38 protein-coding genes, 1 pseudogene and 2 riboswitches are annotated in these 45,405 nt (G+C 68.7%); of the genes and pseudogenes, 12 read left to right on the plus strand and 27 right to left on the minus strand.

The features are described from left to right. Window positions 1–181 precede the first annotated feature (181 nt). Together AC5Y31_RS21095 and AC5Y31_RS21100 are read left to right on the plus strand one after the other, a co-directional pair. Window positions 182–853, plus strand: coding sequence for an SDR family oxidoreductase (locus tag AC5Y31_RS21095; RefSeq protein ID WP_065025440.1), 672 nt, complete (start codon window positions 182–184; stop codon window positions 851–853). Between the two features lie 108 nt (window positions 854–961). After that, on the plus strand, window positions 962–2,350 hold the full coding sequence (locus AC5Y31_RS21100; protein ID WP_065025439.1) for an NAD(P)/FAD-dependent oxidoreductase: 1,389 nt from the start codon (window positions 962–964) through the stop codon (window positions 2,348–2,350). 5 nt (window positions 2,351–2,355) lie between these two features. Here AC5Y31_RS21100 and AC5Y31_RS21105 read toward each other — a convergent pair whose 3' ends face one another. After that, complete coding sequence (locus AC5Y31_RS21105) at window positions 2,356–2,769, minus strand: PaaI family thioesterase (protein WP_065025438.1); 414 nt, start codon at window positions 2,767–2,769, stop codon at window positions 2,356–2,358. Window positions 2,770–2,890: 121 nt separating this feature from the next. Here AC5Y31_RS21105 and AC5Y31_RS21110 point away from each other — a divergent pair, with 121 nt between their 5' ends. The 3 genes from AC5Y31_RS21110 to gnd are packed head-to-tail and all read left to right on the plus strand — an operon-like array spanning window position 2,891 to window position 5,763. After that, a complete protein-coding gene (locus AC5Y31_RS21110; protein WP_065025437.1) occupies window positions 2,891–3,307 on the plus strand; it encodes a BlaI/MecI/CopY family transcriptional regulator in 417 nt (138 codons plus the stop codon). 14 nt (window positions 3,308–3,321) lie between these two features. Beyond that, window positions 3,322–4,260, plus strand: a complete 939-nt coding sequence (locus AC5Y31_RS21115; RefSeq protein WP_499982771.1) for a M56 family metallopeptidase — start codon at window positions 3,322–3,324, stop codon at window positions 4,258–4,260. A 54-nt stretch (window positions 4,261–4,314) separates the two neighbouring features. Continuing rightward, on the plus strand, window positions 4,315–5,763 hold the full coding sequence (gnd, locus tag AC5Y31_RS21120; protein ID WP_499982772.1) for an NADP-dependent phosphogluconate dehydrogenase: 1,449 nt from the start codon (window positions 4,315–4,317) through the stop codon (window positions 5,761–5,763). Here the strand turns inward: gnd and AC5Y31_RS21125 are convergent. The 3 genes from AC5Y31_RS21125 to AC5Y31_RS21135 are packed head-to-tail and all read right to left on the minus strand — an operon-like array spanning window position 5,760 to window position 8,779. Continuing rightward, complete coding sequence (locus AC5Y31_RS21125) at window positions 5,760–6,632, minus strand: alpha/beta fold hydrolase (protein ID WP_499982773.1); 873 nt, start codon at window positions 6,630–6,632, stop codon at window positions 5,760–5,762. The genes gnd and AC5Y31_RS21125 overlap by 4 nt on opposite strands. After that, window positions 6,629–7,690, minus strand: coding sequence for a histidine phosphatase family protein (locus AC5Y31_RS21130; RefSeq protein ID WP_499982775.1), 1,062 nt, complete (start codon window positions 7,688–7,690; stop codon window positions 6,629–6,631). The genes AC5Y31_RS21125 and AC5Y31_RS21130 overlap by 4 nt, the downstream gene beginning before the upstream one ends. 12 nt (window positions 7,691–7,702) lie before the next feature. Then, the gene (locus AC5Y31_RS21135) at window positions 7,703–8,779 is read right to left on the minus strand and encodes a histidine phosphatase family protein (RefSeq protein ID WP_499982777.1); all 1,077 of its coding nucleotides are present in this window, start codon (window positions 8,777–8,779) and stop codon (window positions 7,703–7,705) included. Between the two features lie 742 nt (window positions 8,780–9,521). On the opposite strand from AC5Y31_RS21135, the gene AC5Y31_RS21140 reads away from it, so the two are divergent. The 6 genes from AC5Y31_RS21140 (at window position 9,522) to AC5Y31_RS21165 (ending at window position 18,732) form a co-directional block, all read left to right on the plus strand. Further along, window positions 9,522–10,958, plus strand: coding sequence for a GuaB1 family IMP dehydrogenase-related protein (locus AC5Y31_RS21140; protein ID WP_065025433.1), 1,437 nt, complete (start codon window positions 9,522–9,524; stop codon window positions 10,956–10,958). Between the two features lie 79 nt (window positions 10,959–11,037). Next, entirely contained in the window at window positions 11,038–12,384 is a 1,347-nt protein-coding gene (locus AC5Y31_RS21145; RefSeq protein ID WP_499982781.1) for a hemolysin family protein, read from the plus strand. After that, entirely contained in the window at window positions 12,377–13,447 is a 1,071-nt protein-coding gene (locus AC5Y31_RS21150) for a hemolysin family protein (RefSeq protein WP_065025432.1), read from the plus strand. The genes AC5Y31_RS21145 and AC5Y31_RS21150 overlap by 8 nt, the downstream gene beginning before the upstream one ends. After that, entirely contained in the window at window positions 13,440–14,333 is an 894-nt protein-coding gene (locus AC5Y31_RS21155) for a 3-methyladenine DNA glycosylase (RefSeq protein WP_499982782.1), read from the plus strand. The genes AC5Y31_RS21150 and AC5Y31_RS21155 overlap by 8 nt, the downstream gene beginning before the upstream one ends. A gap of 49 nt (window positions 14,334–14,382) precedes the next feature. Beyond that, entirely contained in the window at window positions 14,383–16,572 is a 2,190-nt protein-coding gene (locus AC5Y31_RS21160) for a malate synthase G (RefSeq protein WP_499982784.1), read from the plus strand. A gap of 69 nt (window positions 16,573–16,641) precedes the next feature. Further along, on the plus strand, window positions 16,642–18,732 hold the full coding sequence (locus AC5Y31_RS21165) for a hypothetical protein (protein WP_499982785.1): 2,091 nt from the start codon (window positions 16,642–16,644) through the stop codon (window positions 18,730–18,732). A 6-nt stretch (window positions 18,733–18,738) separates the two neighbouring features. Here the strand turns inward: AC5Y31_RS21165 and AC5Y31_RS21170 are convergent, their stop codons facing one another. The 12 genes from AC5Y31_RS21170 to secA2 form a co-directional block, all read right to left on the minus strand. Continuing rightward, the gene (locus tag AC5Y31_RS21170) at window positions 18,739–20,346 is read right to left on the minus strand and encodes a hypothetical protein (protein WP_131810580.1); all 1,608 of its coding nucleotides are present in this window, start codon (window positions 20,344–20,346) and stop codon (window positions 18,739–18,741) included. Between the two features lie 249 nt (window positions 20,347–20,595). After that, entirely contained in the window at window positions 20,596–23,433 is a 2,838-nt protein-coding gene (gene gcvP / locus AC5Y31_RS21175) for an aminomethyl-transferring glycine dehydrogenase (protein WP_499982788.1), read from the minus strand. 151 nt (window positions 23,434–23,584) lie between these two features. Beyond that, window positions 23,585–23,682, minus strand: a riboswitch (glycine riboswitch). A gap of 48 nt (window positions 23,683–23,730) precedes the next feature. Then, a complete protein-coding gene (locus AC5Y31_RS21180) occupies window positions 23,731–24,369 on the minus strand; it encodes a MerR family transcriptional regulator (protein ID WP_301635871.1) in 639 nt (212 codons plus the stop codon). A 233-nt stretch (window positions 24,370–24,602) separates the two neighbouring features. Further along, entirely contained in the window at window positions 24,603–25,097 is a 495-nt protein-coding gene (locus tag AC5Y31_RS21185; RefSeq protein ID WP_065025425.1) for a bifunctional nuclease family protein, read from the minus strand. Between the two features lie 123 nt (window positions 25,098–25,220). Next, complete coding sequence (gene ftsR, locus AC5Y31_RS21190; RefSeq protein WP_082966522.1) at window positions 25,221–25,958, minus strand: transcriptional regulator FtsR; 738 nt, start codon at window positions 25,956–25,958, stop codon at window positions 25,221–25,223. A 1-nt stretch (window position 25,959) separates the two neighbouring features. After that, the gene (gene garA / locus AC5Y31_RS21195) at window positions 25,960–26,445 is read right to left on the minus strand and encodes a glycogen accumulation regulator GarA (protein ID WP_207511731.1); all 486 of its coding nucleotides are present in this window, start codon (window positions 26,443–26,445) and stop codon (window positions 25,960–25,962) included. Between the two features lie 176 nt (window positions 26,446–26,621). Continuing rightward, window positions 26,622–27,035 carry a glycine cleavage system protein GcvH gene (gene gcvH, locus AC5Y31_RS21200; protein WP_065025423.1) on the minus strand — a complete coding sequence of 138 codons (414 nt, stop codon included), beginning with the start codon at window positions 27,033–27,035 and terminating at the stop codon, window positions 26,622–26,624. Window positions 27,036–27,063: 28 nt separating this feature from the next. Beyond that, complete coding sequence (locus AC5Y31_RS21205) at window positions 27,064–27,828, minus strand: DUF881 domain-containing protein (protein ID WP_499982795.1); 765 nt, start codon at window positions 27,826–27,828, stop codon at window positions 27,064–27,066. A gap of 4 nt (window positions 27,829–27,832) precedes the next feature. Continuing rightward, the gene (locus tag AC5Y31_RS21210) at window positions 27,833–28,165 is read right to left on the minus strand and encodes a small basic family protein (protein ID WP_064855409.1); all 333 of its coding nucleotides are present in this window, start codon (window positions 28,163–28,165) and stop codon (window positions 27,833–27,835) included. 46 nt (window positions 28,166–28,211) lie between these two features. Next, complete coding sequence (locus AC5Y31_RS21215) at window positions 28,212–29,141, minus strand: DUF881 domain-containing protein (RefSeq protein WP_065025422.1); 930 nt, start codon at window positions 29,139–29,141, stop codon at window positions 28,212–28,214. Further along, window positions 29,134–29,742, minus strand: a complete 609-nt coding sequence (locus tag AC5Y31_RS21220) for a CDP-alcohol phosphatidyltransferase family protein (RefSeq protein WP_499982803.1) — start codon at window positions 29,740–29,742, stop codon at window positions 29,134–29,136. Before AC5Y31_RS21220 ends, AC5Y31_RS21215 begins: the two co-directional genes overlap by 8 nt. A gap of 9 nt (window positions 29,743–29,751) precedes the next feature. Next, window positions 29,752–32,115, minus strand: coding sequence for an accessory Sec system translocase SecA2 (secA2, locus tag AC5Y31_RS21225; RefSeq protein ID WP_499982805.1), 2,364 nt, complete (start codon window positions 32,113–32,115; stop codon window positions 29,752–29,754). 127 nt (window positions 32,116–32,242) lie between these two features. Between secA2 and AC5Y31_RS21230 the strand changes: the two genes are divergently transcribed. Further along, on the plus strand, window positions 32,243–34,177 hold the full coding sequence (locus tag AC5Y31_RS21230; protein ID WP_499982823.1) for an ABC transporter ATP-binding protein/permease: 1,935 nt from the start codon (window positions 32,243–32,245) through the stop codon (window positions 34,175–34,177). On the opposite strand, the gene AC5Y31_RS21235 is transcribed toward AC5Y31_RS21230, so the two are convergent. The 11 genes and pseudogenes from AC5Y31_RS21235 to AC5Y31_RS21285 form a co-directional block, all read right to left on the minus strand. Further along, window positions 34,174–35,682 (minus strand): FAD-binding protein, encoded by a 1,509-nt coding sequence (locus AC5Y31_RS21235; RefSeq protein WP_499982808.1) that lies wholly within the window; start codon window positions 35,680–35,682, stop codon window positions 34,174–34,176. The genes AC5Y31_RS21230 and AC5Y31_RS21235 overlap by 4 nt on opposite strands. 29 nt (window positions 35,683–35,711) lie before the next feature. Beyond that, entirely contained in the window at window positions 35,712–36,212 is a 501-nt protein-coding gene (locus AC5Y31_RS21240; RefSeq protein WP_499982810.1) for a VOC family protein, read from the minus strand. Beyond that, complete coding sequence (locus AC5Y31_RS21245) at window positions 36,209–36,871, minus strand: Rv1815 family serine proteinase (RefSeq protein ID WP_499982825.1); 663 nt, start codon at window positions 36,869–36,871, stop codon at window positions 36,209–36,211. Before AC5Y31_RS21245 ends, AC5Y31_RS21240 begins: the two co-directional genes overlap by 4 nt. A 137-nt stretch (window positions 36,872–37,008) precedes the next feature. After that, window positions 37,009–37,587 (minus strand): LysM peptidoglycan-binding domain-containing protein, encoded by a 579-nt coding sequence (locus AC5Y31_RS21250; RefSeq protein ID WP_109401112.1) that lies wholly within the window; start codon window positions 37,585–37,587, stop codon window positions 37,009–37,011. A gap of 112 nt (window positions 37,588–37,699) precedes the next feature. Further along, window positions 37,700–38,611, minus strand: coding sequence for a sterol desaturase family protein (locus AC5Y31_RS21255; RefSeq protein ID WP_499982812.1), 912 nt, complete (start codon window positions 38,609–38,611; stop codon window positions 37,700–37,702). Between the two features lie 47 nt (window positions 38,612–38,658). Then, complete coding sequence (locus AC5Y31_RS21260; protein ID WP_499982816.1) at window positions 38,659–39,372, minus strand: MgtC/SapB family protein; 714 nt, start codon at window positions 39,370–39,372, stop codon at window positions 38,659–38,661. 22 nt (window positions 39,373–39,394) lie between these two features. Continuing rightward, window positions 39,395–40,600 carry a PPE family protein gene (locus AC5Y31_RS21265; RefSeq protein WP_065025414.1) on the minus strand — a complete coding sequence of 402 codons (1,206 nt, stop codon included), beginning with the start codon at window positions 40,598–40,600 and terminating at the stop codon, window positions 39,395–39,397. 409 nt (window positions 40,601–41,009) lie between these two features. Then, a riboswitch (M-box (ykoK) riboswitch) is annotated at window positions 41,010–41,196 on the minus strand. A gap of 126 nt (window positions 41,197–41,322) precedes the next feature. Continuing rightward, window positions 41,323–42,627: a PPE family protein gene (locus AC5Y31_RS21270; protein ID WP_499982819.1), complete on the minus strand. Its 1,305-nt coding sequence runs from the start codon at window positions 42,625–42,627 to the stop codon at window positions 41,323–41,325. A gap of 5 nt (window positions 42,628–42,632) precedes the next feature. Next, on the minus strand, window positions 42,633–43,928 hold the full coding sequence (locus AC5Y31_RS21275) for a PPE family protein (RefSeq protein ID WP_499982821.1): 1,296 nt from the start codon (window positions 43,926–43,928) through the stop codon (window positions 42,633–42,635). Window positions 43,929–43,940: 12 nt separating this feature from the next. Then, window positions 43,941–45,161, minus strand: coding sequence for a PPE family protein (locus tag AC5Y31_RS21280; protein WP_065025413.1), 1,221 nt, complete (start codon window positions 45,159–45,161; stop codon window positions 43,941–43,943). Between the two features lie 83 nt (window positions 45,162–45,244). Continuing rightward, a pseudogene (locus AC5Y31_RS21285) lies at window positions 45,245–45,405 on the minus strand (type VII secretion protein EsxI); the annotation flags it as partial.

Consider the following 45,405-nt stretch of genomic DNA (forward strand, 5'->3'; position numbering starts at 1 on the left):
CAGCGCGGCGGAGCCGGGCGCGGCGGGTCGCCGCCATCAGCCCAGCGGCGCTCGCAAGCGCGGGTTGAGCGGCGGTTATTCCGGACCGTGGCCGGATCGTGTCTGTGCCGAGTTCCGCCCCTGGCTCGAAAACCGGCTACTGTCCAGTAACATAGCTGCGAACACGAGGGAGGTTCTACCGATGGATGTGCTGGTCACCGGTGGTGACACCGATCTGGGTCGCGCCGTCGCCGAAGGCTTCAGCGAAGCCGGCCACAAGGTGACGCTGGCGGGTATGCGAGGTCCCGAACTCGAGGTTGCCGCCAAGGAGCTCGACGCCAACGCCGTCGTCTGCGACAACACCGACCCGGCAAGCCTGTTGCAGGCCCGTGGGCTGTTCCCCGCTCACCTGGACACCATCGTCAACGTCCCGGCGCCGCGCTGGCAGGGCGGCGACCCGCGCACCTACTCGCTGGCCGACCAGGCCAGCGCCTGGCGCAGTGCCCTGGACGCCACGGTGCTCTCGGCGGTGCTGACGGTCACGACCGTCGGCGATCACCTGCGCTCGGGCGGCTCGATCATTTCGGTGGTGCCGGAGAACCCGCTCGACGGCAGCGCCGACGCGGCGGTCAAGGCCGCTTTGTCGAATTGGACCGCCGGGCAGGCCACCACGTTCGGCACCCGCGGAATCACCGTCAACGTGGTCGCCGCCGGAGCCGGCGCGCGCCCGGGTTACGACGGGCTGACCAGCGCCCCGCTCACCGCGGCCACCGAGATCGCCCGGCTCGCGGTCTTTCTGACCACGCCGGCCGCGCGCCACATCACCGGCCAGACGTTGCACGTCAGCCACGGAGCGCTGGCCAATTTCGGCTGATCAGGCGTCGAGTGGTTAATCCCACAACCAGCGGATGCGGTGAGCGCCAACCGGGTCGACTAGCGTATTTGTGAACGCAGTCGCCGTCGAGGAGCAACCGGATTCCCAATGAGTGCCCAGCCTGAAGTCACTGCGCAGCAGCAGAGCCGACGCCACCAGGTCGTGATCATCGGCTCGGGATTCGGCGGTTTGACTGCGGCCAAGAAACTCAAGCGGGCCGACGTCGACGTCAAGTTGATCGCCCGCACCACCCACCACCTGTTCCAGCCGTTGCTGTACCAGGTGGCGACCGGAATTCTGTCCGAAGGCGAGATCGCGCCGTCGACTCGCGTCGTGCTGCGCAAACAGCGCAACGCCCAGGTCCTGCTCGGCGACGTCACGCACATCGACCTGGACGGCAAGTTCGTCACCTCCGAGGTGCTCGGTCACACCTACGACACCCCGTTCGACAGCCTGATCATCGCGGCCGGCGCCGGGCAGTCCTACTTCGGCAACGACCAGTTCGCCGAGTTCGCTCCCGGGATGAAGACCATCGACGACGCCCTGGAGTTGCGGGGCCGCATCTTGAGCGCGTTCGAGCAGGCCGAGCGCTCCCGAGACGCCGCCCGACGGGAGAAGCTGCTGACCTTCACGGTGGTCGGCGCGGGCCCCACCGGTGTCGAAATGGCCGGGCAGATAGCCGAATTGGCCAACTACACCCTCAAGGGCGCGTTCCGCAACATCGACTCGACCAAGGCGCGGGTGATCCTGCTCGATGCCGCCCCGGCCGTGCTGCCGCCGATGGGCGAGAAGCTGGGCACCAAGGCCGCCGAACGACTGCAGAAGATGGGCGTGGAGATCCAGCTCGGCGCGATGGTCACCGACGTCGACCGCAACGGGCTGACCGTCAAGGACTCCGACGGCACCGTGCGCAGGATCGAATCGCAGTGCAAGGTGTGGTCGGCCGGTGTGTCGGCCAGCCCACTCGGCCATGACCTCGCGGAGCAGTCTTCGGTCGAGCTCGACCGCGCCGGGCGGGTCAAGGTGCTGCCCGACCTGTCGGTGCCGGGGCACCCGAACGTCTTCGTCGTCGGCGACATGGCGGCCGTCGACGGTGTCCCCGGTATGGCGCAGGGCGCCATTCAGGGCGCCAAGCATGCCGCCAGCACCATCAAAGCCGAGCTCGGCGGCGCCGACCCGGCCGACCGGGAACCGTTTCAGTACCTGGACAAGGGCTCGATGGCCACGGTGTCGAGGTTCTCGGCGGTCACCAAGATCGGGCCGCTGGAGTTCAGCGGTTTCCTCGCCTGGCTGGCCTGGTTGGGGCTGCACCTGATCTACCTGGTCGGGTTCAAGAACAAGATCAGCACGCTGTTGTCGTGGAACGTGACGTTCTTGAGCACGCGGCGCGGCCAGCTCACCATCACCGAGCAGCAGGCCTTCGCCCGAACCCGACTGGAACAGCTCGAAGTACTGGCAGCAGAGGCGCAGCGCGGCGCCGAACGCGCGGTCAGTTAGCCGGCTCAGGCGGGCAGGTTCTGCAACCGCACCTGGCCACGGGCCACGACCCGCTGATCGGCATCGGTGATGGTCACCAGCCAGAGCTGCTGACGACGCCCGCGGTGGATCGGGGTAGCGGCGGCAGACACCGTCCCCGATGAGACCGCTCGCAGGAAGTCGGTGTTGTTGTTGACCCCGACCACGGTGCCGCCGGCCTGTCCGCCGTCGCGGTTAAGCCAGGCGTGCGCTGAGACGCTTGCCACACTTTCCACGATCGAGCAGTACACCCCGCCGTGCACGATGCCGGCGGGCTGGCACAGCTTGGGCTGCAGCTTCAGCTCGGCGCTGGCGCCCTCGGGGCTGATCTCGGTGAAGACCAAGCCGATTTCGCCGTCGAACGGCGCGAAGTGGGAAGGCGGGGAACCGCTGGCAGCCATGCCATGGTTTTACACGACGGTCTCGGGGTCCACGCACCCCAGCAGACCCACAGCTGCCGATACGACAGCCGGTAGTAATTAAGGGTAGGCTTGCTCCGTTGCCCAGGGAGTTGATTACCAAATGGCGAAGCAAACCCACCTAGGGGATTTGGAACGAGCGGTGATGGACCACCTGTGGTCCGCGCCCGAGGCCCAGACCGTGCGCCAGGTTCACGAAGCGCTGTCCGCGCAGCGAGAGCTGGCCTACACCACGGTGATGACGGTCCTGCAGCGGTTGGCCAAGAAGAACCTGGTGTCGCAGATCCGCGATGACCGCGCGCACCGCTACACCCCGGTCCGGGGGCGCGACGAGCTGGTCGCCGGGCTGATGGTCGAAGCTCTCGATCAAGCCGCCGACTCCGGTGACCGCCGGGCCGCCCTGGTGCACTTCGTCGAACGCGTCGGCGTGGACGAGGCCGCGGCTCTGCGCCGTGCGCTCGATGAGTTGGAAGCCAAACACCACGTCGGTCTGCCCGCTGGCGGCCGACCCACGGCCTGAGGGAGACTGGCAGCGTGTCCGCGCTGGCCTTCACCCTCCTAGCGTTGTTGCTCGTTGGGCCGGTGCCCGCCCTCCTAGCACGTGCCGATTGGCCGTTGCGCGCCCCGCGGGCCGCGGCGGTGCTCTGGCAGGCCATCGCGATCGCCGCGGTGCTGTCGGCCTTCAGCGCCGGTGTCGCCACCGCGAGCCGCCTGCTGATGCCGGGTCCCGACGGCCGACCCACCTCGACGATCCTCGGCTCCCTCGAGCGGCTGGGCTGGCCGCTGTGGATCTTCTACACGGCGGTGTCCGCCTTGACGCTGCTGGTCGGCCTGCGACTGACCCTGACCGTGCTGCGGGTGGCGATCGGCACCCGGCAGCGCCGGGCACGCCACCGCATGCTGGTCGATTTGGTCGGTGTCTCCGATACCGCTCCGGCGGCGCGCACCAGCGGCCTGCGGATTCTGCAGGTGATGCAGCCGCTGGCGTACTGCCTGCCCGGGGTGCGCAGCCGGGTGGTGCTCAGCTCGGGGACGCTGCACGCCCTCACCGACCCCGAACTGGCCGCCCTGCTCTGCCATGAGCGGGCCCATCTGCGCGCCCGCCATGATCTGGTGCTCGAGGCGTTCACCGCGGTGCACACCGCCTTCCCGCGGTTCGTGCGCAGCGCCAGCGCCCTGGATGCGGTGCGGTTGCTGGTGGAACTGCTGGCCGACGACGCCGCCGTTCGGGTGGCCGGCGCTCCTCCCCTGGCCCGCGCCCTGGTGACCTGCGCTTCGTCGGCGACCCCGGCCGGCGCGCTGGCCGCCGGCGGGCCCAACACGGTGCTGCGGGTGCAGCGTCTGTCGGGTCGAGGCAACAGTCGCACGCTGGCTGCCGCCGCTTACTCCGCCGCAGCCGGGGTGCTCACGGTGCCCACGATCGCGCTCGCGGTACCGTGGCTGACCGAACTGCACCGACTGATCGCGGGGTAACCCACGCCGCGGGCGTACCGCGCGCAGATCACCTACCAACCGAAAGGCGAATGTATGAGCGCGTCGGAAACGGCCGGCACCGCCCAGATCGGGGTGACCGGTCTGGCCGTCATGGGATCAAACATCGCGCGCAACTTCGCCCGGCACGGTTACACCGTGGCACTGCACAACCGGTCGGTCGCCAAAACCGATGCCCTGCTGAGCGCATACGGCTCCGAGGGCAACTTCGTGCGCAGCGAGACCATTCCGGAATTCCTTGCCGCTCTTGAGAAGCCGCGCCGGGTGCTGATCATGGTCAAGGCCGGCGATGCCACCGACGCGGTCATCGAGGAACTCGCCGACGCGATGGAGCCCGGCGACATCATCATCGACGGCGGCAACGCACTCTACACCGACACGATTCGCCGCGAGAAGGCGATGGCGGCCCGCGGTCTGCACTTCGTCGGCGCCGGGATCTCCGGCGGCGAGGAGGGTGCGCTCAACGGACCGTCGATCATGCCGGGCGGCCCCAAGAAATCCTACGAGTCGCTGGGCCCGCTGCTGGAGGAGATCTCCGCGCACGTCGACGGGGTGCCGTGCTGCACCCACATCGGGCCGGACGGCGCGGGCCATTTCGTGAAGATGGTGCACAACGGCATCGAGTACTCCGACATGCAGCTGATCGGCGAGGCCTACCAGTTGCTACGCGACGGGCTGGGGCTGGCCGCGCCGCAGATCGCCGAGGTGTTCACCGACTGGAACGCCGGCGACCTGGACAGCTACCTGGTCGAGATCACCGCCGAGGTGCTGCGCCAGGTCGACGCCAAGACCGGCACGCCGCTGGTCGACGTCATCGTCGACGAGGCCGAGCAGAAGGGCACCGGGCGCTGGACCGTGAAATCCGCGCTGGACCTAGGGGTTCCGGTGACCGGCATCGCCGAGGCGGTGTTCGCTCGAGCGCTGTCGGGCTCGGTCCCCCAGCGCCGTGCCGCCGCAGGGCTGGCCTCGGGGTCGTTGGGCGCTCGCCCGAGCGACGCCGCGACGTTCACCGAAGACGTCCGCCAGGCGCTGTACGCCTCGAAGATCGTCGCCTACGCGCAGGGTTTCAACCAGATCCAGGCCGGCAGCGCCGAATACGGCTGGAATGTCACCCCCGGGGATCTTGCCACCATCTGGCGTGGCGGCTGCATCATCCGGGCCAAGTTCCTCAACCGGATCAAAGAGGCGTTCGACACCGACGCCGATCTGGTGAGTCTGCTCGCCGCCCCGTATTTCCGCAGCGCCGTCGAGGCCGCCATCGACAGCTGGCGCCGGGTCGTCAGCACCGCGGTCGGCCTGGCGATCCCGGTACCCGGATTCTCCTCCGCGCTCGCCTATTACGACGGCCTGCGCACCGAGCGGCTGCCGGCTGCTCTGACCCAGGCCCAGCGGGACTACTTCGGCGCCCACAGCTACGGCCGGGTGGACGCCGAAGGCAAGTTCCACACGCTGTGGAGCGGCGACCGCAGCGAAGTCCAGGCCTAAACCAGCAGGCCCAGCACGGCGTCGGTGAAGGCCTGCGGATCCTCGATCTGCGGGTAGTGCCCGATGCCGGGCAGCTCGACGACGTCGGCGGCGGGGCGCAGCTCACGCAGGCCGTCGAGCACATTCGTGGTGGCGACCGGATCACCGAGTCCCCATACGAATCCCAGCGGCTTGGGCCAGTCACGCACCGCGCCGTGCCAGCGCTGCGCGTACCGCACCCGCTCGTCGAGGTAGGCCGAGAGCAGGTGTGCGATCCGGTGGCCGCCGTTGTGGCACAACAACTCCCACTGCGCGGCGGCCTCCTCCGGGGACAGCGGATGCTGCGCGGAGAACAGCCGGCCGAAGCTGCGGATGAAGCTGCGCCGGTTCGTCAGCCGGGCGGCGACGCCGCCGAACGGGCCGCGCAGCACTTTCTGGATGGGACGCAGGCTGGCCCGCTCCAGGATCACACTGCCGTTGGACAGCACCGCGCGGCGCAGATCGAACGCCAAGGTGCCGTCGATGTCGCGGGCCAGCAGTTCGGTGGTCACCGAGGTGCCCATGTCGTGGGCGGCCAGTACCACCGGGCCGGTGGTCACCGAGGACACCACGTGCTGCACCAGATCGGATTGCTCCAACAGGCTGTAGCGGTGTGGGCGCGGCTTGTCCGACAACCCGAACCCGAGGAAGTCCATGGTCAGCCAGGATCTGCCGGCCAGCCGAGCGGCGACCGACCGGAAATCGTAGGAGCAGGACGGAAAGCCGTGCAGCAGTAGCACTGTCGGCCCGTCTCCGGCGCCTGAGCGCACGAACACCCGTCCGGCGCCGGTCGACACCCACCGGCCGCCGTCACACCACTCACGCACGCTGCGCGGCAGCGCCGTCGTCATCCGAGGTTCGACAATTCGTCGACGATGTCGTTGAACACCGTTGCGGGGAACTGCCAGAACACCTCGCCGACATCATGCAGCCCGGTCTGCAGCGCGGCCTCGATCCCGGTCGGATCGCCGTCGAGCAGCGCCTCGTGCAGATTCCACAGCGCCGTCTGCGGTGTGGTGATCAGGTCGCGCACGTCCATGATGAGTTTGGTCAGCAGTCCCGGGTTCTCGGGGACGGCGATCCCGTTCCAGCTGACCAGCGTCCAGCCGTCGGTGGGGTTGCCCTCGATCTGAATGATGCCGGTATTGGGCAACAGCGGTGATCCGTCGTCATTGGCGAACATAGTCTGCAGGGTCAACGGCAGCAGCAGCGAGATGTCGGGGTTCTTGACGTTCATCGCCACCCAAGCCGCGACGTCGGCTTCGTTGTCGAATCCCACCGCGGTGATCGCCCCGTTGTCGCTGATCACCGGGTTGGCCAGGGCGGCGGTGTACATCGTGTTGACGGCGTCGGTGAAGTTCGCGTTGAGCACCACGCCGTTGGGGTCCTCGACCGAGCCCGGGATCGGCACCAGGATCAAGCCGAGCAGCGACCACAGCAGCGGCGTCAACTGGTAGAGGAAGCCGGACAGGCTGGCGATGGGTTGGCCGGCGTAGATCCCGCTGTCGATCTCGTTGAGCCCGGACAGGATCTGCGGCGTCAGGTGCTCGAGCGCGGCGAACGGCGCGGCGGTGTCCATGTCGCGGATGGCCTGCCCGGAGAAGATGCCGGCGACGTGGTCGCCGAGCTCCTTGTGCAGCTGATCGGCCACGTCCTGCGCCTGCTGCACACCGAGAGCACTGAGCGGCGGGCCGGGATGATCCGGCGACGGAGTGATGACGTCGTTGAACGGCGGCATCCGCTGGCCGTGGCGCACGATGTCGATGACGACATCTTGAGCCTCGCCGCTGGTGAGTACGACGGAAGCACCGGCAACCGTTAGCGGACGCGGGGCCGGGACGACGGCGATGGCGCCCGCGCTGATCATGGCGACACCGGCGGCCGCCGGCCAAATCGACCTTGTCGGCATGGCCATCACCTCCTAACCGAGGTTTCCGAAGGCATCGGCGATGTCGTTGAAGACGGCGCCCGGGAACTGGGTGAGCGCGGAACTGATCTGCTCGAAACCGGTCTGAACGGCGTTCATGATCGTCGTCTGGTCGCTGGTGAGGATGGCCTCCCCGATGTTCCACAGCGCGGTCTGCGACGGCAGCACCAGATCGCGCACGTCGACGAACAGGGCGCTCAGCAGGTCCGGATCCTGCGGGATCGCCTGGCCGTCCCAGCTGAGCAGCGTCCAGCCGTCGGTGGGGTTGCCCTCGATCTGGACGATGCCGGTGTTGGGCAGCAGCACGGTGGACAAGCCGTTGGCCACGGTGTGCGACTCCTGGATGAGGTTCAAGAAGAACGGCAGGTCGGGGTTCTTGACGTTCATCAGCACCCAGGCGAAGATCGACGCCTCGCTGTTGAACGCGACATCGGTGATCTGGCCGTTGTCGCTGACGATCGGGTTGGCCACGGCGTGGTCATACATGGTGTTGATGGCGTCGGTGAACCGTGCATTGAACATCAGCCCGTTACCGTCTTCGGAGCCCGGAGCCGGCACCAGCGCCAACCCCAGCGGCGCCCCCAGCGCCCACGCGCCGACGGTCAGAAAGGCCAGCCGGCCCCCCAGGCTTTCGATCGGGTCGAGCGCGTAGATGCCGCTGTCGACTTCGTTGAGGCCCGGCAAGATCTGCACGTTGTCCGACATGTGCTCGAGGGCGGCGAAGGGCGCGGAGGTCTGCATTTCGCGCAGCCCCTGCCCGGCGAAGATCCCGGCGACCGGACCGAGTTCGTTGAACAGCTGCTGTCCGACGTCCTGCGCCTGCTGCAGGCCCAGGTCGCTGAGCGGAGCTCCCGGGAACGCCGGCGACGGGGTGAGCAGATTCTCATACGGCGAGATCATCTGCGCGTGCCGGACGACGTCGATGACGACATCTGAGGCGCCGCCGCTGGTGAGCTGGATATCGCGGAGCGCCGCGGTCGCCGGCGCCGGCAGCGGAGCGACCGGGGCGACGGCGATACCGCCGACCAGGGCGGCACCGGCGGCGAGCGACCCGAGGTGGTTTGCCTGCATGATTCGTACCTCTTTCGGGCGAAAGTGGCGTTCAGTTGGCTGCGAATCGGCGGTCGAATATTCCGCAGTTTGGTCATTTCTAAGGATTGACAGCGCCCTACTGAATTGCTGACAGCTAACCGTATCGAGGGAACGGCCGCTGAATCGTCTGCCATTCTCCGGCCGCCGGCGAAACCCTGGTGCCGGTACGAACCGGCGCGATCGGTGTCGGCGGCCGGTTAGCGGCAGCCCGGGGTTCGCGAGCCCGATCCCGGTCACTCCGCTTATCAGCAGAGCGGCTGATATCGCCGACGCGGCATGCTAACCGGTGCGCAGCGGGCGCCCGCCGCCGTGGCCGGACATCAATTCGGGAGTGGCCTCTTACGACCCGCGGTTGCGCCACTGCCGGTGCAGCTTGCGCTGAAGATAGCTTTCGACGGCGCATTCCCGCTGCGCCACTGGGGCACCGATTCCGCACGGGCGGAACGCAGGACAGCTAACCGTCATATCTGATCCCCTAAACGACGTGATGAGTTTACCCGACCAGGCGACTGTGAGGAAGATCAATTTTTCATCCTATTCGCTGCACCCGAAACCTCAGTGGTGCCCATCGACGCGCTGGCGGTACCGTGGCTGACCGGGCCGAAAAGATTCGTCCGGCAGCGCGTTGGCCGCCGGTGTTTGCCCGAAACCCGGCTCTCAGACCCTGTGGAGGCGAACAGATGGGCTCCTCGGAACCCAACGGCCCGAGAGCGGGCGCCCGATGAGATTCGCACGCGGGTATGACCCCAGCTACGACCTGACCTACGACGACGTGTTCATCGTCCCGAACCGCTCGACCGTCGATTCACGCCTCGACGTCGACCTGTCCACCCGCGACGGCTCGGGCGCCACCATTCCGGTGGTGGTGGCCAACATGACCGCGGTGGCGGGCCGGCGGATGGCCGAGACGGTGGCCCGGCGCGGTGGCATCGTGGTGTTGCCCCAAGACCTGCCGATCGAGGCCGTCAGCCAGACCGTGGCCTTCGTGAAAAGCCGCGACCTGGTCGCCGACACCCCGGTCGTGCTCTCCCCCGACGACTCGGTGTCCGCCGCGATGGCGCTGATCTCCAAGCGCGCACACGGCGCCGCGGTGGTGGCGGTCGACGGCCGTCCCACGGGCCTGGTGACCCGGGCGTGCTGCGAAGGCGTGGACCGCTTCAGCCGGGTTCGCGACGTCGCGATGTCCGACCTGCTCAGCGTCCCGATCGGCACCGAACCGCGCAAGGTCTTCGACCTGCTCGAGCATGCCCCGGTCGACGTCGCGGTGGTGACCAACACCGACGGCACCCTGGCCGGGGTGCTGACCCGCACCGGAGCGATCCGGGCCGGCATCTACACCCCGGCGATCGACGCGGCCGGCCGGTTGCGGATCGCCGCCGCGGTCGGCATCACCGGAGAGGTGACGGCGCGGGCGGCCGCACTGCTGTCGGCCGGCGTGGACGTGCTTGTCATCGACACCGCCCACGGCCATCAGGAGAAGGCGATCCAGGCCATCCGCTCGGTGGCCGCCCTGAAACCGGGCGTCCCCCTGGTGGCCGGAAACGTGGTGTCGGCGGACGGCACCCGGGACCTGATCGCCGCGGGGGCGGACATCGTCAAGGTCGGCGTCGGCCCCGGCGCGATGTGCACCACCCGGATGATGACCGGAGTGGGCCGCCCGCAGTTCTCCGCCGTGCAGGAGTGCGCGGCCACGGCCCACGAACTCGGCGCCCACGTCTGGGCCGACGGCGGGGTGCGCCATCCCCGCGACGTGGCGCTGGCGCTGGCCGCCGGCGCGTCCAACGTAATGATCGGCTCCTGGTTCGCCGGTACCTACGAATCCCCCGGCGACCTGATGTTCGACCACGACGACAAGCCGTTCAAGGAAAGCTACGGAATGGCGTCGAAACGAGCGGTCGCCGCCCGCACCGCCGCCGACAGTGCGTTCGACCGGGCCCGCAAATCCCTGTTCGAGGAGGGCATTTCGACGTCGCGGATGGCGCTGGACCCAGATCGCGGTGGAGTCGAGGACCTGCTGGACCACATCACCTCGGGGCTTCGCAGCACCTGCACCTACGTCGGCGCCGCCGACCTGGCCCAGCTGCATGAGCGGGCGGTGCTCGGGGTGCAGTCGGCCGCCGGTTTCGCCGAAGGCCATCCGCTACCGTTCGGCTGGTGAAACCCAGAGGATCCATAGTGGCGAGTGCTCCCATCGGGGCGACTAGTCCCCCAAAGACCCTCGCGGTCGGTAGGTGGCCATGACTGTCGCCGTCACCGTGGGCAGCCTGCTGGCGTTTCTGATCCTGACCCTGGGCACCGCGGTCTTCGTCGCCGCCGAGTTCTCCCTGACGACGCTGGAACGCAGCGCTGTGGAAGCCAACGCCCGCCGCGGCGGACGTCGCGACAAATACATCCAAGACGCCCACCGCACCCTGTCGTTCCAGCTGTCCGGCGCCCAGTTGGGCATCTCGATCACCACGCTGGCCACCGGTTTCCTGGCCGAGCCGGTGCTGGCGCGGTGGCTGCGTCCCGCGCTTTCCCTACTGGGATTGTCCGAGTCGGCCGCCGCCGCGGTGGCGTTGGTGCTGGCCCTGGTGATCGCCACCTCGCTGTCCATGGTCTTCGGCGAGCTGGTGCCCAAGAACCTGGCCGTGGCACTCCCGCTGCCGACCGCCCGTGCGGTGGCGGGGCCGCAGCTGATGTTCTCCCGGCTATTCACCGTCGCGATCAAGGCGACCAACGGGACGGCAAACCGGATCTTGAAGCGGCTCGGTATCGAGCCCGCCGACCGGCTGGCATCGGCCCGCTCGCCGCGGGAGCTGGCTTCGTTGGTGCGCAATTCGGCGCGTAGCGGCGCACTCGACTCCAGTACCGCAGCCCTGGTGGGCGGCTCGCTGCGATTCGGTGCCCTGACCGCAGCCGAGCTGATGACGCCGCGATCCAAGATCGTGAGTCTGCAGGCCGGCGACACCGTGGCCGACCTGGCCGCGGCCGCAATCGACACCGGCTTCTCCCGTTTCCCGGTGGTGGACGGCGACCTCGACGCCACCGTCGGCATCGTGCACGTCAAACAGGTGTTCACGGTTCCGGCCGCCGATCGGGCGATCACCCCGGTCACCACCGTCGTCCAACCGGTCGCCGTAGTGCCGTCCACCCTCGACGGCGACGCGGTGATGGAACAGATTGGAACCAACGGTCAGCAGGTGGCCCTGGTCGTCGATGAGTACGGCGGAACCGCGGGAATGGTCACGGTCGAGGATCTGATCGAGGAGATCGTCGGCGACGTCCGCGACGAACACGACGACGCCACCCCGGACGTGGTGGTGGCCGGCGGCGGCTGGCAGGTTTCGGGCCTGCTGCGCATCGACGAGGTGGCCGCCGCCACCGGCTACCGGGCCCCGGAAGGCTCCTACGAGACCATCGGCGGGCTGGTGCTGCAAGAGCTCGGGCACATTCCCGCGGCCGGCGAAACCGTCGAACTGGTCGCGTTCGACCCCGACCAGCTGTCCGCGCACCCGCCGCGCTGGCTGGCCCGGGTGGTCCGGATGGACGGCCGGCGCATCGATCTGCTGGCGCTCATCCAACTGGGGACAGGCGATGGCTGACCTGTTCAACGTGGTGTTGACCCTGCTGCTGATCGCGGCCAACGCCTTCTTCGTCGGCGCGGAGTTCTCACTGATCTCGGCGCGGCGCGACCGCCTTGAGGCGCTGGCCGAACAGGGCCGGCGCAGCGCGGTCACCGTGATCCGCGCCGGCGAACAACTGTCACTAATGCTGGCCGGCGCCCAATTGGGGGTCACGGTGTGTTCGATTCTGCTCGGCCGCATCGGTGAGCCCGCCGTCGCCGACCTGCTCGAGGCGCCGTTCCGGCTGGCGGGCATCCCGGACCCGCTGCTGCACACCGTCGCGTTCGTCGTCGCGTTGACGATCGTGGTCACGTTGCACGTGCTGTTCGGCGAGATGGTGCCGAAGAACATCACGCTCGCCGGCCCGGAGAAGGCCGCCATGCTGCTGACCCCGCCGTACCTGATCTACATGGCGGCCGCCCGGCCGTTCATCGCGTTCTACAACTGGTGCGCCAACGTGACCCTGCGCGCCCTGCGGGTCCAGCCCAAGGACGAGTTGGAGATCACGGTGTCCACCGTCGAGCTGAGCGAGATGATCGCCGAATCGGTCTCGGCGGGACTGCTCGACCTCGAGGAGTACACCCGGTTGACCCGCGCCCTGCAGATCCGGACCCGGACCGTCGCCGACGTGGCGCTGCCGGTCGGCGACATCCGCACCGTTCCGGCGGCGGCCACCGGCCGCGGTCCCACCGTGGCAGCTGTCGAAGAAGCCCTCGCCCAGACCGGGTACTCGCGTTTTCCTGTCGTCGACCAGGGCGAATACGTCGGCTACCTGCATATCAAGGACGTCCTGCCGCTGTCCGAGAGCTCGGCGGGGCCCGGGAGTTCCGCCGAAGCGATCGTCGACATCGGCGTGGTGCGGCCGCTGCCCCGGCTTCCCGCCTCGCTGCCGCTGGCCGATGCGTTGACCCGGCTGCGGCGCACCAACAGTCATCTGGCCCTGGCGGTCGGCACCGACGGCGCCGTGGTGGCCATGGTGGCCCTCGAGGATCTGGTCCAAGACGTCGTCGGCACCGTCCGCGACGGAACGCATCATGTTTGACCGGGGCGAACCGGCGCTGGAAACCGAGCAGTGGCAGGGCCGCGCGGCGGCCTACCGGCTGCGCCTGGACCGCTTCCTGGACCCGCTGTCGCGCCGGATCGCCGCCGGCGATCCGGTGCCGAAGTTCCTGTTCAGCTACTACAGCCTGCGTCCTCGGCAGTTGCGCAGCTGGAACCCGGGATTCGGGGTGGCGCTGGCCGGCGCCCCGGCGCGGCGCGACTACCGGGAGCGCCGGGGCTACGCCGTGGCCGCCGACGGGACCGTTCGGGTCGCCGAGGACTACCTGCAGGAGCGGGCCGACACCGTGACGTTCGTCGCACGGCTGTTGCGGGCCACCGCCGCCCGGCCGGCACAGCTGAACTGCTTCGGCCTGCACGAGTGGGCGATGCTGTATCGCAGCCCCCTTGATCAAACCGTCCGGCACAGCCATGTTCCGCTGCGGCTCAGCGCGGCCGAAGCGGACCGGGTGGTCGAGGCGAACCCGTTGCGCTGCACGCACTTCGACGCGTACCGGTTCTTCACCTCGGCTGCGGCCCCGCGCAATGCCGGGACGCCGCGCCGGGCCACCCAAACCGCTTGGGAGCAGCCGGGTTGCCTGCACGTCAATATGGATTTGTACAAGTGGTGTTACAAGCTGGGGCCGCTGATCGATTCCGAATTACTGCTGGATTGCCTGCAACTGGCCGCGGCGGCGCGCGAGATCGACATGCGCGCGAGCCCGTATGACCTGAGTGGCTACGGCTACGAACCGATCCGCATCGAAAACCCGGCCGGCCGTGCCGAATACGTTCGTTGCCAAACCGGGATCGCGCAGCGGGCCGCGCCGCTGCGCGCTGCCCTGCTCAAGCGGTGTGACCTGCTGTTGGCAGTCGCCGGATGCGGATAGCCGTGCCGTCGGCCGGTAAGGTGGTGGATTGGCTATGAGGGAGGAAATCATGACTGACCGGGTGTCGGTGGGCGATTTGCGGGTGGCCCGCGTGCTGTATGACTTCATCACCGACGAGGCGCTGCCGGGCATCGGCATCGACCCGGACAGTTTCTGGGCGGGGGTGGACAAGGTCGTCACCGATCTGACGCCCAAGAACGCCGAACTGCTGGCGCGTCGCGACGACCTGCAGGCGCAGATCGACAAGTGGCACCGGCACCGGGTGATCGAGCCCCTGGACACCGAGGCCTACCGCGCCTTCCTCACCGAGATCGGCTATCTGCTGCCCGAACCGGAGGACTTCACGATCACCACGGCGGGCGTCGACGACGAGATCGCCGTGCAGGCCGGCCCGCAGCTGGTGGTGCCGGTGCTCAACGCCCGATTCGCGCTCAACGCCGCCAACGCCCGGTGGGGGTCGTTGTACGACGCGCTGTACGGGACCGACGTGATCAGCGAGGACGACGGTGCCGAGAAAGGCACCTCGTATAACAAGGTGCGCGGCGACAAGGTCATCGCCTACGCCCGCAAGTTCCTCGACGAGTCGGTGCCGCTGACCAACGGTGCGTGGACCGAGGTCAAGAGCTTCGCGGTCACCGACGGCGCGCTGGTGGTCACCCTCGCGGACGGAACGGAGACCGCGGTCGCCGAGCCGGCGGAATTCGTCGGCTACACCGGTGATGCCGAGTCGCCGTCGGCGGTGCTGCTGGCCCACCACGGACTGCACATCGAGATCCTGATCGACCCGTCGTCGCCGATCGGGGCGACCGACGCCGCCGGCATCAAGGACGTGGTGCTGGAGTCGGCGGTCACCACAATCATGGATTTCGAGGACTCGGTGGCCGCCGTCGACGCCGACGACAAGGTGCTGGGTTACCGCAACTGGCTGGGCCTGAACCGGGGAGATCTGGCCGAGCAGGTCAACAAGGACGGCAAGACGTTCACCCGCACGCTGTCGGCCGACCGTGAGTTCACCGGGCCGGACGGGGCGACGGTGACCCTGCCGGGTCGCAGCCTGATGTTCGTCCGCAACGTCGGCCACCTGATGACCAACGACGCCATCATCTCCGGCGACGAGGGCGCCGAGGTGTTCGAGGGCATCCAGGACGCGCTGTTCACCGGCCTGATCGCCGTGCACGGCCTGTCCGCCTCCGAGGACAACGGGCCGCTTACCAACAGCCGCACCGGGTCGATCTACATCGTCAAACCCAAGATGCACGGGCCCGACGAGGTGGCATTCACCGCCGAGTTGTTCAGCCGGGTCGAAGACGTCCTGGGGCTGCCGCAGGCGACCCTCAAGATCGGCATCATGGACGAGGAGCGGCGCACCACCGTCAACCTGCGGGCCTGCATCAAGGCCGCCGCCGATCGGGTGGTGTTCATCAACACCGGCTTCCTGGACCGCACCGGCGACGAGATCCACACCTCGATGGAGGCCGGGCCGATGGTGCGCAAGGCCACCATGAAGTCTCAGCCGTGGATCCTGGCCTACGAGGACAACAACGTCGACGCGGGCCTGGCGACCGGTTTCACCGGCCACGCCCAGATCGGCAAGGGCATGTGGGCGATGACCGACCTGATGGCCGACATGGTCGAGCAGAAGATCGGACACCCGCGCGCCGGCGCGAGCACCGCGTGGGTGCCCTCGCCGACCGCCGCCACCCTGCACGCGATGCATTACCACCAGGTGGACGTCGCCGAGGTGCAGCAGGAGTTGGCCGGAAAGCGTCGCGCCACAATCGATCAGCTGTTGACGATCCCGCTCTCCGAGGGCCTGGCCTGGGCCCCCGATGAGATCCGCGAGGAGGTCGACAACAACTGTCAGTCGATCCTCGGCTACGTGGTGCGCTGGATCTCTCAGGGTGTGGGCTGCTCGAAGGTTCCCGACATCCACGACGTGGCCCTGATGGAAGACCGTGCCACACTGCGGATCTCGTCCCAGCTGCTGGCGAACTGGCTGCGGCACGGGGTGATCACCGCCGACGACGTGCAGTCCAGCCTGGAACGGATGGCCCCGGCGGTGGACCGGCAGAACGCCGGCGACCCGAGTTATCTGCCGATGGCCCCGGACTTCGACGACAGCATCGCGTTCGCGGCCGCGCGCGAGCTGATCCTGTCGGGAACCAGTCAGCCCAACGGCTACACCGAGCCGATCCTGCACCGGCGTCGCCGAGAGTTCAAAGCCCGAGCCGGCGTCTGACCCTAGGCGGATCTTCAGTGGTATTGAGCGTGACCGGAGAGCTGACCGGGCGGAGAGGACGCATCCACCGTGGGTAGGCACAGTTTCCCCGGTCCGGACGATTTCGACGAGGACCCGCTCGGGCGCGACGAGGCCGACTACAGCGCCGACGACACCTCAGCGCCGGATCCGGTCGGCTTCGGCGACCCGGACGACGACGAGTACGTCGACGACTATCACGACGCGTTCTACGACGAGTCGTTCGGCGGCGAGTCGTTCGGCGGCGGAGCGGCCTATGACGCCGACCCGGCGCAGTACATGCGCCGAGGCGGACACGACGAGGAAGAAACCCGTTATCGCACCGGGCCTTTCGGTGCCATCGATGCCCGTGCGGGCGAAGCGTCGTCGGCCGCGCGGGACGAACCGCGCGGCGGCCGCCGCAACCTCGACCGCTGGCGCCGGCACCGCAACGACACCGCGCGCCGCGGTGTCAGCGTCGGTGTGATCGCCGCGCTGGTGACGGTGATCGTCGTGGTGGGCGCGGTGATCCTGTGGCGCTTCTTCGGCAACTCGCTGTCGCATCGTTCCGCCGTCGCCGCGGGCGCCTGCGCCGAAGGTGACCTGACCGTCGCCGTCGTCGCGGACCCCTCGATCGCCGATCACGTCCAGGGCTTCGCCGATCGGTTCAACAAGACCGCCAAGCCGGTGGGCGATCGCTGCGTCTCGGTACAAGTCAAGCCGGTGGATTCCGACGCCGTCGTCAGTGGTTTCATCGGTGACTGGCCGGCCCAGCTGGGCCAGCGTCCGGCACTATGGATTCCGGGCAGCTCGATTTCCGCGGCCCGCCTGCAGGCCTCCGCGGGTGCGGAAACCGTCAGCGACAGTCGTTCGCTGGTCACCTCGCCGGTGCTGCTGGCGGTCCGCCCCGAACTCAAGCCCGCTCTGCAAAAGCAAAGTTGGGCGAACCTGCCGGAGCTGCAAACCGACCCCGACGGTTTGGGCCGGCTCGGGCTGCCCGGCTGGGGCCAGCTGCGGCTGGCGCTGCCGATCGGTGGCAACGCCGACGCCGCTTTCCTGGCCGGCGAGGCGGTGGCGGCCGGTGCCGCCCCCAAGGACGCCCCCGCCACCGACGGGACCGGGGCGGTGCACCGGCTGGCCGGCGCCCAGCCCCAACTCGCCGACAGCTCGCTGGCCGAGGCGATGAACGTCCTGCTGCGCCAAGGCGTTCCCGCGGCTGCGCCGGTGCACGCGGTGGTGACCACCGAGCAGCAATTGTTCACCCGAGGGCAATCGCTCGCGGACCCGGCGAGCACGCTCGGTTCCTGGCTGCCGCCGGGGCCGGTGCCAGTCGCCGACTACCCGACGGTGTTGCTCGCCGGGTCGTGGCTGTCGCAGGAACAGGTCAGCGCCGCCAGCGAATTCGCCCGGTTCGCCCGCAAACCCGATCAGCTCGCGGAGCTGGCCAAAGCCGGATTCCGGGTGGAAGGCGTCGCGCCGCCCGACAGTGACGTCACCGGGTTCCCGGCGGTGACCGACACCCTGTCGGTGGGCGATGACGCGATGCGGGCCACCCTGGCCAATGCGCTCACCACGCTGCCGGGCAGCTCCGCGGTGACGATCATGCTCGACGAGTCGATGACCACCGACGAGGGCGGCAAGACCCGGCTGGCCCACGTGATCGCCGCCCTGGATCAACGGATCAAGGCGCTGCCGCCGCATTCCGCCGTGGGCCTGTGGGCCTTTGACGGCGTGGAGGGCCGCAACGTGGTCACCGCCGGCCCCCTCGACGAGCCGGCGAACGGCGGTACCCGGGCCGAGACCTTGGTCGCGGCACTCGATGGCCTGAGTTCGACGTCCGGCGGCGCGGTGTCGTTCACCACCCTGCGGCTGGTCTACAACCAGGCGTTGGCCAATTATCGTGGCGGGCAGAGCAATTCCGTGCTGGTCATCACCGCGGGCCCGCACACCGACCGGACGCTGGACGGCCCCGGACTGCAGGAGTTCATCCGGGCCAACACCGATCCCGAGCGCCCGGTCGCCGTCAACGTCATCGACTTCGGCGCTGACGCCGACCGGGCCACGTGGCAGGCGGTGGCTCAGCTGTCCGGCGGCAGCTACCAGAACCTGCGCGGGGCGAACTCCCCCGACCTGGCCGGCGCGCTGAACACGCTGCTGAGCTGAGCCTCGCTAGGCGCCCAGCATATCGAGGATCTGCTGCGGGATGACGTCCACCAGCTGGGTGATCATCCCACCGAACGAGCTGACGGTGATGTTGGCCAGATCCAAGTTGCCCAGACCCAGGTCGTTGAGCAGGTCGTTCAGGTTCAGATCCGACAGGTCGCCGACCAGGTTGCCTAGGTTCAACGGCAGGTCGTCGAGCCCCAGGCCGCTCACCAGGTCGCCCAGGTTCAGGCCGTTGAGCAACCCGGTGATGTCGAGACCGCCGAGCCCCAGCCCGCCGAGCAGGCCGCTGAGCGTCAGGTCGCCGGTCGAGGGGGCGAAGCCGAGGCCCTCCAGGATTCCGCCGATCGTCAGGTCGTCGGGTGACAGCGTGACGCCGAACGCCGCCAGCAGCGAGCTGACGGACTCGGTGATGGTCTGACCGCCCAGCAGGTCCCCGAAAGTGACGGCATTGAGGGCGTCGATGAGGTTCTGCGGAGTCAGGAGGATAGCGTCGAGGAGCTGGTTCAGCACCGGACCAATGAGCGGAAGGCTGCCGACGACGTTCGTCAGCAGGTCGCCGATCACCGAGTTCAGAAAACCGGTGATGCCCTCCAGTACGCCGCCGGGCAGCCCGTCGATGAGGCCACCCAGCGAGGAATCGAGCAGGCCGCCGAAGCCGAGGTTGTCCAACAGCGTGCCCAGACCCAGGCTGATGTCGCCGTTGATCCCGAACACGTTCAGCACGTCATCGAGGCTCAGGTCGTTGAGGCTCACGTTGGTGTCCAAGCCCAGGCCGCTCAAGATGCCGGTCAGGCTGAGGCTGCCCAGCCCGAGGTCACCGAGTCCGAGGAAGCCGAGTAATCCGCTCAGGTTGGTGATGTCGCTGCCGCCCTTGAGCAGGTCACCCAGGCCGTCGTCGCTGATCCCGAGGGCGCCGAGCAGGCTGCCCAGGGTCAGGGTGCCCAGGCCCAGCTGATTCAGCAGGTCGTCCACGTTGAGGTTGCTCAGGTCCAGGTTGCCCAGCCCGAGAGCATCCAGCAGCTTGGTCAGGTTGAGGTCGGCCTCGAAGTTCTGCACCGGCGCCAGAATGCCGTTGAGCACCGGGATGTTGATGATGCCGCCGAGCAGGCTGACGTTCTGCGCGCCGTTGAGGTAGGCGTCGGCGATGGTGGCCGGCGCGGTGAACAAGGTGGAGAAGTTACCGCCTGCCATGTCGGTCGCGGCGTTGCTGATCGCCTGCGAGGCCAGCGCTTGTGCACCCATGCTGGCGATCGCCAGTTCCAGCCCGGGCGGCAGCTGTACCGAGACCGACGCCGGCAGCTCGGAGATGTCGGTGGTGACGGTCGGCGTGATGCTGGTGAACGCGGAGATCACCCCGAACGGGTCGGTGAACAGCTTGCCGAAGACAGCGGTGATCGCCGACCAGTCGGCGTTGTCGTTGATGTTGTTCAGGTTCGCCGTGGTGTGAGTGAACAGGTCCGACCAGGCATCGGTCAGCTGCACCGCGTGGTACTGCGCGCCGGCTGCCGGCACGGCCGGCGCAATGGGCGCGACCGGTGCGATCGCGATGATGCCGGCACCGGCCACGGCAACGCCGGCGGTGAAGTAAGGGCGAAGCGCAAGCTGTTGCATGGTCCCTCTCCTAGTGTGATCCCCATCACCGTTAAGGTTAGACCAGCATAAACTATTTTTTGGTTGTACATGAGATTTTGCTGATTTTCACCAGCGTCACTTTTATGGCGGGCACAGGCGTCGCTACACTGCCGCGTCCGCGGCGGACGAACGTCTGGAACCAGGCGCGCCGCGCGGCTAAGCCGTTCGGAGGATATTACCTACCGCTCACAGACGGCAGGCATGCGAAACACCACAAGTGAGACAAACTCAGGCGAAGGCTTCCACCGGCGGGCAGGAGCAGACCAGATTGCGATCGCCGAAGGCTCCGTCGATCCGGCGCACCGGGGGCCACACCTTCGGGCGGAAGTCGCGACCCAGCGGATAGGCGGCGTGCTCGCGGGTATACGGGTGCTCCCACTTGTCGACCATCAGGCACTCGGCGGTATGCGGAGCCCCCCGCAACGGGTTGTCCTCGACCGTCCACTCGCCCGCGCCGACCCGGTCGATTTCGCCGCGGATGGCGATCATCGCCTCACAGAACGCGTCCACCTCGGCCAGGCTCTCGCTCTCGGTCGGCTCCACCATCAGCGTCCCGGCCACCGGGAAGCTCATGGTCGGGGCATGGAACCCGTAGTCCGCCAACCGTTTTGCCACATCATCCACCGTCACGCCGGTGGCCTTGGTGATCCCGCGCAGATCCAGGATGCACTCGTGGGCGACCATGCCGTTCTCGCCGGTGTAGAGCACCGGGAAGTACTCGTCGAGGCGGCGGGCGATGTAGTTCGCCGAGGCGATCGCGGTCAGCGACGCCGCCCGCAGACCGTGCGCCCCCATCATCCGGATATAGGCCCAGGTGATCGGCAGAATCGACGCCGACCCGTAGGGGGCCGCCGACACCGGCGAACCGCCGGACAACTCCGCGGCCAGCGGATGCCCGGGCAGGAACTGGGCCAGGTGCGAACGCACCGCCACCGGCCCGACGCCGGGGCCGCCGCCACCGTGCGGGATGCAGAACGTCTTGTGCAGGTTCAGGTGGCTGACGTCGCCGCCGAAGCGGCCCGGCCGGGCCAGCCCGACCAGTGCGTTGAGGTTGGCGCCGTCGACGTAGACCTGACCGCCTGCGTCGTGCACGGCGGCGCAGATCTCGGCGATGTCGTGCTCGTACACCCCGTGCGTGGACGGGTAGGTGATCATCAGCGTCGACAGGTTCTCGGCGTGCTCGGCGACTTTGGCCCGCAGATCGTCGAGGTCGACGTCGCCGTTCTCGCGGCAGGCCACCACGACCACCCGCATCCCGGCCAGCGCCGCCGAAGCGGCGTTGGTGCCGTGCGCGCTGGACGGGATCAGGCAGATGTCACGGTGGGCCTCGCCGCGGCTGGCGTGAAAGGCGTGGATCGCCAGCAGGCCCGCATACTCGCCCTGGGAGCCGGCGTTGGGCTGCAGCGACACCGCGTCATACCCGGTGATCCCGGCCAGCCAGCTCTCCAACTGGGCGATGAGCCGGCGCAGCCCGGCGGCGTCGTCGGCCGGGGCGAACGGGTGCTGGCGCGCGAATTCGGGCCAGGTGATCGATTCCATCTCCGCGGCGGCGTTGAGCTTCATCGTGCAGGAGCCGAGCGGAATCATGCTGCGGTCCAGCGCGATGTCCTTGTCCGACAGCGCGCGCAGGTAGCGCATCATCGCCGTTTCGGTCCGGTACCGCGAAAAAGCCGGGTGGGTAAGGAATTCCGAGGTACGGGTGATGACGTCGGCACCGGCACCGGCCTGTTCCGAGGGGGCGATCCCGAAAGCCTCCAGCACCGTGGCCACATGGGCGTCGGTGGTGGCCTCGTCGCAGGACACCGAGACGTGGTCGGCGTCGACGCGCCACAGGTTGATTCCGGCGGCCTTAGCCGCCGCGACGACCTCGTCGGCGCGGCCCGGGACCCGGGCCAACACGGTGTCGAAGTAGCGGTCGTGCACCAGCGCGTCACCGAGGGCGGCGCCGATCTTCTGCGCTTGGCCGTGCACCCGCCGCGCGATCGCGGTCAGCCCCTCGGCGCCGTGGTAGGCGGCGTACATCGCGGCCATCACCGCCAACAGCACCTGCGCGGTGCAGATGTTCGACGTCGCCTTGTCGCGGCGGATGTGCTGCTCGCGAGTCTGCAACGCCAATCTGAACGCCGGCGACCCGTCCTCATCTCGGGACACCCCGACCAGCCGTCCGGGCAGCTGACGGGCGTGCTTGCTGTGCACCGCCAGATAGCCGGCGTGCGGCCCGCCGAAGCCCATCGGCACCCCGAAGCGCTGCGCGCTGCCGAACGCCACGTCGGCGCCGAGTTCGCCGGGCGGGGTGATCAGCGTGCACGCCAGCAGGTCGGCGCCGACCGCCACCATCGCGCCGCGCTCGTGGGCGGCTTCGATCACCTGCGACCAATCGGTGACGCGGCCGGACGCGCCCGGCAACTGAGTGATCACCCCGAAGAAGTCGCCCTCGGGCAGCCCGTCTCGCAGGTCGGCGGTGACGATCTCGATGCCCAGCGGCTCGGCCCGGGTGGCCAGCACCGCCGCGGTCTGGGTGAACAGGTCGGCGTCGACCACCAGCCGGTTGGTCTTCGCGCGCACCGTGCGGTGCATCAGGGTCATCGCCTCGGCGGCGGCGGTCCCCTCGTCGAGCATCGACGCGTTGGCGATCTCGCACCCGGTCAGATCGGCCACCATGGTCTGGAAGTTCAGCAGAGCCTCCAACCGGCCCTGGCTGATCTCGGGCTGATACGGCGTGTAGGCGGTGTACCAGGCCGGGTTCTGCATGATGTTGCGCAGCAGCACCGGCGGGGTGAGCGTGTCGTAGTAACCCTGGCCGATCATCGACACCGCAACCGTGCTGGCGTCGGCCAGCTCCCGCAGTTCGGCCAGCGCCTGGGTCTCGCTGGCGGCCGCCGGCAGCGCCTCCAGCCCCGGCGCGACGCCGTCGGGCCGCAGCGCATCGAGGATGCCGCTCGGCAGCGCCTTGGCGGCCAGGTCGTCCAGCGAGTTCACCCCGATGGTGGTGAGCATGGTGGCGATCGCGGCACTGTCGGGGCCGAGGTGCCGGTCGACGAAACGGAATTCGGTGTGTTCGGGCACGTTGGCTCCTCGGCGATAGACGACTTGTGTCCTCCCCCTCTGTCGTCTGCCCGTCCCGGGCGCCTGAGAGATTCGGCGCCGGGATATCCGGGGCGCCTTTCCCCATGGGCGGGTGAACCCGAAACGGGCAGCACCGCTTTCCAGAGGCATCAATGCCCGCGCGGTCCGGGTGCCTGAGAGGTTGACGGAGAGGTATTGCTCCTTCGGCGCCCGGGACTGGCTGTCCCGGGACTCTCCCGCGCGAGGCTGATGCGCCGACCAGTCTAGCGCCGGCAGGGTCCGCGCAGCGAGTTCGCCCTAGCCGGTTTTGCGGTCACGGAACTTGCGGCGGCTGGCCAGCTCGTCTTCCGGCGCGGCGATCGCCTCGCCACCGTCGGCGCGCTCACCGGGGAAGTCGGCGATGGCGCCGGTCAGCTCGCGCATCGCGCCCGACACCGCGATGCCGAATACGCCCTGCCCACCCTGCAGCAGGTCGACGACCTCCTCGGCCGAGGTGCACTCGTAGACGGTGGTGCCGTCGGAGAACAGGGTGATGTTGGCCAGGTCGCGGACCCCGCGCTCCCGCAGGTGGTCGACGGCGACCCGGATGTTCTGCAGCGAGATGCCGGTGTCGAGCAGTCGCTTGACGATCTTGAGCACCAGGATGTCTTTGAATGAGTACAGCCGCTGGCTGCCGGAGCCGGCCGCGCCCCGGATCGAGGGCACCACCAGTGAGGTGCGGGCCCAGTAGTCCAGCTGGCGGTAGGTGATGCCGGCGATCTGGCAGGCGCTGGGGCCGCGGTAGCCGACCAGCTCGTCGGGAACGGAGTCATCGGGGAACAGCCCGGCCTGCACCGGTTCACCGACGCCGGAAGCGCCCGCTGCAACCTCGACATCGGAGCCCGATTCGGACTGACCCGCGAAGTCCAGCTGGTCCTGCCCCGGTTGCTCTCCCACGATGCTTCCTCTCGCCGATCGCGCTCGTTGCCACTGGCTGGCCGGTGACCGCGTTTGCTCTTGCCCGAGTTGGTGGTGAGCATACGCTGTCGAGCGAGCCGCCGCGCCGTTGTTCCCGCCGTGGATTCAGTATGGGGGCCGCGATTTGCGGGCCGTGCTTTGCCGTGGGCGTGTCGGCGTCACCGCCTGCAGATGAGACGGTTCTGTGACGGGGCTGAGGCCGCCGCGCCGGGTCAGGTTGCTTTGAAATCGTCGGGCGACACGCTATCGAGGAACTCCTTGAACTTCTCCACCTCGTCTTCACGTACCGCGCCGGAGGACTCGTCGTCGTTCTCGTCGGGGATCAGCAGGCCCGCCTCGGCCAGCACCGCCTCCTCGACGTAGATCGGCACCCCCACCCGCAGCGCGATCGCCACCGAATCCGACGGGCGCGCCGAGACCGTGATGTCGCGGTCGAAGATCAGGTCGGCGTAGAACGTGCCTTCCTGCAAATCGACGATCCGGACCTCTTTGAGCGAATGTCCGAGCGCGGCGATCAGGTCGCGGATCAGGTCGTGGGTCAGCGGCCGGGCCGGCTCCACGCCCTGCTGTTCCAGGGCGATGGCGGCGGCTTCGGCCTGCCCGATCCAGATCGGGAGGTAGCGGTCGCCGTCGGCTTCGCGCAGCAACAGCACGGGCTGGTTCTGTGGCTGCTCGACGCGAATGCCGACCACGCGTACTTCACCCATCTCCAGTCAGCCCTCCGCATTTGCTTGTCTTCCAAGTGGCTGTGCCCCAGCACGACTCACTGCGAAACCCCCGGTCGGACAACCGCATGTCGCACAACAAGCCGCCGACGCGAAGTCTAGTCCTCAGCCGTGCAGAACGTCGTGTACCGCCGACTTGAGCAGCGCGGTATGCAGCGCGATCGCCAGCGCCGCGACCTCGCGCGCCAAGTCGTCGGCGCGGTCGCGTGCGCCGGCTTTGCCGCCCTTGACCAGCGGTCCGGCGATCTGGGCGATCAGATCCGACTGCCGATCGGCGGCTGAGCGGAACGCCCGCAGGTGGCGTGGCTCGACGCCGTAGTCGGCCAGCGCCCGGGCGCACTGCACGATGACGACCGCGTGCTCGTCGAACCATCCCCCCGGCCCGGCGGTGATCACCCCGGATCGCACCAGCGCCGTCAGCAGCACATCATCGGCGCCCGAGCGTTCCAGCAGGTCCTCCCGGCTCAGCCTGACCCGCCGGGGCGGCGTGGGCGACACCGTGGCGTGGTGAGTGGCCTCGTCGACGGCCGGCACCAACCGCGGGACCGGATAGGCCGACTCGGTCAGCGGCAACGCCCCGTCCGGCTCGGCGTCCAGCCGCGCCTTGATCACCTTCAGCGGCAGGTAGTGGTCGCGCTGGGCGGTCAGGACGTAACGCAGCCGGGCGCAGTCATACGCACTGAACCGGCGATAGCCCGACGCCGCCCGCTGCGGCGTGACCAGCCCCTCGGTCTCCAGGAAACGAATCTTGGAGATCGTGACATCCGGAAATTCGGGCCGAAGCAGATCCAGTACCGCTCCGATCGACATCCCGGCCAGTTCAGGGCTGTCAGGCGCGCTCAACTCAGCTCCCCGGCCCGGCCTCGGTCTCACCCGTCTTGGGGCCGGTCAGGAACACCAGCCGGAACTTGCCGACCTGGACCTCGTCGCCGTTGACCAGGACCGCCGAATCGACCGGCTCCCGGTTGACGTAGGTGCCGTTGAGGCTGCCGACGTCGACAACCTGAAACTCGTTGCCCTCGAGCCGGAACTCGGCGTGGCGACGGCTGACCGTGACGTCGTCGAGGAAGATGTCGCTGTCGGGATGGCGTCCGGCTGCGGTGACCGGTTGGTCGAGCAGGAAACGCGACCCGGCGTTGGGGCCCCGCTTGACCACCAGCAGCGCCGATCCCGCGGGCAACCCCTCGACACCCGAGGTCAGGCTCTCACCGCCCGCCTGCGCGGGCGCGTCGAGTTCGCTCAGAAAGTCCGCGCGGAAGACCGATGTGGTTTCCACGGTGACCTCGTCGCCTGCCTGGTCCTGCCCGTTTCCCGAGTCCTTCTCCGTCACCCGCTGCTCCTCACTGGCCACTGTCGTCCTACCTGGTCGCACCCGCCGGACATCCATGGCACCGGACCCATGATTGTTGAGTCGACCGTACCGCGCAGCGGTCGATAATGTGCCCCGCACCGCGGGATCGTGTCCGTCGAATACCCGGCGCGTCCCGGCAGGCAGGCTAGCAATATTCATTCGGCCAGCGTCGCGCGGTACGCGTCGGCGCTCAGCAGTCCCGACAGGGTCTGATCCAGGGCATCGGCGGCGGCACTGTCGACCTGAAGATCCAGCAACCAGCCGGCGTCGTACGGGTCGGAGTTCACCAGCTGCGGGTTGGCGTCCAGATCGGCGTTGACGGCAACCACTTTGGCCGAGATCGGCGCATAGAGATCCGAAACGGATTTGGTCGACTCCACCTCGCCGAAGCTCTCCCCCGCGATCACCTCGGTGCCCTCGCCGGGCAGTTGCACGAAGACCACGTCACCCAGCGCCGCCTGCGCGAAGTCGGTGATGCCCACCCGGACGGTGTCCTGCCCGGTGCGCCGAATCCACTCGTGCTCAGCGGTGTAATACAGATCGGAGGGAACTAAACTTTCCGAACTCACGGTGATCGTGCTCCTTGCGCTGTCGGGTTCACTTGACTGGCTGAGCGTATTGGCGCGGTTTCGGTTGCCGCAACACGGTCACCTCCACGCGATCGGCCTGCTGCACGCCCATGGTGCCGCCGAGCCGCTTGACGCTGTCGACCGCCCCGCCGGGAATGTTCATCGCGGCCGCCAGCGTGGGCGGATCGCCTATCGCCAGAACGGAATACGGTGGGGCCAAGGCTATTCCGTCGAATTCCAGCGCCCCCGGGGGACCGGCGACCCAGGAATCCACTCCGATCCGCACCGCCTTGGCGCCATCGCGGACCTCCATCGCCTCGGCGCCTGCGGCCCGCAGCTCGTTGATCACATCGAGCATCGTCTCCGGCGCGACGCCGCGCGCCGGATCCTCGACGGTGATGACCACCCCGGGCCCGAGAGCGCCGACGGTGCCGATCATGATCGCCAGCGCGGAGAGCCGGGCCTGGGCGTTCTCGATAGCGGTCTGGTCACTGCTGCCGGACTCCTGCAGCGCCTCGAGCGTCTGCTGCAACTCGGCGATCTCGGTGCCCAGCGCGGCTTCGCGCTGACGTAGCGACTCCAGCAGTACCAACAGATCGGCCGGCCGGGCCGTTTCCAGGGCGTCGGCGGAGTCGTTCTGGCGGACCTGGGTGACTATCGCGACGCCCAGCAGCAGGCACAGCAGCATCGCCAGCACACCGAACAACGGGCCGGAGCGGCCCGGCCGCGACCGCGCGCGATCGTCCGTCTCGGGCAACTCGTGCCGCCCGTGCGGCACCGGCTCGGTACCCACCGCGTCAGGCTCCGAACAGCCGTCGTCGCAGCGCCGCGGCGTTACCGAAGATACGAATGCCCAGCACCACGATGATCGCGGTGGACAACTGGGTGCCGACCCCCAACTGGTCACCGAGGTAGACGATCAGCGCGGCGACCAGGACGTTGAACACGAACGACACGACGAACACCTTCGCGTCGAAGATCCGCTCCAGATAGGCCCGCAGACCGCCGAACACGGCATCCAGCGCCGCCACCACCGCGATCGGCAGGTAGGGCTGAACCACCTCCGGAACGCTGGGATGAAAAACCAGTCCCAGCACGATGCCGGCGACCAGCGCGGCGATACCGATCATTGAGAAATCACTCCAGCCTCCCGAACCGGACCCCTGCAAGCTTGCGTCACGACTCCCCTATCTGTTTGGCGAACCGGACATCTCGTACCGAACCCGCCGGCAAGGTCAGGTCGGCACCGGTCCGGCCGTCGACGCGCACCACCACGCCGTAGGACACTTCCAGCAGTCGCAGCCGGTACAGGCCTGGGGTGCGGTCGAAGGCATCGCGCAGCTCGCGCGGCGGCCCGATGGCCCGCACCGAGTAGGGACTGCTGATCGGCTTGTTGTCGACCAGGATCGCACCGCCGGCCTGCCGGATCGTCACGTTGGGGCCGATCCGGACATCGCCGATCGCGATCGCCTCGGCGCCGCTGGCCCACAACGAGTTGACGACGAGCTGAAGGTCGCGGTCCAGGATGATCTGCTGGCTGCCCGACACCCGCTGTTTGGAGGCGTCGGAGAGGTTTCGCCCGACGCCGGGGTCGGTCACCGTGACGATCAGGCCGGGGCCGGTCACCCGGCTGCTGGCGGCGGCCAGGCTGAGCGCGTCGAGGCCGGCCAAAACCCGCTGGCCCTCGGCGTCATCGGCCAGCCGGTGCCGGCGCAACTCGTCGACCCGGTTGGTCAGTGTCTCGCGTTTGTCGGCGAGCCTGCCGGTCACGTCTTCGGCCGACCGCACGTTCGTGGCCAGCACCTGTTGGGCGTCGCGCACCCCGGGCGCCAACGAGCGGGCCTGGGCGAACGCGACGGCGAACACGGTCGCGACCAGCAGCGCCGCCAGCGCCTCCCACCCCCACCCCGCGAGCCGGGCCCGTCCCGTGGTGACGCGCCCGGAGTCGCGTTCGGCCGCCGCCGCGGCATAGCCGGGGTCGAGGTGCTCCGACAGCAGCGAGCGCAGCAGTGAAGGCACCGCGAATCGCTGCGGCCGGCCGGCCTCGTGGGCGCCCCGGTCGCCGCCGCTGTCGTAACCGCTGAGGGCGAAAAACGGCTCAGACATCTGCTACTCGAGAGGCGACCTTCGGCATCGTGCGCGCTACCAGCCCCACCTGGATCAGGTACAGCACGAACGCCCACAGGTACATGCCCAGGCCCCAGATCAAAAAGGCCCAACCGATTGATGCCACCACCCGGCCGGCCAGCGCGTCCCACTGCCCCAACAGGATCAGCGGAAACGCCGACATCAGCGCGAAGGTGCCGGCCTTGCCGACGTAGGTCACCGGCAGCGCCGTCAGTCCCCGGCTGCGCAACACCGGCAGCACTGCGGCCAGCAGCAGGTCGCGGGCCAGTAGGGTGCCGATGATCCACCACGGCACCAGGCCGCGCAGTCCGAAGGCGACCGGGACCGCCACCATGTAGAGCCGGTCGATCGCCGGGTCGAGCAGTGCGCCCAGCGCCGACGACTGATCCAGCAGCCGGGCCAACTTGCCGTCGGCCCAGTCCGAGGCGCCGCTGAGCATGAGGATCGCCACCGCCAGCCCGTCGGCCCGCGCCACCAGCAGCAGATACAGAAAGACGCCAATCAAACCGAGACGGGCCAGGCTGATGACGTTGGGCACCGTCAGCACCCGGTCGTGGACTGGATCGGAGCCGGAGGCCATATCGACCCCCTAGCGGAAGATCCCGGGCAAACTCAGGGCGTCCATCGTGTCGTCGCTCAGCGGGTTATCCCGGACCATGTAGGTCCATGTCGAGGTGGGCCGTGCCAGCTTGGACAGGTCGATGCCCGGCTCGGACTCGATCCGTTCGGAGGTTTCGAAGGTCTGCTGGGCCGCCTCGATGGCGTCGGCGGCCAGCGAGGCGAACGCATCCAGGGCCATCCGGTGGAATTCGTCGAGCGGATTCTGCCGGCCCAGGGCGCGCAGGTGGATGCTCTCCCGGATGTCGGCCAGGAACGCCAGGTGATCGGCCCAACCGCGGTCCAGGTGGTAGAGCATGATCAGCCGGCAGATCTTCTCCAGCTTCGCATCGGCGTCGTCGCCGTCCTGGTCGAATTTCTCGCGCAGCTCGGCGAAGCGCTGCGGGGCCAGCTCGGCGAGCTCCTCGCGCGCCGCCGGGGTGGACAGCAACGTATTGCGCCGCTCCACGATGATGGCGCGCTGCTGGGCGGTCAACTGGTTGTAGCGCCAGGTGTTGGCGTGGATGTCGAGCAGCTTGCCTTCGGCGATGCGCTGGGCGTGGTCGAGCATCCCGGAGGCTTTGGGGCTCAGGATCCGCCCGTCCTCATCGGTCTCGGTCGGCAGCTTGTTGGCTTCCAGGTTGGTCGCGGCGACCTCGTCCTCCCAGCTGGAGAAGAACACCGACGAGCCGGGGTCGCCTTGGCGGCCGGCCCGGCCGCGCAGCTGGTTGTCCAGGCGCTGGGTGTGTTGCCGGCCGGTGCCAATCACGTGCAGACCGCCCAGTTCGACGATCGCGTCGTGATCCGCCTCTTCGGACCCGCCGAGCCGGATGTCGGTGCCGCGCCCGGCCATCTGGGTGGAGACCGTGACCACGCCGAGCTTGCCGGCCTCGGCGATCACGGTCGCCTCCTCGGCGTCGTTCTTGGCGTTGAGCACAACCGCCGGGACCCTGCGCTTGCGCAACCGCTCGTAGAGTTCCTCGGACTCGGCGACGTCGTGGGTGCCCACCAGCACCGGTTGACCGGTGGCGTGCACCTCGACGATGTGGGAGACGATGGCGTCGTTCTTGGCCGCCGCGGTGATGTAGACCCGGTCGGCCTCGTCCTCCCGGATGTTGGGCATGTTCGGCGGGATCGGCGAGACGCCCAGCTGGTAGAACTGGCGCAGCTGTTCGCCGGCCGCCAGCGCCGTTCCGGTCATGCCGCACACCGTGGGATAGCGGTTGACCAGTGCCTGGACCGTGATGGTGTCGAGCACCTCGCCGGTCTCGGTGGTCTCGATGCCCTCCTTGGCCTCCACGGCGGCCTGCAGGCCGTCGGGCCAGCGCTGCAGGGCGGCGATCCGGCCCCGGGAGGCGTTGATCAACTGCACCTTGCCGTCGCGGACGATGTAGTGCACGTCGCGCTGCAGCAGCACGTGGGCGTGCAGGGCGACGTTGATCTCGGTCAACGTCGAGACCACGTGTTCCTCGGAGTACAGGTCGATGCCGCCGAGCGCGGCTTCCACGCGCCGTGCCCCCTTCTCGGTGAGGTGGATGTTGCGCCGGTCCTCGTCGGAGTCGTAGTCCACCCCCGGTGTCAGCCGGCCGACCAACTCCACGATCTCCAGTCGCGGGGTTTCGCGGTGCGTGGTGCCGGCCAGCACCAGCGGCACCAGCGCCTCATCGACCAGTACCGAGTCCGCCTCGTCGATCAGCGCCACGTCCGGATTCGGTGAGACCAGATCGTCGACGTCGGTGACCAGCTGGTCGCGCAGCACGTCGAAGCCGATCTCGTTGACCGATGCGTAGGTGACCTCGCACCGGTAGGCCGCGCGTCGGTCGGCGGCGCTGGACTCGGCGGTGATCCAGCCGACGCTGACCCCCATCGCGTCCAGCAGCGGCCCCATCCATTCGGCGTCGCGGCGGGCCAGGTAGTCGTTGATCGTGACGACGTGCACATGGCGCCCGCCGATGGCGTAGCCGGCGGCGGCGATAGCGCCCGAGAGCGTCTTGCCCTCACCAGTGGCCATCTCGACCACGTCGCCGGCCAGCATCCGCAACGCGCCCTGCAGCTGAACATCGAAGGGGCGGAGCCCGATGCTGCGCTCGGCGGCTTCGCGGGCGATCGCCAGGAACTGCGGGATGTCCGAGGCGTCGGCCAGATCCTTGAGCTTGAGAAGCTGGGCGGCCTTGCGCAGCTGGTCGTCATCGAGCCCGGCGGCCTTCTTGGCGTAGTCGGCGGCCGCGGTCACCTCGGCCATCGAGCGGCTCTGGTTCTTCTCGGTGCTGGCGCCCAGCAGTTTCCAGAATTTTCCGCTCAACCGGCCCGACTTGGGACGCGAGGTTCCGGAGACCGTTTTCGACGTGTTAGCCACAGCACAACGGTACCGGGCTGCTTCGGCGGTGCTCATCCGACGCCGCGCCGCGCTACGCGGTAGGTTTCGCACGAGATTTTTGGTCTACCGGCCGGCGCCTGGCTCCGGCGGCGAAGGAGACGTGGCAGTGGACTCGAAGCCGTTCAACCCGTCCATCGACTGGTCGCAGGCACTGCCCGATTCGCTGCTCTGGATCGCGATGGCCTGGACCATCAGCGCCGTCTGCGTGGTGGCGGTGGCGGCGCTGCTGCGGGTGAGCACCCGCTGGGGACGACAATTCTGGCAGATCACCGGCGCCTACTTCACCGGACGCGACAGCGTCCGGGTCTGGCTGATGCTGGGCGTGCTGCTGCTGTCGGTGATCACCGCGGTGCGGCTCAACGTGCTGTTCAGCTTCCAGGGCAACGACATGTACTCCTCGCTGCAGACCGCGTTCCAGGGCGCCGCCGGCGGCGAGGACGCGATCCGAGATTCCGGCGTGCACGGGTTCTGGATGTCGATCGGCATCTTCAGCCTGATGGCGGTGCTGCACGTGGCGCGGGTGATGCTCGACATCTATTTGACCCAGCACTTCATGGTGAACTGGCGGATCTGGCTCACCGAGCGGCTCACCGGCGACTGGCTCGACGGGCGGGCTTACTACCGCGCCCACTTCATCAAGATGCCGCAGGACCCCATCATCGGCGACGCCGTCGAAGGTGCGATCGACAACCCGGATCAGCGCATCCAGCAGGACATCGACATCTTCACCGCGGGCAACGGCGCCAATCCCAATGCGCCGGCCAACAGCTCCGCCAGCACCCTGCTGTTCGGCGCCGTCCAGTCGATGGTGACGGTGGTCTCGTTCACCGCGATCCTGTGGAACCTGTCCGGGACGCTGACGGTGCTGGGAGTCGACATCCCCCGGGCGATGTTCCTGATCGTCCTGGTCTACGTCACGATCGCCACCGTCGTCGCCTTCTGGATCGGCCGACCGCTGATCCGGCTGAGCTTCCGCAACGAGCTGACCAACGCGGCGTTCCGGTATGCGCTGGTGCGGGTGCGCGATGCCGCCGAATCCGTCGCGTTCTACCGGGGCGAGCTCGCCGAGCGGATCCAGCTGCGCAAGCGGTTCGGTGCGATCATCGACAACTACCTGAAGTTCGTGAACCGGACCATCGGCTTCGCCGGCTGGAACCTGTCGGTGAGCCAGGCGATCGTGCCGTTGCCCTGGGTGATCCAGGCGCCGCGGCTGTTCTCCGGGCAGATCATGTTCGGCGGGGTGGCGCAGACCGCGACGGCCTTCGGCAACATCTCCGACTCACTGTCGTTCTTCCGCAACGCCTACGACAACTTCGCCGGCTACCGTGCCTCGATCATCCGTCTGCACGGGCTGGTCGAGGTCGACCGGGAGGCTCGCGAGCTGCCCGAACTGCTGGTCAAGCCCAGCCCGGACGGCACCGTGGCGATCGAGGGCGTCGAGGTGCGCACGCCGGCCGGCGATCCGCTCATCGAGGCGCTCGACCTGCACCTGGACATCGGCGACGCGGTGATGATCGCCGGGCCGTCGGGCAGCGGCAAGACCACGCTGCTGCGCAGCCTGGCGCAGCTGTGGCCCTACGCCTCGGGCACCCTGCGGCGCCCGGATGCGGCCAACGCGACGATGTTCATCTCCCAGCTGCCCTATATCCCGCTGGGTGATCTGCGGGCGGTGGTGGCCTATCCGCTGGCTGCCGGTGAGGTGTCCGACGGCGAGATCGCCGAGGCACTGGCCAAGGTGGCGTTGCCGAATCTGGTCGACCGGCTCGACGACGTCGAGGACTGGGCCAAGGTGCTCTCCCCCGGCGAGCAGCAGCGGGTGGCCTTCGCCCGTCTGCTGTTGACCCGGCCCAAGGCCGCCTTCCTCGACGAGTCGACTTCGGCGCTCGACGAAGGACTCGAGTTGACGCTGTACCGCCTGCTGCGCAGCGAACTTCCCGACACCATTCTGGTCAGCGTGAGCCACCGGCACACCGTCAAACAGCACCACAAGCACGTGCTGGAGCTGCTCGGGCAGGGCCGCTGGGAACTCAGTCCCGTTTAGCTTGCCGCCGCGTGCACGCCGGCGCGGCGGCCGAAGAACGAACCCTCCCCCAGCTGGGTGCCGCTGGCGTAGCCCTTACCGTCCTGGGCGATATTTGCCGCACAGGCACCGGCGGCGTAGAGCCCCGGTACCGGACTGTCGTCCTCGCGCAGAACTTGGCCGTCCACCGATGTGGCCAGCCCGCCGATGGTGAAGCCGGCATACATCGCCTTGCCCAGCGACAGGTCGAACGCGCCCCACGGGCCGGTGTCCTGTGGAGCGAGGAACGGCGGCTGCTTGTGGAAGTCCGGGTCTTCTCCGCGGGCCGCATACGTGTTGTAGCGGTCCAGCGTCGCCACCAGGTTCCCCTCCGGAATGCCCAGTGCCGCTTCCATTTCCGTCACCGACTCCCAGCCGTCGATCAACGGCACCAGCGGCACCCGCGGCTTGCGCAGGTGTGTTTCGTCGACGATCAGGAACGCCGCGCTGTCGGGCTGGTCCATCACGAACCCCGAAGTGCGTGAGTGGTACGAGTCCTCGGCGACGAACCGCTTGCCTTGCGAGTTGACGATGATGCCGGTCAGCAGGATCGACGGCGGGTAGACCGGCGCGGTGATGAACACCTGGTCCATATGCTTGGTGGCGCCGCCCACCGACATCCCCAGTCGAATGCCCAGCCCGTCGTCGTAGGTGTTGCCCAGCACGAACGGTTTCTCCGCCAGCTTGGGTGTGTATCTGGCGACCATGTCGGGGTTCATCACGAATCCCCCGGCCGCGATCACCACCGATTTCGCTTTGATCGCACCGCTTTCGGCGTAGCGCTTCCAGGTGACGCCGGTGACGCCGCCCGAGGCGTCGGTTTCATGCGGCGCTCCCAGCTTCGGCTCTCCTCCGTCGAGCCTCGCTGAACCGCCGGTAACCAGGCCGGTCGCAGCGGTCTCGTAACGGATCTGCACGCCAAGGTTTTCGGCGCGCTTGAGCAGCAGGTCGATCACCATCTTGGCGCCCTGGGTATCGCCGGGCACCGGCACCTTGTGCCCGCGCGGTGCCGGGACAGCCTGGTTCAGATACGGCCACACCTTCTCGTTGCCGGTGTACATCAGCCCCTCGGTGTTGGGCTGAATCACCGCCTTCTCCGGGTAGTAGCTGCGTTCGAACTGAAAACCCAAGTCCTCCAGCCAGTTGAAGTGCTCCACGCTGCCGTCGCAGTACGCCCGGATCTTGTCGTGCTCGGGCTCGCGCGAGACCGCGACAAGGTACTTGTACATCTCATCCGGTGAGTCCGCATGCCCGGTGGCCTGTTGCACCGTGGTGCCGCCACCGAGGTAGAAGTGCCCGCCGGCCATGGCCGTGGTGCCGCCGGCCTCGGCGGCGCGCTCCAACACCAGCACCCGCGCCCCGGCCGCCGCCGCGCTGACCGCCGCGCAACCGCCCCCGATGCCGAATCCGATCACCACCACGTCGACCTCGTCGGACCATGACGTCACCGTGTCGGCACTGGTGGTCTCCGGTATCTCGGTGGTCATCGGCGGCTCCTTCTGGTCGGCGGCGCGGCTCACCGCTGCTGTTGTTTGATGTAGTCGAAGACGGATCGGATCTCCGGCGGAATGTGCGCGATCTCCACGAACGGCACGCCCGCCTCGGGCGCCGAGACGTAGGCGAAGCGCATACCGCCGGGCATCACGCCCTGCGAGACGATCTCGGCGCCGTTGGCGGCCGCGTCGTCGAGCATCGCGGCGAAGCCGTCGGCGTCATCGGCCTCCACGCAGATGTGGTGCAGCCCGGGCCCGCTGTCGACGAGGAAGTCCTGATAGATGCTGCGCCCGCTCACCGGTGCGATCAGCTCGAGCTGCATGTCGCCGAGATAGCTCAACGCGATGTCGGCGACGAAATCCGCCGGCTCACCGCGGTAGCTGCACGTGTCCGGGGCGAAGTGCACCCCGGGCATGCGGACCCATTTGCGCACCCCCAACAGCGCGCTCAACATCGATTCGGTGGCGGCCAGATCGTTGGTGACCCAAGCGATCTGGACGGGCGTTCGCGGCGGCGAAATCATGTCGGAGGGGATGCTACTCCGACGTCTTCGCGGACCTGCTGGGAGATCGCCGACCATGACACGGCGGCAGGGTATTCCCCCCACACGCTGTTGAACAGGCCGACGATCCGGGCCAGGCCGGGCCCGCGGATCACATACACCGGGCCGCCGGAATCGCCCTGCTGACTGCGAACACCGCCCCCCATGGTGAACCAGCCGTTGTTGACCCGCTGGACGGTCCCGCAAGTCTCTCCGGTGACGATGCCGAAGTGGCAGACCGGTTCGCCGGGGGCCACGCCGTCGTCCGGGCCGGTCTCGAGACGCAGACCGCCGGGCAGGATGTCATTGGAGTCGACACCGTCGGCCAGCACGATGGCCTCGTAGTCGGCGATCACCTGGTCGGTGTTGACGGTCGCACCGTTGGGCGTGTTGTCGCGGAAGGTCGCCAATGTGCCGATGACATTGCCGGCCCGGTCGGTGACGGGGCCGCTGCCCCGGCAGTGACCGGCGGTGAAGGCGACGCGCATGACCGGGTCGACGTAACCGAGTGTGCAGACATGAGTGTCCTGGTGGATCTCCATCCCCGGGAACACCAGTACCGGATCGGCACCAGCGGTGCCGATCGCCGGAATCGCGGTCGCCACCCCGACCGCACCGCACACCGCCAGCACCCGCACCATGCGCCCGCGCACCGTCGACTCCGATCGTTGAGGGCCGGTTCGAGTCCGGCCGGTGTTCGACCGCCGTGATCACCGCCGCAGCGCAGCGGCCCGGCCCGGTGTGGGCTCCGAGCCGCCGCGCCGGCGGTCAGCGGCGATCAGGGGATCGTCAGCTCCTGGCCGGGGTGGATCAGGTCCGGATTGGCGATACCGCTGGCCTCAGCGATCTGCGGGTACTTGTTGCCGTCGCCGTAGAACCGCTCGGCGATGGCCCACAGGGTGTCACCGGCGACAACGGTGTAGGTGCGCGCAGCGGGCGCTTCCGGCGCTGCGGGAGCAGCGGGCGCCTCAGGGGCCGCCTCGGGCTTGGGGGTTTCGGCCTTGGGCTCCTCTGGCGGCGGAGCGTCGGTCTCGGTCTTGGTGGACCAGGCCGCACCGTCGGCGGCATAGAGCACCAGGTTGCGGTCGTCCTGGAGAACCAGCTTGACGTCCTTCTTGCCCTTGGTATCGGTGTGCCAGATCGGTTTGTCCGCGGTGTACAGCACGAAGTTGCCGTCCGGTTGCACTTCGGCGCGCACCACGTCGTTGCCGTTGGTGCCGGAAGCCCAGACCGCCTTGCCCCGCGACGCCAGCACCAGGTTGCCGTCGTCCTGCAAGGTCAGGGTGTATGCCCCGTTTTTGGAGGTCAGCGACTCGCCCTTGACGAGCTTCTTTCCTGCGGTGAGGGTGTCTCCCAAGCTCTGCGCCACGTTGTCCCCTTCTCATCGGCACACCGCGGCGCAGGGCGCCGGGCGGTGTCGCTGCGATACGACGTCGCAAGCCTATGCGAACAGCGGTCGGTGCGCTCCATCATTGCGGCAGTGCCGCCGGTGGGGCCGCCCTCGTCGCCGACGGCACCGGGTGCCAGCCCGGTGGCCCGAAAACGTATCCGAGCCGGTCACGCCACCGGCTAGCGCCGCGCAGATCGGCGATGATCGAGGCGTATTCGTGGATCTGCAGCGTCACGATGTTGAAGGTGCCGACCTGCTTGGTCAGCCCGTAGCGCGGACGAAACCGCTCGGGTGCGAAGGTGCCGAACAGCCGGTCCCAGATGATGAGGATGCCGCCGTAGTTGCGGTCCAGGTACTCCGGGTTCATCCCGTGGTGCACGCGGTGGTGCGACGGGGTGTTGAAGACGAACTCGATGGGTCGCGGCAGCTTGTCGATCCGCTCGGTGTGCACCCAGAACTGGTAGATCAGGTTGACCGAGAACGCGGCGAACACCATCCACGGCGGAATTCCCAAGAGCGGCAACGGGATCCACACCAGGATCTCGCCACTGTTGTTCCACTTCTGCCGCAGCGCGGTGGCCAGGTTGTAGTACTGACTGGAATGGTGCGCCTGGTGAGTGGCCCAGATCAGCCGGATCCGGTGCGCCATCCGGTGGTAGGTGTAGTAGAGCAGGTCGACGCCCAGGATCGCGATCACCCACGTGTACCACTGCTTCGGCGAAAGATGCCAGGGCGCCAGATAGGTGTAGATCGCCGCATAGCCGAACAGCGCGAGCAACTTCCAGCCCGCGGTGGTGGCCACCGACACCAGTCCCATCGAGATACTGGTCCAGGCATCCCTGGCCCGGTAGGACCCGCGTTCGAGGTCTTCCAGCTTGCGGGCGGCAGTCCATTCCAGGGTCAGCAGCAGCAGGAAGAACGGGATGGCGAACAGCACCGGGTCGCGCATCGGCGCGGGCAACACCGACCACACACCAGCGATCCAATCCACCGTGCTCACCTCCGCCTCGATGCCAGCCTAGGCTGCCCTGCCGGTGCTTATTCCGGCGACAGCGACGCCGGGTCCTCGGAGTGCCAGTGCACCGCGTAGACGCCCGGCTGCAGCGACAATTCGCCGACCAGGCGCTCGAGGCGGTCCGGCGCCCTGCTGTCCGCGAGCATGGACGCGGTGAGCGCGATGTTGTCCTCGGCGTCCTTGCCGGTGTGGATCCCGCGCAGCACCAAGTCGTTGCCGGCGGTGTGCTGCACGATCTGGGCGCGCAGGTACTTCTCGGACTTGGGCCGGCAGATCACCTGCACCTGGTAGGGCGACTGCGGTTCGTCCTCCTCGATGTGCTGATCGCGGTCGATGAGCCGGCCCAGCGGTCGCAGCAACAGGTGGGTGCCGACGATCGCGCCGGTGCCGATCACTGCGAACAGCAGGTTCCCGGCCGCCGCCAGCACTCCGACGGCAGCCGAGCACCACAGCGTGGCCGCGGTGTTCAAGCCGCGGACATTGAACCCTTCCCGCAGGATCACTCCGCCGCCGAGGAACCCCACCCCGGACACCACATAGGACGCGACCCGGGTGGAGCTGGTGTCCCCGGCGGTGACGCCGTACAGCACGAACAGCGTTGCACCGGCGGCCACCAGCGCGTTGGTGCGCAACCCCGCCATCCTGGCCCGCCACTGGCGTTCCAGCCCGATCAGCGCGCCGCAGCCCAAGCCGACGGCCAGTCGCAGCGTGAACTCGGCGACGCTCAGCGTCTGCATGAGCTAAACCCTGTCACAGGCCCTAGCCGGCGACTACCGGCCGACCCATCACGGTGGGCTTGAAGCCGTACCGCGGAGCGGCGAAACCGTAGTTGCGGCCCTGCCCGGCGCCGGCCAACGGCACGCCCGGCATACCGGCCGCGCCGGCCTCCGGCGCGTGCGCGGCAACCGTCCAACCGGTGGCGGCCACGGCGCTGCCCGGGGCTGCGGTAGCCGGGATGGACGCCGCCCACGACGGCGGCACCGACAGCGCGCCGACCGTGGACGCGTGGCCCATGGTCGCCGAGGCGGTGCCCAGGCCGCCCAGCCCGGCACCCAGGCCGTGCATTCCGGTGCCGAGTCCGCCGAACCCGCCGAACATCGGCGTGAACGGGTCGATGGCGCCCAAGCCCAGCGGGTCACCCGCGGCGATGGCAGCACCGCGTACCACCGCCATGTCGGCGGCGAAGTTGGAGATCCCGGCCGCACCCATCGGGGAAAACGAGCTGCTCATCAGGTTGGTCAGCGCGTTGCCCAGGTCGCCCGCACTGATGCCTTCGCCTCCGGTGACCGGCGGCGTGGGCGGCTGCACCGGCGCGGCAAGGGACTGCAGCGTCTGCGGCGTGTTCGTAATCGCCTGGGACAGTGTGGATTGCGCATTCGACGACGCCGCGTTACCGGCGGCTTGGGCGACCGCGGCCTGCTGAGCGCCCTGCGACGACGGGTCGGCGACCTCGCGCGGCGAGCTGAACGGTGTCACCTTGGTGGCCGCCGCCGACGCGGCCGCGTAGCCGTACATCGCGGCGGCGTCCTGGGCCCACATCTGGCCGTAGTGGGCCTCGGTGGCCGCGATCGCCGCGGCGTTCTGGCCCAGAAAGTTGGTGGCCACCAACGTCGCGAGCTGGCTGCGGTTCGCCACGATGAGCGGCGGCGGAACCGTCATCGCGTAGGCCGCATCGAATGCCGCGGCTGCCGCCTTGGCCTGTGCCGCAGCCTGTTCCGCCTGAATGGTGGTGGTGCCCATCCAAGCCGCGTAGGGCGCCGCCGCGGCGGCCATCGCGTTGGACGCCGGGCCCATCCAACCCTCGCTGACGAGTCCGTTGATGACCGACTGGTAGGCCGCCTCGGCCGCGGCGAGCTCGGCGGCCATCTTGTCCCAGGCCCCCGCGGCGGCCATCATCGGCCCCGAGCCGGGGCCGGTGTAGATACGAGCTGAGTTGATTTCCGGCGGGAATGCTCCGAAGTCCATGGCATTGCTCCTTTTTGATCGGTGGTTTTTGTCCAGATCGCTGGGCGGTCTTGGCGGGTGTGCAGGCACGGTCGATGGCCCGATGGCGGGCAGCCGGTCATGGCGACATGCCGGAGCTGGGCACGTCGGGAGAATCGCTGCTCGGCGGAAAGACCGAGCTGTCAAGCGATTTCAGGACATGGCGAAGCCTGGCGCTCTCCGCGAACGGAAGGCACGCCAGTCGACGAATTCAGCGCCGGTGCGAATCAGAGGGTGAAAGCGGTACCGAGAGCGAAGGAGACGACCATCGATCTCGGATAGGAACTATCACTCGGACTCAATGTCGCTCTCACCTCCTCTCGGCCAGGGCACGCGCGGGTGCCTGCACGTATGCACACAGAGGTGAATGCGCCCGGCCAGACAGCCGGGCTCCGCACCCCTCTCGTCAGAGCTTCGGCACTGCACGGCGTGTCCTGACCTGCGCAAATTATGCAGGTCCGGAAGCCACTTGGGCTCAACCCTTAATCCGGGAGGAGCTGTCCTGACCCGGGGCGTCTTTCGACGTTCGGGGTCAGTGGCCTGTATCCGTGCAGACGCCTCACCTAACGAGGTGCTTGCCTCACCATAGTGCACCAGGTCGCTGGCAGGGTCAATCGGCCACGGCGCGTCGTCGATCACTTCACGACCACCGGTCCGCGCCGGCACCGAAAACGCTTGTCGTCGAAGCGGAATTAGCGCCCGCGTCAACCCGGTTGTCGATCCGGCCCGGTGGCGTTCTGGCCGTCGCGGTTGACGTGTACGGCGTGCACCCCGGGTTGTTCGGCCAGTTCCTCGAGCAGGCTGTCGAGGCGGCTGGGGTCGACGTGCCAGTGCTGCACCTCAGTCGTGCCGGCCAGCTCGGTGACCAGGCGTTCCAGCCGGCTCTGCGCATGGCCGTTCATCGCCGCGGCGGGACGACTCCGCGGTGCGGCGCCGGTGAGCGCCTGTCCGGCCAGACTCGCCATCGCCAGGTCACCGAACACCCCGGTGGGGATTGCGGCGGCCGGCGCCGCCGCCGACGCGGCAGCCGGCAAGGCGGTGGCCGCCAGCTTGGCCACCGGCGCGGTCGTCACCCAGTTCGGCGGGACACTGAGTCTGCCGATCGTGCCCGCGCGGCCCGCGCCGGCCGAAACCGATGCGGAGCGCAGCGGTGCGGATGCTTCGGCGGCCAGCATCGTTGCGCCGGAACCGAACCCGGCCCGGCCGCCGGTGGCCGCGGCGATGTCGAGGTCGATCGTGAGATTGCGGGAGTACTGGATCAGGCCGTACAGCACCGTCTTGATCGCGTCGTTGAACGGCACAATGCTCTTCGGCAGGATCTCGAAGTAGGAGACCAGCTGCGACAGGGTCGGTGCGGCCGGTGGCGCCGCTTGCGCGGAAGCGAGCCCGTTCAGCGCCTGCGGTAGCGCGGCGATCAACTGCGACAGCTGAGTGTGTCCGCTGCCGGCGGTGGCCGCGGCCACCTGCCCGCTCACGCCGGAGGGGTCGGTGGTGGCCGGCGGTTCGGTGAACGGGGCCAGCGCGGCCGCCGCCGCCGACTGCGCCGCGTAGCCATACATCGCGAGCGCATCCTGCACCCATAGCTGGGCGTATTCGGCGTCCAGCGTCGCGATCGCCGCGCTGTTCTGTCCGAGCACGTTCGTCGCGACGAGCGTCGCCTGCGCGCTGCGGTTCGCCGCGATCACTGGCGGCGGAGCAACGGCCGCATAGGCCTGATCGAAAGCGGCTGCGGCCGCGGTGGCTCGGGCGGCGGTCTGCTCGGCCTGTGCCGCGGTCGCGTGCAGCCAGGTCACGTACGGCGTGACGGCGGCGGCCATCGCCTCCGAGGCCGGTCCGAGCCACGCCTGGTCGCTGAGGGCCGCCAGCACCGACTGGTAGGTCTCGGCGGTCGAACCGGTTTCGGCGGCCAGGCGGCCCCACGCCGTCGCCGCGGCCACCATCGGCCCCGATCCCGGTCCGGAATACAGTCGCCCGGAATTGACTTCCGGTGGCAGTGCTGCGAAATCCATGGCGATCACTCCCGGCCCGGCGGGGGGCCGGTGTCCGGTTCGCCGGTATCGAAGTAGATCTCGTGCACACCGGGCTGCCCGGACACCTCACTCAGCAGGGTTTTGAGCTCGCCCGGCTCGACATGCCAGTGTCGTACCTCGCTGATTCCGGTGAGCCGGCCGACGATTCGCTCGCCGTGCGCGTCCGGCCGGTCGCCACGTTTGCGCCGGCCGGCGCGCCCGGCGGCCACACCGGCCAGACCGGCCTCAGCCATGCCCGCGCCGCGTCCTGCGGGTGCGGCCGCGGCGGCCGCCGATGCGGTGGGCGCCGCAATTACGGTGCTGGTGGCCTCGGGCACCGCGTCGGTCCAGGACGGCGGGACCGCAAGCTTGCCCACCACGCCCGCGTTCCCGGTGCGCGCGGCCACCATCGGCCGGGCACCTCCGGCCGGAGCCGCCGCTTCAGCGCTGCCCGATACCTGTGCACCGGAACCGAACCCGGCCCTGCCGCCGGTCGCCTGGGAGAAGTCGAGGTCGGTGTTGAGATTGCGCGCATACTGCCCCATGCCGTAGAGCACCGATATGTTGGAGTCGTTGGCGGGCAGGATCGTTCGCGCCAACGTCTCGATGTAGGAGGCGGCCTGCGACACCGGGTCGGTGCTCTGCGCCGAGGCCAGCGCTCCGAGCGGAGAGGCCGGGGCACCTCCGGAGCCGGAGAGCCCGCGCAATGCCTTCGGTATGGCGTTCAGCAGCTGGGTCAGCTGGTCGCCGGTACCAGCGCCGTGTCCGGCCGATCCCTTGGTCACCGGGGGCGGCGCGGTGAACGGCTGCACCGCCGACGCGGCCGCCGAGCGCGCCGCGTAGCCGTACATCGCCATCGCGTCCTGTAACCACATGTGGTTGTACTCGGCCTCGGTCGCTGCGATCGCTGGCGTGTTCTGCCCGACCACGTTGCCGGCAACCAGGCTCGCCAGCAGGCTGCGGTTGGCGGCGATCGCCGCGGGCGCCACCATCGCGGCGAACGCCTGCTCGAAATCGCTGACCGCCAGCATCATTCGGCTCGCGGTGTGCTCTGCCGCCGTTGCGGTGGCGCCCAGCCAGTTCGCATAGGGCGTCGCGGCGGCCGCCATGGACTGCGACGCCGGCCCGAACCAGCTCTGCCCGGTGAGCTCGGCGATCACCGTCTGATAGGCCGAGGCCACCGCGTTGAGTTCGCCGGCCAGTCCCCGCCAGGCGCCGGCCGCGGCCAGCATCGAACCGGTGCCGGGGCCGGCATACATGCGCGCGGAGTTCAGCTCCGGGGGCAGGGCTCCGAAGTCCATGCCGAGCACGGCTCAGTCCTCCGCCGACGGTGGGATGACGATGATGGTCGCCTTGCTCGGCTTATTGGGCTTGCTCGCCGCCGCCAGGCCGGTCGCCCCGCCCACGTCGCGACCGGCGGCTCCCCCGCTGACCGCCATGGCGCGTCCGGCCAGGCTCCCCAGAGCCAGGTCGCCGGCCAGTCCACTTTCACCCTCCGCGGCAACCGCCACAACGGCTTGCGGTCCAGCCTCGGGGAAGACCGCGGCGACGGCCTTCGCGGTGGAGGTCTGGGCGATCCAGCCTTGTGGCACCGACAACCGCCCGATCGAACCGCCGTTGCCCAGTCCCGCCGATACCACCGGCGCGCCGGCCAATCGGCTTCCGGCCAGCGCTCCGGCGGGAAGCGCCTTCGGTTCTTCGAGCCAGGGTTTGGGCCCCATCGCCCGGTTCACCGCGGAGACCACGTTCGCGCCGTTCATCGGCAACAGCACGCACTGGATCGCCAACAGATAAGGGATACCGCCGATCCCGAACAGCGAGATCGGCGAGAGTGGTCCCGCCAGGAAGTCAAGGATCGACGTCGGCTCCGCCTGGGCCGCCCCCGATACCGCCATGTTCTGCAGCGCCTGCGGCACCGTCGAGATCAGTTGGGTCAACGACGACTGCGCCTGGGCACCGACGCCGGCCCCCGCCTGGGTGGCTGCCGCGGTCTGGGCTTGCAGACCGGCAGGGTTGGTGGTCTGCGGCGGCGTGGCGAACGGGGACAGCGCGGTGGCACTGGCCGACGCACCCGCGTAGCCGTACATGGCGCCGGCATCCTGCGCCCACATCTGGGTGTATTCCAGTTCGGTGGCAGCGATCGCCGCGGTGTTCTGGCCCAGGATATTGGTGGCGATCAGTGCCAGCAGCAGGCTGCGGTTCGCGGCGATCACCGGTGGCGGCACCGTCGCCGCGAACGCCGACTCGTAGGCGGCGGCGGCAGCCCGGGCCTGAGCGGCGGACTGCTGGGCTTGCGCGGCGGTGCTGCTCATCCACCCGGCGTAGGGCTGTGCGGCCGCCGACATCGTCGCCGCCGTCGGACCGGACCAGACTTGGGCGAGGCTGGTGACCACCGAGTGGTACGACGACGCGGTCGAATTCAACTCGGCGGCAAGGGCGTCCCAGGCGGCGGCGGCCGCCAGCAGCGGTCCCGCACCGGGACCGGAATACATTCGCCCCGAGTTGATCTCCGGCGGCAACGCTCCAAAATCCATGCCCTCCACCTCTGATCGATTGGCCGCCGCGTAAAACTCCGATCAGCCGGTGACGGTGCAGTGCCCCGGTGGGCTCGGGTCGGTCAGGCCCAGCTGGAGCCCACCGAGGCGTCGGTGTTGGCCATGTTGTTGCCGGCGGTCTGCACCTTCTGACCGTGGGCGTTGGCCTGCTCGTAGATGACCGCGAAGTTGCGGCCCAACTGCGCCACGAACTCCTGGCAGGCCACCGAACCAGCGCCACCCC

Source organism: Mycobacterium sp. NGS18 (assembly GCF_059813185.1).

Excerpts from the sequence above, each read along its gene's own strand:
- AC5Y31_RS21140 (WP_065025433.1), top strand. The coding sequence starts at position 9,522 with ATGAGATTCGCACGCGGGTATGACCCCAGCTACGACCTGACCTACGAC.
- AC5Y31_RS21105 (WP_065025438.1), bottom strand. The coding sequence starts at position 2,769 with ATGGCTGCCAGCGGTTCCCCGCCTTCCCACTTCGCGCCGTTCGACGGC.
- AC5Y31_RS21265 (WP_065025414.1), bottom strand. The coding sequence starts at position 40,600 with ATGGACTTCGGAGCATTCCCGCCGGAAATCAACTCAGCTCGTATCTAC.
- AC5Y31_RS21100 (WP_065025439.1), top strand. The coding sequence starts at position 962 with ATGAGTGCCCAGCCTGAAGTCACTGCGCAGCAGCAGAGCCGACGCCAC.
- AC5Y31_RS21270 (WP_499982819.1), bottom strand. The coding sequence starts at position 42,627 with ATGGATTTCGCAGCACTGCCACCGGAAGTCAATTCCGGGCGACTGTAT.
- AC5Y31_RS21150 (WP_065025432.1), top strand. The coding sequence starts at position 12,377 with ATGGCTGACCTGTTCAACGTGGTGTTGACCCTGCTGCTGATCGCGGCC.
- gnd (WP_499982772.1), top strand. The coding sequence starts at position 4,315 with ATGAGCGCGTCGGAAACGGCCGGCACCGCCCAGATCGGGGTGACCGGT.
- AC5Y31_RS21160 (WP_499982784.1), top strand. The coding sequence starts at position 14,383 with ATGACTGACCGGGTGTCGGTGGGCGATTTGCGGGTGGCCCGCGTGCTG.
- AC5Y31_RS21130 (WP_499982775.1), bottom strand. The coding sequence starts at position 7,690 with ATGCCGACAAGGTCGATTTGGCCGGCGGCCGCCGGTGTCGCCATGATC.
- AC5Y31_RS21280 (WP_065025413.1), bottom strand. The coding sequence starts at position 45,161 with ATGGATTTTGGAGCGTTGCCGCCGGAGATCAACTCGGGGCGAATGTAT.
- AC5Y31_RS21215 (WP_065025422.1), bottom strand. The coding sequence starts at position 29,141 with ATGTCTGAGCCGTTTTTCGCCCTCAGCGGTTACGACAGCGGCGGCGAC.
- AC5Y31_RS21170 (WP_131810580.1), bottom strand. The coding sequence starts at position 20,346 with ATGCAACAGCTTGCGCTTCGCCCTTACTTCACCGCCGGCGTTGCCGTG.
- AC5Y31_RS21235 (WP_499982808.1), bottom strand. The coding sequence starts at position 35,682 with ATGACCACCGAGATACCGGAGACCACCAGTGCCGACACGGTGACGTCA.
- AC5Y31_RS21125 (WP_499982773.1), bottom strand. The coding sequence starts at position 6,632 with ATGACGACGGCGCTGCCGCGCAGCGTGCGTGAGTGGTGTGACGGCGGC.
- AC5Y31_RS21110 (WP_065025437.1), top strand. The coding sequence starts at position 2,891 with ATGGCGAAGCAAACCCACCTAGGGGATTTGGAACGAGCGGTGATGGAC.
- AC5Y31_RS21220 (WP_499982803.1), bottom strand. The coding sequence starts at position 29,742 with ATGGCCTCCGGCTCCGATCCAGTCCACGACCGGGTGCTGACGGTGCCC.
- AC5Y31_RS21260 (WP_499982816.1), bottom strand. The coding sequence starts at position 39,372 with ATGCAGACGCTGAGCGTCGCCGAGTTCACGCTGCGACTGGCCGTCGGC.
- AC5Y31_RS21145 (WP_499982781.1), top strand. The coding sequence starts at position 11,038 with ATGACTGTCGCCGTCACCGTGGGCAGCCTGCTGGCGTTTCTGATCCTG.
- AC5Y31_RS21240 (WP_499982810.1), bottom strand. The coding sequence starts at position 36,212 with ATGATTTCGCCGCCGCGAACGCCCGTCCAGATCGCTTGGGTCACCAAC.
- AC5Y31_RS21275 (WP_499982821.1), bottom strand. The coding sequence starts at position 43,928 with ATGGACTTCGGAGCCCTGCCCCCGGAGCTGAACTCCGCGCGCATGTAT.
- AC5Y31_RS21135 (WP_499982777.1), bottom strand. The coding sequence starts at position 8,779 with ATGCAGGCAAACCACCTCGGGTCGCTCGCCGCCGGTGCCGCCCTGGTC.
- AC5Y31_RS21245 (WP_499982825.1), bottom strand. The coding sequence starts at position 36,871 with ATGGTGCGGGTGCTGGCGGTGTGCGGTGCGGTCGGGGTGGCGACCGCG.
- AC5Y31_RS21210 (WP_064855409.1), bottom strand. The coding sequence starts at position 28,165 with ATGATCGGTATCGCCGCGCTGGTCGCCGGCATCGTGCTGGGACTGGTT.
- AC5Y31_RS21185 (WP_065025425.1), bottom strand. The coding sequence starts at position 25,097 with ATGGGTGAAGTACGCGTGGTCGGCATTCGCGTCGAGCAGCCACAGAAC.
- AC5Y31_RS21155 (WP_499982782.1), top strand. The coding sequence starts at position 13,440 with ATGTTTGACCGGGGCGAACCGGCGCTGGAAACCGAGCAGTGGCAGGGC.
- AC5Y31_RS21095 (WP_065025440.1), top strand. The coding sequence starts at position 182 with ATGGATGTGCTGGTCACCGGTGGTGACACCGATCTGGGTCGCGCCGTC.